Annotated in this window: 53 protein-coding genes (2 of these 53 only partly in view); 33 read left to right on the top strand and 20 right to left on the bottom strand. The window is 70.7% G+C overall.

The window, feature by feature from the left end:
* Positions 1-341, bottom strand: the 5' end (the start) of a protein-coding gene (locus Q0599_RS23230; RefSeq protein ID WP_298834985.1) for a DNA-formamidopyrimidine glycosylase family protein. The gene continues 544 nt to the left of window position 1, outside the view; the window shows 341 of its 885 coding nt (coding positions 1-341); it begins with the start codon at positions 339-341; the stop codon falls past the left edge of the window.
* Positions 342-384: 43 nt separating this feature from the next.
* Between Q0599_RS23230 and Q0599_RS23225 the strand changes: the two genes are divergently transcribed.
* Positions 385-2,013 (top strand): peptide chain release factor 3, encoded by a 1,629-nt coding sequence (locus Q0599_RS23225; protein ID WP_298834983.1) that lies wholly within the window; start codon positions 385-387, stop codon positions 2,011-2,013.
* A gap of 6 nt (positions 2,014-2,019) precedes the next feature.
* Here Q0599_RS23225 and Q0599_RS23220 read toward each other — a convergent pair whose 3' ends face one another.
* Both Q0599_RS23220 and Q0599_RS23215 read right to left on the bottom strand, forming a co-directional pair.
* Positions 2,020-2,721 carry an RES family NAD+ phosphorylase gene (locus tag Q0599_RS23220; protein WP_298834981.1) on the bottom strand — a complete coding sequence of 234 codons (702 nt, stop codon included), beginning with the start codon at positions 2,719-2,721 and terminating at the stop codon, positions 2,020-2,022.
* Between the two features lie 8 nt (positions 2,722-2,729).
* Positions 2,730-3,128, bottom strand: a complete 399-nt coding sequence (locus Q0599_RS23215; protein ID WP_298834979.1) for an antitoxin Xre-like helix-turn-helix domain-containing protein — start codon at positions 3,126-3,128, stop codon at positions 2,730-2,732.
* 91 nt (positions 3,129-3,219) lie between these two features.
* On the opposite strand from Q0599_RS23215, the gene ubiA reads away from it, so the two are divergent.
* The 17 genes from ubiA (at position 3,220) to Q0599_RS23130 (ending at position 20,500) form a co-directional block, all read left to right on the top strand.
* Entirely contained in the window at positions 3,220-4,092 is an 873-nt protein-coding gene (gene ubiA / locus Q0599_RS23210) for a 4-hydroxybenzoate octaprenyltransferase (protein ID WP_298834977.1), read from the top strand.
* A 110-nt stretch (positions 4,093-4,202) separates the two neighbouring features.
* A complete protein-coding gene (atzF, locus tag Q0599_RS23205; RefSeq protein WP_298834975.1) occupies positions 4,203-6,074 on the top strand; it encodes an allophanate hydrolase in 1,872 nt (623 codons plus the stop codon).
* A 13-nt stretch (positions 6,075-6,087) separates the two neighbouring features.
* Positions 6,088-7,695, top strand: coding sequence for an ABC transporter substrate-binding protein (locus tag Q0599_RS23200; RefSeq protein WP_298834973.1), 1,608 nt, complete (start codon positions 6,088-6,090; stop codon positions 7,693-7,695).
* 3 nt (positions 7,696-7,698) lie between these two features.
* Positions 7,699-7,914 (top strand): DUF4089 domain-containing protein, encoded by a 216-nt coding sequence (locus Q0599_RS23195; RefSeq protein ID WP_298834971.1) that lies wholly within the window; start codon positions 7,699-7,701, stop codon positions 7,912-7,914.
* On the top strand, positions 7,911-9,296 hold the full coding sequence (locus Q0599_RS23190) for an AtzE family amidohydrolase (protein ID WP_298834970.1): 1,386 nt from the start codon (positions 7,911-7,913) through the stop codon (positions 9,294-9,296). Before Q0599_RS23195 ends, Q0599_RS23190 begins: the two co-directional genes overlap by 4 nt.
* Before the next feature lie 11 nt (positions 9,297-9,307).
* The gene (gene hpxZ, locus Q0599_RS23185) at positions 9,308-9,709 is read left to right on the top strand and encodes an oxalurate catabolism protein HpxZ (RefSeq protein WP_298835213.1); all 402 of its coding nucleotides are present in this window, start codon (positions 9,308-9,310) and stop codon (positions 9,707-9,709) included.
* Positions 9,710-9,792: 83 nt separating this feature from the next.
* Positions 9,793-10,854 carry a BMP family ABC transporter substrate-binding protein gene (locus Q0599_RS23180; RefSeq protein WP_298835212.1) on the top strand — a complete coding sequence of 354 codons (1,062 nt, stop codon included), beginning with the start codon at positions 9,793-9,795 and terminating at the stop codon, positions 10,852-10,854.
* A 13-nt stretch (positions 10,855-10,867) separates the two neighbouring features.
* Positions 10,868-11,968, top strand: a complete 1,101-nt coding sequence (locus Q0599_RS23175; RefSeq protein WP_298834968.1) for an ABC transporter permease — start codon at positions 10,868-10,870, stop codon at positions 11,966-11,968.
* Entirely contained in the window at positions 11,965-12,891 is a 927-nt protein-coding gene (locus Q0599_RS23170) for an ABC transporter permease (protein WP_298834966.1), read from the top strand. The genes Q0599_RS23175 and Q0599_RS23170 overlap by 4 nt, the downstream gene beginning before the upstream one ends.
* Before the next feature lie 15 nt (positions 12,892-12,906).
* A complete protein-coding gene (locus tag Q0599_RS23165; RefSeq protein ID WP_298834964.1) occupies positions 12,907-13,602 on the top strand; it encodes a cysteine hydrolase family protein in 696 nt (231 codons plus the stop codon).
* Positions 13,603-13,608: 6 nt separating this feature from the next.
* Positions 13,609-15,213, top strand: coding sequence for an ABC transporter ATP-binding protein (locus tag Q0599_RS23160; RefSeq protein WP_298834962.1), 1,605 nt, complete (start codon positions 13,609-13,611; stop codon positions 15,211-15,213).
* Positions 15,210-15,875 carry a cysteine hydrolase gene (locus tag Q0599_RS23155; protein ID WP_298834961.1) on the top strand — a complete coding sequence of 222 codons (666 nt, stop codon included), beginning with the start codon at positions 15,210-15,212 and terminating at the stop codon, positions 15,873-15,875. Before Q0599_RS23160 ends, Q0599_RS23155 begins: the two co-directional genes overlap by 4 nt.
* Positions 15,872-16,885 carry an ABC transporter permease gene (locus tag Q0599_RS23150; RefSeq protein ID WP_298834959.1) on the top strand — a complete coding sequence of 338 codons (1,014 nt, stop codon included), beginning with the start codon at positions 15,872-15,874 and terminating at the stop codon, positions 16,883-16,885. Before Q0599_RS23155 ends, Q0599_RS23150 begins: the two co-directional genes overlap by 4 nt.
* Before the next feature lie 3 nt (positions 16,886-16,888).
* Entirely contained in the window at positions 16,889-17,734 is an 846-nt protein-coding gene (locus Q0599_RS23145) for an ABC transporter permease (RefSeq protein ID WP_298834956.1), read from the top strand.
* Positions 17,731-18,756 (top strand): ABC transporter ATP-binding protein, encoded by a 1,026-nt coding sequence (locus Q0599_RS23140; RefSeq protein ID WP_298834954.1) that lies wholly within the window; start codon positions 17,731-17,733, stop codon positions 18,754-18,756. Before Q0599_RS23145 ends, Q0599_RS23140 begins: the two co-directional genes overlap by 4 nt.
* Before the next feature lie 13 nt (positions 18,757-18,769).
* Entirely contained in the window at positions 18,770-19,771 is a 1,002-nt protein-coding gene (locus Q0599_RS23135; RefSeq protein ID WP_298834952.1) for an ABC transporter ATP-binding protein, read from the top strand.
* Positions 19,772-19,780: 9 nt separating this feature from the next.
* Positions 19,781-20,500, top strand: coding sequence for a GntR family transcriptional regulator (locus Q0599_RS23130; protein WP_298834950.1), 720 nt, complete (start codon positions 19,781-19,783; stop codon positions 20,498-20,500).
* Here the strand turns inward: Q0599_RS23130 and Q0599_RS23125 are convergent.
* Positions 20,497-21,840 carry an ATP-binding protein gene (locus Q0599_RS23125; RefSeq protein WP_298834948.1) on the bottom strand — a complete coding sequence of 448 codons (1,344 nt, stop codon included), beginning with the start codon at positions 21,838-21,840 and terminating at the stop codon, positions 20,497-20,499. The genes Q0599_RS23130 and Q0599_RS23125 overlap by 4 nt on opposite strands.
* A complete protein-coding gene (locus Q0599_RS23120; protein WP_298834946.1) occupies positions 21,840-22,571 on the bottom strand; it encodes a response regulator in 732 nt (243 codons plus the stop codon). The genes Q0599_RS23125 and Q0599_RS23120 overlap by 1 nt, the downstream gene beginning before the upstream one ends.
* 183 nt (positions 22,572-22,754) lie before the next feature.
* Here Q0599_RS23120 and Q0599_RS23115 point away from each other — a divergent pair, with 183 nt between their 5' ends.
* From Q0599_RS23115 to Q0599_RS23100, 4 genes are all read left to right on the top strand, one after another.
* Entirely contained in the window at positions 22,755-23,111 is a 357-nt protein-coding gene (locus Q0599_RS23115; protein ID WP_298834944.1) for a hypothetical protein, read from the top strand.
* Between the two features lie 61 nt (positions 23,112-23,172).
* The gene (locus tag Q0599_RS23110; protein ID WP_298834942.1) at positions 23,173-23,556 is read left to right on the top strand and encodes a hypothetical protein; all 384 of its coding nucleotides are present in this window, start codon (positions 23,173-23,175) and stop codon (positions 23,554-23,556) included.
* A gap of 27 nt (positions 23,557-23,583) precedes the next feature.
* Complete coding sequence (locus tag Q0599_RS23105; RefSeq protein WP_298834940.1) at positions 23,584-24,246, top strand: DUF6515 family protein; 663 nt, start codon at positions 23,584-23,586, stop codon at positions 24,244-24,246.
* 48 nt (positions 24,247-24,294) lie between these two features.
* Positions 24,295-24,996 carry a DUF2202 domain-containing protein gene (locus Q0599_RS23100; protein WP_298834938.1) on the top strand — a complete coding sequence of 234 codons (702 nt, stop codon included), beginning with the start codon at positions 24,295-24,297 and terminating at the stop codon, positions 24,994-24,996.
* Positions 24,997-25,107: 111 nt separating this feature from the next.
* On the opposite strand, the gene Q0599_RS23095 is transcribed toward Q0599_RS23100, so the two are convergent.
* From Q0599_RS23095 to Q0599_RS23075, 5 genes are all read right to left on the bottom strand, one after another.
* Positions 25,108-26,865, bottom strand: a complete 1,758-nt coding sequence (locus tag Q0599_RS23095) for a fibronectin type III domain-containing protein (RefSeq protein WP_298834936.1) — start codon at positions 26,863-26,865, stop codon at positions 25,108-25,110.
* Between the two features lie 250 nt (positions 26,866-27,115).
* Positions 27,116-27,595: a JDVT-CTERM system glutamic-type intramembrane protease gene (gene mrtJ, locus Q0599_RS23090; RefSeq protein WP_298834934.1), complete on the bottom strand. Its 480-nt coding sequence runs from the start codon at positions 27,593-27,595 to the stop codon at positions 27,116-27,118.
* Positions 27,596-27,646: 51 nt separating this feature from the next.
* Positions 27,647-29,944: a choice-of-anchor O protein gene (locus tag Q0599_RS23085; protein WP_298834932.1), complete on the bottom strand. Its 2,298-nt coding sequence runs from the start codon at positions 29,942-29,944 to the stop codon at positions 27,647-27,649.
* A gap of 397 nt (positions 29,945-30,341) precedes the next feature.
* On the bottom strand, positions 30,342-30,833 hold the full coding sequence (locus Q0599_RS23080) for a hypothetical protein (protein WP_298834930.1): 492 nt from the start codon (positions 30,831-30,833) through the stop codon (positions 30,342-30,344).
* Between the two features lie 184 nt (positions 30,834-31,017).
* Positions 31,018-32,295 (bottom strand): Glu/Leu/Phe/Val dehydrogenase, encoded by a 1,278-nt coding sequence (locus tag Q0599_RS23075; protein WP_298834928.1) that lies wholly within the window; start codon positions 32,293-32,295, stop codon positions 31,018-31,020.
* A 232-nt stretch (positions 32,296-32,527) separates the two neighbouring features.
* Between Q0599_RS23075 and Q0599_RS23070 the strand changes: the two genes are divergently transcribed.
* Positions 32,528-33,031, top strand: coding sequence for a hypothetical protein (locus tag Q0599_RS23070; RefSeq protein WP_298834926.1), 504 nt, complete (start codon positions 32,528-32,530; stop codon positions 33,029-33,031).
* Positions 33,032-33,048: 17 nt separating this feature from the next.
* Here the strand turns inward: Q0599_RS23070 and proC are convergent, their stop codons facing one another.
* The 3 genes from proC to Q0599_RS23055 are packed head-to-tail and all read right to left on the bottom strand — an operon-like array spanning position 33,049 to position 37,331.
* Complete coding sequence (gene proC / locus Q0599_RS23065) at positions 33,049-33,861, bottom strand: pyrroline-5-carboxylate reductase (protein WP_298834924.1); 813 nt, start codon at positions 33,859-33,861, stop codon at positions 33,049-33,051.
* A 10-nt stretch (positions 33,862-33,871) separates the two neighbouring features.
* A complete protein-coding gene (locus Q0599_RS23060; RefSeq protein WP_298834922.1) occupies positions 33,872-34,285 on the bottom strand; it encodes a hypothetical protein in 414 nt (137 codons plus the stop codon).
* A gap of 55 nt (positions 34,286-34,340) precedes the next feature.
* Complete coding sequence (locus Q0599_RS23055) at positions 34,341-37,331, bottom strand: L-glutamate gamma-semialdehyde dehydrogenase (RefSeq protein ID WP_298834920.1); 2,991 nt, start codon at positions 37,329-37,331, stop codon at positions 34,341-34,343.
* A gap of 113 nt (positions 37,332-37,444) precedes the next feature.
* Here Q0599_RS23055 and Q0599_RS23050 point away from each other — a divergent pair, with 113 nt between their 5' ends.
* The gene (locus tag Q0599_RS23050; protein ID WP_298834918.1) at positions 37,445-37,930 is read left to right on the top strand and encodes an Lrp/AsnC ligand binding domain-containing protein; all 486 of its coding nucleotides are present in this window, start codon (positions 37,445-37,447) and stop codon (positions 37,928-37,930) included.
* A 6-nt stretch (positions 37,931-37,936) separates the two neighbouring features.
* Here the strand turns inward: Q0599_RS23050 and Q0599_RS23045 are convergent, their stop codons facing one another.
* Complete coding sequence (locus tag Q0599_RS23045) at positions 37,937-38,635, bottom strand: YggS family pyridoxal phosphate-dependent enzyme (protein WP_298834916.1); 699 nt, start codon at positions 38,633-38,635, stop codon at positions 37,937-37,939.
* A 70-nt stretch (positions 38,636-38,705) separates the two neighbouring features.
* Here Q0599_RS23045 and Q0599_RS23040 point away from each other — a divergent pair, with 70 nt between their 5' ends.
* The 3 genes from Q0599_RS23040 (at position 38,706) to Q0599_RS23030 (ending at position 41,861) form a co-directional block, all read left to right on the top strand.
* Complete coding sequence (locus tag Q0599_RS23040; RefSeq protein WP_298834913.1) at positions 38,706-39,749, top strand: type IV pilus twitching motility protein PilT; 1,044 nt, start codon at positions 38,706-38,708, stop codon at positions 39,747-39,749.
* A gap of 20 nt (positions 39,750-39,769) precedes the next feature.
* Positions 39,770-40,906 (top strand): PilT/PilU family type 4a pilus ATPase, encoded by a 1,137-nt coding sequence (locus Q0599_RS23035; protein ID WP_298834911.1) that lies wholly within the window; start codon positions 39,770-39,772, stop codon positions 40,904-40,906.
* Positions 40,907-40,967: 61 nt separating this feature from the next.
* Positions 40,968-41,861, top strand: a complete 894-nt coding sequence (locus Q0599_RS23030) for an NAD(P)-dependent oxidoreductase (RefSeq protein WP_298834910.1) — start codon at positions 40,968-40,970, stop codon at positions 41,859-41,861.
* A 21-nt stretch (positions 41,862-41,882) separates the two neighbouring features.
* Here the strand turns inward: Q0599_RS23030 and Q0599_RS23025 are convergent, their stop codons facing one another.
* Genes Q0599_RS23025 through Q0599_RS23015 form a run of 3 tightly spaced genes read right to left on the bottom strand, consistent with a single transcriptional unit; the run spans position 41,883 to position 43,555 of the window.
* Positions 41,883-42,518, bottom strand: a complete 636-nt coding sequence (locus tag Q0599_RS23025; RefSeq protein ID WP_298834908.1) for a BON domain-containing protein — start codon at positions 42,516-42,518, stop codon at positions 41,883-41,885.
* The gene (locus Q0599_RS23020; protein WP_298834906.1) at positions 42,515-43,111 is read right to left on the bottom strand and encodes a phosphoheptose isomerase; all 597 of its coding nucleotides are present in this window, start codon (positions 43,109-43,111) and stop codon (positions 42,515-42,517) included. The genes Q0599_RS23025 and Q0599_RS23020 overlap by 4 nt, the downstream gene beginning before the upstream one ends.
* A 60-nt stretch (positions 43,112-43,171) precedes the next feature.
* Positions 43,172-43,555: a YraN family protein gene (locus Q0599_RS23015; RefSeq protein ID WP_298834904.1), complete on the bottom strand. Its 384-nt coding sequence runs from the start codon at positions 43,553-43,555 to the stop codon at positions 43,172-43,174.
* Here Q0599_RS23015 and rsmI point away from each other — a divergent pair.
* The 3 genes from rsmI to Q0599_RS23000 all read left to right on the top strand — a co-directional run bounded on the left by rsmI (position 43,545) and on the right by Q0599_RS23000 (position 47,374).
* Entirely contained in the window at positions 43,545-44,465 is a 921-nt protein-coding gene (gene rsmI, locus Q0599_RS23010; protein WP_298834902.1) for a 16S rRNA (cytidine(1402)-2'-O)-methyltransferase, read from the top strand. The two genes, Q0599_RS23015 and rsmI, sit on opposite strands and share 11 nt — an antisense overlap.
* 89 nt (positions 44,466-44,554) lie before the next feature.
* Positions 44,555-46,030, top strand: a complete 1,476-nt coding sequence (gene tldD / locus Q0599_RS23005) for a metalloprotease TldD (RefSeq protein WP_298834900.1) — start codon at positions 44,555-44,557, stop codon at positions 46,028-46,030.
* Between the two features lie 231 nt (positions 46,031-46,261).
* A complete protein-coding gene (locus Q0599_RS23000) occupies positions 46,262-47,374 on the top strand; it encodes a 3-deoxy-7-phosphoheptulonate synthase (protein WP_298834898.1) in 1,113 nt (370 codons plus the stop codon).
* Between the two features lie 9 nt (positions 47,375-47,383).
* Here the strand turns inward: Q0599_RS23000 and Q0599_RS22995 are convergent, their stop codons facing one another.
* The 3 genes from Q0599_RS22995 to Q0599_RS22985 are packed head-to-tail and all read right to left on the bottom strand — an operon-like array spanning position 47,384 to position 51,770.
* A complete protein-coding gene (locus Q0599_RS22995) occupies positions 47,384-48,259 on the bottom strand; it encodes an SMP-30/gluconolactonase/LRE family protein (RefSeq protein ID WP_298834896.1) in 876 nt (291 codons plus the stop codon).
* Positions 48,260-48,266: 7 nt separating this feature from the next.
* Positions 48,267-49,040 (bottom strand): SDR family NAD(P)-dependent oxidoreductase, encoded by a 774-nt coding sequence (locus Q0599_RS22990; RefSeq protein ID WP_298834894.1) that lies wholly within the window; start codon positions 49,038-49,040, stop codon positions 48,267-48,269.
* 57 nt (positions 49,041-49,097) lie between these two features.
* Complete coding sequence (locus Q0599_RS22985) at positions 49,098-51,770, bottom strand: bifunctional acetate--CoA ligase family protein/GNAT family N-acetyltransferase (protein ID WP_298834892.1); 2,673 nt, start codon at positions 51,768-51,770, stop codon at positions 49,098-49,100.
* Between the two features lie 171 nt (positions 51,771-51,941).
* On the opposite strand from Q0599_RS22985, the gene glgC reads away from it, so the two are divergent.
* The 3 genes from glgC to Q0599_RS22970 form a co-directional block, all read left to right on the top strand.
* On the top strand, positions 51,942-53,225 hold the full coding sequence (gene glgC, locus Q0599_RS22980) for a glucose-1-phosphate adenylyltransferase (RefSeq protein WP_298834890.1): 1,284 nt from the start codon (positions 51,942-51,944) through the stop codon (positions 53,223-53,225).
* A 23-nt stretch (positions 53,226-53,248) separates the two neighbouring features.
* Positions 53,249-55,861 carry a cation-translocating P-type ATPase gene (locus Q0599_RS22975; protein WP_298834888.1) on the top strand — a complete coding sequence of 871 codons (2,613 nt, stop codon included), beginning with the start codon at positions 53,249-53,251 and terminating at the stop codon, positions 55,859-55,861.
* A 94-nt stretch (positions 55,862-55,955) separates the two neighbouring features.
* Positions 55,956-56,069, top strand: partial view of an EF-hand domain-containing protein gene (locus Q0599_RS22970; protein ID WP_298834886.1) — the beginning only. It continues 210 nt past the right edge of the window; 114 of the gene's 324 nt are visible here — the first part of the coding sequence; its start codon is at positions 55,956-55,958; its stop codon lies beyond the right edge, outside the window.

The raw sequence follows: 56,069 nt of genomic DNA, 5'->3' as shown, positions 1-56,069 counted from the left end.
GCACGGCGCCGCGTGCCAGCTTCGGTGAGCACCAGCGTGCCCGCGTCGAATTCGAGCGCGAGCAGCGCGCTCTTCGCCGGCCTGGCGCCGGCCGCCAGCCACTGCAGCCGGCCGGCGAGCATCAGGTGGATGACGAGGAAGTACTCGCCGTCGAGCGCGATCACCACGCGCTTGCCGACCCGCCCCAGCCCGGCGACGCGGCGACCCTCGGCGTTGCCCACCGGCGGCACGGCGGTGCGCAGCACGAAGGGATTCATCACGCGCACGCGCTGCAGCGTCGCGCCCTGCAGCCTGGCTGCCAGGCTCTCGACGTAGACGGTGATGTCCGGCAGTTCCGGCATGCGGCGCAGTGTGCATCAGCCGGACAGGGATAATCGCGGCCCCATGTCCGATCTCACCCCCCAGGTCCGGCGCCGCCGCACCTTCGCCATCATCTCCCACCCTGACGCGGGCAAGACCACGCTGACGGAGAAGCTGCTGCTGTTCTCCGGCGCGATCCAGATCGCCGGCAGCGTGAAGGCACGCAAGGCCTCGCGCCATGCGACCTCCGACTGGATGGAGATCGAGAAGCAGCGCGGCATCTCGGTGGCCTCGTCGGTGATGCAGATGGAGTACCGCGACTGCGTCATCAACCTGCTGGACACGCCGGGCCACCAGGACTTCTCGGAAGACACCTACCGCGTGCTCACCGCAGTGGACGCTGCGCTGATGGTGATCGACGCGGCCAATGGCGTCGAGCCGCAGACGCGGCGGCTGCTGCAGGTCTGCCGCGCGCGCAACACGCCCATCCTCACCTTCGTCAACAAGATGGACCGCGAGGTGCAGGAGCCGCTGGCGCTGATGGACGAGATCGAGCGCGAGCTCGGCATGTCGGTCGTGCCTTTCACCTGGCCGGTCGGCATGGGCAAGGTGTTCGGCGGCGTGCTCGATCTGCGCAAGGACCAGATGCGCGTGTTCTCGCCCGGCGAGGACCGCATGAAGGATGGCGGCGACGAGATCATCGACGGCCTGGCCAATCTCGCACTCGCCGAGCGCTTCGGCGCTGCCTACGCGCAGGCGGCCGGCGAGGTGGAGCTGGTGCGCGAGGCCGCGCCGGCCTTCGACGAGCAGCAGTTCCTCGAGGGCCACCAGACGCCGATGTTCTTCGGCTCGGCGATCAACAACTTCGGCGTGCAGGAGGTGCTCGACGCGCTGGTCGACCTGGCGCCCAGCCCGGGCCCGCGCCACGCCATCCAGCGCGAGGTGCAGCCCGACGAGCCCAAGTTCAGCGGCGTGGTCTTCAAGATCCAGGCCAACATGGACCCGGCACACCGCGACCGCATCGCCTTCGTGCGCGTGGCCTCGGGCCACTTCGAGCGCGGCATGCGGCTGAAGGTGGTGCGCTCGGGCAAGGAACTGCGGCCCAACACGGTGGTGAGCTTCCTGTCGCAGCGCCGCGAGCTGCTCGACGAGGCCTTCGCCGGCGACATCATCGGCATTCCCAACCACGGCGTGCTGCAGCTCGGCGACACGCTCACCGAGGGCGAGAGCCTGCAGTTCACGGGCCTGCCGTTCTTCGCGCCGGAGATGTTCCGCACCGTGGAGGTGGCCGACCCGCTGAAGACCAAGCAGCTGCGCGCCGGCCTGACGCAGCTCGGCGAGGAGGGCGCGATCCAGGTGTTCCGCCCGGTGGGCGGCTCGATGCTGCTGCTCGGCGCGGTGGGCCAGCTGCAGTTCGAGGTGGTGGCGCACCGCCTCGAGCACGAATACGGCTGCAAGGCGCGCATCCAGCCGGCGCGCTACAACGTGGCGCGCTGGGTGACCTGCGACGACGCCGACGGCGGCGAGCGCGAGCTCAAGCGCTTCGTCGACGGCAACTCGCACCGCGTCGCCTACGACGCGGTGGATGCGCCCTGCGTGCTGCTGGAATACGCCGGTGAGCTGCGCGCGATGCAGGAGAACTGGCCGAAGATCAGGTTCCACGCGCTGCGCGAGCACGCGGGTCTGGTCTTCCACAAGCAGATGGACGGCTGAGCCGGCTCAGGTCTCGATCGGGATCGTCAACCGGTCTTCGTCGTGCAGCATCAGCGCCTGCGTGGCGGTGACCTTGCACACCCAGGTCTCGAGGCTGTGCGCCGCCGGCAGGCTCAAGGCCTGCGGGGCCAGCACCGCGCCGCAGGTGCCGCCGCTGCGGCGCACCGACGCATAGCGGATCCACTGCGCCTTGCCGTGCGCACGCGCCGCGCGGGCCAGGGCCTGGCAGGGGCCGTAGTCGCTGCGCAGCGTCCAGGCATCGGCGGCGGCCGACCAGGGCGCGCGGCGCAGGTCGAGAACCACGCCCTTCACCTGGGCCTGGAAGAAGGTGTGCTCGGTGACCAGCTCGCCGTCTCGCAGCCCCTCGCTGTCCATCAGGAAGCGCCAGCGCCAGTAGCCGACCTCGGTGCAGGCGGTCCCGCGCTCCTTCGCGCCGTACCAGACGCCCGGGTCGGTGCCGGAGCGAAAGCGCGAACCGTAGGGCGAGCGGTAGCGGAAGGGCGTGGCCAGCAGGTAGTGCAGTCCTTCGGCGGCGGTCGGCAGCGCCGGCTTGCTGGCTTCGAGCAGGCGTTCCAGCGTGGCCTGGTCGTCCAGGCTGTCGACCAGGCGCAGCGTCGCCACGCGGTGCTGGGCCTCGACGCCGCGCCACAGCAGCGACGAGGCGCTGCGCAGCGGCGTGGCGAACCAGTCGTCGCGCCAGGGCTGCATGGTCCCTGTCAGACCGGCGCGCGCATCGCGTCGAGGTAGGCCACGGCCGCCACCAGGCCCTGCGCACCGAGGATCATCGTGGCCGGCACGCCGCCGAGTGCGTCGTTGTGGCTGCGCATCCAGGCCAGACGGCGCGGCTCATCGTTGCCGACCAGCGCGTCGAGCGAGCGGTACAGGCGCACCAGCAGCAGCGCCAGCTCGCCCTCCTTGGAGTCCGGCGATAGACCGCGCTCGCCGCGCAGCATGCGCGACACCGTGGCCTCGCTGACGCCGAGGATGCGCGCCAGCGCCGCGCCGTTCAGGCCCAGCAGCGCAGCCGCGCGCTGGGTGGCGGTGGCCAGCACGGCCGCCTGCGCCGCCGCATCGGGGGCCGGCTGGCGGCGTGAGGGCAGGGACGCTGTACGCATGTCAGATGAAAGATTAGATCAATTGTCATTCATGTGCAAGTGCAATGGCAGGCCCCGAGGGGCTTCGCCAGGACATCGCACAATGGCAGTCATGAACACGCTCGCCGCCCCGTCGCGCCTGGCGCTCTACCTGAACCTGATCCGCTGGGACCGCCCCGCCGGCACCTACCTGCTGCTGTGGCCGACGCTGTCGGCGCTGTGGCTGGCCGCACAGGGCTTTCCGGGCTGGCATCTGCTGGCCGTTTTCGTGCTCGGCACCTTCCTGATGCGCAGCGCCGGCTGCGCCGTCAACGACGTGGCCGACCGCGAGTTCGACCGCCACGTCAAGCGCACCGCGCAGCGCCCGGTGACCAGCGGCGCGCTGAGCGCGCGCGCGGCGCTGGTGTTCGGCGCGGCGCTCGCCTTCGTCGCCTTCCTGCTCGTGCTCACCACCAACCTCGCCGCCGTCCTGTGGAGCTTTGCGGCGCTGGCGGTGACGATCTTCTATCCGTTTACCAAGCGCTTCTTCTCGATGCCCCAGGCGGTGCTGGGCGTGGCGTTCAGCTTCGGCATTCCGATGGCTTTCGCGGCGGTGACCGGCGCGGTGCCGGCGCTGGCCTGGTGGCTGCTGCTCGGCAACCTGTTCTGGGTGCTCGCCTACGACACCGAGTACGCCATGGTCGACCGCGACGACGACCTGAAAATCGGCATCCGCACCTCGGCGATCACCCTCGGCCGCTTCGACGTCGCCGGCGTGATGGCCTTCTACGCCGGCTTCGTGGCCATCTGGGCCTGGCTCGGCGCAAGCCTCGGGCTGTCCTGGCCGTACTTCGCCGGACTCGCTGCGGCGGCGGTCATCGCCGGCTGGCACTACACGCTGATTCGCGCGCGCAGCCGCGACGGCTGTTTCCGCGCCTTCCGCCTCAACCACTGGGTCGGATTCGCGGCGTTCGCGGGCATCGTCGCGGACTTCGCGTTGCGCTGAGCCGCACGCGCCCCAATTCGGCGCGCGGCGCACCGCCGCGGCTCGCGCCGCGACCACGCCCGGCGCTGCGCTGATTCGCCCTCCCGGAGGTGCACCCCCTTGCGCGGGCCATGGCATGGTTTCTGCTGCATTCCTGCTTGTATACCAGCAGGTGCACCCAAACCGTGATTCCGCCCCCCGTCACGCTCGCTGACTGGCAGCAGGCCTACCGCGACGGCGCCTCGCCGGCGGCATTGCTGGGCGCGCTGCGCGAGCGGCTTGCTGCGCGCGGCGCCGACCCGGCGGTGATCCGCCTGGTGAAGGACGACGAGTTGCGTGCGCGACTCGCCGCGCTGGATGGCGCGGCCGCGGCGCATGCCGACCGCGCCGCGCTGCTCGCGGCGATGCCGATGTTCGGCGTGCCCTTCGCGGCGAAGGACAACATCGACGTCGGGGGTGTCGAGACCACGGCGGCCTGCCCGGCCTTCGCGCACCGCGCGGCGCGCAGCGCGAGCGTGGTGCAGCGGCTCGAGGCAGCTGGCGCGGTATGGATCGCCAAGACCAACCTCGACCAGTTCGCCACCGGCCTGGTCGGCACGCGCTCGCCCTATGGGCGGCCTGCCAGCGCACTGGCCCCTGAGCGCATCAGCGGCGGATCGAGCTCGGGCTCGGCGGTGCTCGTCGCGCGCGGCGACGTGCCGTTCTCCCTGGGCACCGACACCGCCGGCTCGGGCCGCGTACCGGCCGGCTTCAACCAGATCGTCGGGCTGAAGCCGACGCCGGGGCGGGTCAGCACCGTCGGCGTGATGCCGGCCTGCCGCAGCCTGGACTGCGTCTCGGTGTTCGCCCACACCGTCGACGACGCGGCCGCGGTGCTCGCCGGCATCGAAGGCGCCGACGCCGCCGACGCCTACAGCCGCTTCGCGCCGGGTCCGGCCGCGTGGGCGCCGCGCCTTCGCGTCGGCGTGCCGGGCCGCACCGAGTTCTTCGGCGACGCAGGCTATGTGGCGGCCTGGCCGCAGGCCATCGAACGTCTCGCCACCCTCGGCCACGAGGTGGTGACGGTGGATTTCGAGCCGCTGCACGAGGTCGCCGCGCTGCTCTACGACGGCCCATGGGTGGCCGAGCGCCACGCCGCGGTGCGCACGCTGCTGGCGCAGCACCCCGAAGCCTTCGACGACACGGTCCGGCGCGTCATCTCGCGCGCGCTCGAGATGAGCGCCACCGACGCGTTCGTCGCCCAGTACCGTCTGCGCGAGCTGGCGCAGCGCGCCGCCGCGATCTGGTCGAGCTGCGACCTGCTGATGGTGCCCACCACCACCGGCCACCCGCGATTCGCCGATGTCGACGCCGATCCGGTGGGCGTCAACTCGCAGCTCGGCCGCTACACCAACTTCGTCAACCTGCTGGACTGGTGCGCGATCGCGGTGCCGGCCGGCACCACCGCCACGGAGCTTCCCTTCGGCGTGAGCTTCATCGCGCGCTCCGGCCACGACGCGGCGCTGGCCCGCTTCGCGCGCCGCTGGCAGAGCGCGACGGCCTTGCCGCTGGGGGCCACGGGCGCGATGCGCACGCTGCCCGCGCAGCCGCCGGCCGCCTGGCCGTGCAGCGAGCCGCTGCTGCCGATCGCCGTGGTCGGCGCGCACCTGTCGGGCCTGCCGCTCAACGGCCAGCTGATCGAACGCGGTGCCACCCTGCTCGAGGCCACGACCACTGCGCCACGCTACCGGCTGCATGCACTGCCCGGCACGGTGCCGCCCAAGCCCGGGTTGGTGCGCGACGAAGCGAGCGGTCTTGCCATCGCGCTCGAAATCTGGGCGATGCCGCAGTCGGCGGTAGGCAGCTTTCTTGCATTGATCCCCGCGCCACTCGGCCTCGGTTCGATCGAACTGGCCGACGGCCGGCGCGTGCACGGCTTCCTCTGCGAGGCGCACGCCGCTGCCGCGGCGCCCGACGTGAGCGCATTCGGCGGCTGGCGCGCCTATCTCGCCTCTCTTCACTGAACCGGAGTCATCGATGGACCGTCGTCGCTTCATCCAGTCGGGCAGCGCCGCTGCCGCCCTCGGCGCACTGCCGATCGCCGCACAGGCCCAGGCCCGGCCGAAGGACGTGCTGGTCGTCGCCAACGAGTTCGGACCGAACTCGCTGGACATCCATACCGTCGGCGCCAACCGCCCGGCCTACGGCGTGAGCTGGCTCTGCTACGACCGGCTGATGACCTACGGCAAGAAGACCCTGCCCGACGGCCGTGTCGTCTACGACCGCAACAAGCTCGACCCCGAGCTGGCCGAGAGCTGGCAGATCGCGCCGGACGGCGGCTCGGTGACCTTCAAGCTGCGCAAGAACGCCAAGTTCCACGATGGCACCCCGGTGACCGCGAAGGACGTCAAGTGGAGCTTCGACCGCGCCGTGACGGTGGGCGGCTTCCCGACCTTCCAGATGGCCGCCGGGTCGCTGGAGAAGCCCGAGCAATTCGTCGTTGTCGACGACCACACCTTCCTGGTCAAGTTCCTGCGCAAGGACAAGCTGACGATGAACGATCTGGCGGTGCCGGTGCCGTGCATCTTCAACAGCGAGCTGGTGAAGAAGAACGCGACGCCGCAGGACCCCTGGGGCCTGGCCTGGACGCGCAACAACACCGCCGGCGGCGGCGCTTTCAAGGTGGAGGCCTTCCGCCCCGGGCAGGAGATCGTCTACGTGCGCTTCGACGACTGGAAGAGCGGCGCGCTGCCCAAGCTGCGCCGGGTCGTGCAGCGCGAGGTGCCCAACGCCGGCAACCGCCGCGCGCTGCTGCTCAAGGGCGACATCGACATCACCTACGACCTGCCGCCGAAGGACTTCTCCGAGCTGTCGAAGGAGGGCGCCGCCGTGAAGGTGACCAGCACGCCGATCGAGAACGCGATGTTCTACCTCGGCATGAACGTCACCAAGGCGCCGTTCGACAACCCGAAGATCCGTCAGGCGGTGGCGCTGGTGCTGCCTTACGAGAAGATGTTCGACAACGCGCTGTATGGACGCGCGATCAAGCTGTACGGTGCGCCGAACGCCAAGGTCACCAGCACCGCCTGGCCGCAGCCCACCCCCTACAAGACCGACCTCGCGAAGGCCAAGGCGCTGATGGACGAGGCCGGCGCCGGCGCCGGCTTCGAGACCACGCTGAGCTTCGACCTCGGCAGCGGCACGATCAGCGAGCCGATGGCGATCCTGATCCAGGAATCGCTCGCGCAGATCGGCATCAAGGCGCAGATCAACAAGATTCCCGGCGCCACCTGGCGCGCGGCGCTGCTGAAGAAGGACCTGCCAATGGTCATCAACCGCTTCGGCGGCTGGCTGGACTTCCCCGAGTACTTCTTTTTCTGGTGCTACCACGGCCAGAACGCGGTGTTCAACACGATGAGCTACCAGAACGCCAAGCTCGACAAGATCATCAGCAACGCGCGCTTCGCCGAGAGCAAGACGCTGTACGACTCGTTCGTGAAGGACATGATCCAGATCGCCTACGACGAGGTGCCGCGCGTGCCGCTGTTCCAGCCGACCATGGACGTGGCCATGCAGAAGGGTGTGCAGGGCTACATGTACTGGTTCCACCTGCAGCCGGACTATCGGCAGCTCTCGAAGGCCTGAGCCATGAGCGCGCTCTCGCCGCAGCAGGTCGACGCCATCGTGAGGGCGAACGCGGACGCGCTCGGCCTGCCGATCGCCGCCGACCACCGGCCCGGCGTGAACGCCTTCTTCGCGCTCGCCGCCGGCATGGCCGAGCGGGTGCTGGCCGAACCGCTGACGCACGAGGACGAGTCCGGCAGCGTGTTCCGCCCGGTCCCGCCACGAGGACCCGTCGCATGAAGGCCGTCGAGATCGCGGCGCAGGTGCGCTCCGGCGCGCTGTCGGCGAGCAGCGCCGTGCAGTCCAGCCTCGCGCGGATCGCCGCCACCGAGCCGAAGGTCAACGCCTTCACCGCCGTGCTCGCCGAGCGAGCGCTCAGGCGCGCGGCGCAGATCGACAAGCACACGCGCCGCGCCGAGCTGTCGCTGGCCGGCGTGCCCTTCGCGGTGAAGAATCTGTTCGACGTCGCCGGCCTGCCGACGCTGGCCGGCTCGAAGATCGAGCGCGACGCGCCGCCTGCGACGCGCGACGCGCTGCTGGTGCGCCGGCTGGAGGCGGCCGGTGCGATCCTGGTGGGCGCACTCAACATGGACGAGTACGCCTACGGCTTCACCACCGAGAACACCCACTACGGGCCGACGCGCAATCCGCACGACCTCGCGCGCATCTCCGGCGGCTCCTCCGGGGGCTCGGCCGCCGCCGTCGCTGCGGGTCAGGTGCCGATCACGCTGGGCTCCGACACCAACGGTTCGATCCGCGTGCCCTCGTCGCTGTGCGGCACCTTCGGCCTGAAGCCGACCTATGGCCGGCTGCCGCGGTTGGGCAGCTACCCCTTCGCCGCCAGCCTGGATCACCTGGGCCCGTTCGCACGCAGTGTGGCCGACCTCGCATTCGCCTACGACGCGATGCAGGGACCGGCGCCGGACGATCCGCACTGCGCGCAACGCCCGCCCGAGCCGACGCGCACCCAACTGGATGCACGCGCCGAAGGCCTGCGCGTGGCCGTGCTCGGCGGCTGGTTCCGCGAGATGGCGATGCCCGAGGCGACCGCCGCGGTCGACGCGGTCGCGCAGGCGCTGGGCACCTCGCGGCTGGTCGAGCTCGACGGCGTGGACCGGGCGCGCGCCGCCGCCTTCCTGATCACCAACGCCGAAGGCGCCAACCTGCACCTGGCCGACCTGACGAGGCGGGCGCAGGACTTCGAGCCGCTGTCACGCGACCGCTTCCTCGCCGGCGCGCTGCTGCCCGCGGCCTGGATCGTGCAGGCACAGCGCGTGCGCCATGCCTTCGCCCGCCAGCTCGCACGCGTGTTCGAGACCGTCGACGTGCTGCTCGCCCCCGCCACCCCCTGCGTCGCGCCGGCGATCGGCACCGAGTGGCTGGAGATCGACGGTCAGCGTCTGCCGGCGCGCCCGAGCCTGGGGCTGCTGACGCAGCCGATCTCGTGCATCGGCCTGCCGGTGGTGACCGTGCCGCTGTGGGGCATGAATCCGGCGCTGCCGCACCTGCCGATCGGCGTGCAGGTGATCGCCGCGCCATGGCGCGAGGACCACGCCTTGCGCGTCGCGGCGCAGCTCGAGTCGCTGGGGCTGGCCGCATCGCCGGCAGCGGCGCTGCAGTAAGGGGCATGCACGTGGACGTGAACCTGCCCGACGTGCATGCCGAGGTCAGCGCGGTCTTCGCGATCTACGAGCACGCGCTCGTCAGCAACGACGTGAGCCTGCTCGACGCGCTGTTCTGGGACTCGCCGCACACCGTGCGCTACGGCGTGGCCGAGAACCTGGTCGGCATCGAGGCCATCCGCGCCTTCCGCGCGGCCCGTTCGCCCGTCGGCCTGCAGCGCGCGCTGAAGAACACCGTGATCACCACCTTCGGTCGTGACTTCGCCACCGCGATGACCGAGTTCGTACGGCCCACCGGCAGCGGCCGCCAGAGCCAGACCTGGGTGCGCACCGCCGCCCCGGGGCATGGCGGCTGGCGCGTGGTCGCCGCCCACGTGAGCCTGTTGCCGCCGCCCGTTTCCACACCATCTTGAACGAGGAGAACCGCATGAGCCATCCCACCCCCGATGCGCTGCGCCGCCAGCTGCTGACCGCCGGCGCGCTGGGCGCCGGATCCATGGTGCTGCCCGGCGCGCTGCGCGTCGCGCTCGCCCAGACGCCGATCACCGTCGGCGTGATCTACGTCGGCCCGCGCGGCGACTTCGGCTACAACCAGGCGCAGGCACAGGCCGCCGCGGCGATCAAGAAGCTGCCCGGCGTGAAGGTGGTCGAGGAAGAGAACGTGCCCGAGACCGTCGCCGTGCAGAAGACCATGGAGGCAATGATCAACCAGGACAAGGCCTCGCTGATCTTCCCGACCTCGTTCGGCTACTTCGACCCGCACATGCTGAAGATGGCGGAGAAGTACCCCAAGGTGCGCTTCGCCCACTGCGGCGGCATGTGGACCGAGGGCAAGCACCCGAAGAACACCGGCAGCTACTTCGGCTACATCGACGAGTGCCAGTACCTCGCCGGCGTCGTCGCGGGCTACACCAGCAAGACCAAGAAGCTCGGCTTCATCGCCGCCAAGCCGATCCCCCAGGTGCTGCGCAACATCAACGCCTTCACGATGGGTGCACGCTCGGTCGACCCGAGCATCACCACGCGGGTGATCTTCACCGGCGAGTGGTCGATGCCGGTGAAGGAGGCCGAGGCCGCGACCAGCCTGATCGACCAGGGCGTGGACGTGCTGACCTGCCACGTCGACAGCCCGAAGGTGATCGTCGAGACGGCCGAGAAGCGCGGCATCTTCTCCAGCGGCTACCACGCGAGCCAGGCCGCGCTGGCGCCCAGGGGCTACCTCACGGGTGCCGAATGGGACTGGGCCACGCCCTACAACGCGCAGATCAAGGCGGCGCAGTCGGGCGCGGCCATGCCCAACTTCCTGCGTGGCGGCCTGAAGGACGGCTACGTGAAGATGTCGCCGTACGGCGCGGCGGTCGGCGCGGCGGCACGGGCCAAGGCCGACGAGATCAAGGCGGCGATGATCAAGGGCGGCTACTCGATCTTCAAGGGCGGCCTGAAGGACAACAAGGGTTCGGTGGTCATCCCGGCGGGCAAGAACCTCGACCAGTTCGATGCCGAACTGGAGCGGATGAACTACCTCGTGGAGGGTGTGGTCGGATCGCTTCCCGGCTGACGGGCCCGACCGCATGAGCAGCCTCCCCGTTGCTGCCGGCATGCCCGCCGCCGAAGCGGCGGCCGCCGCACCGAAGGTGCGCGCCCTGGCGCAGGCGCTGGCGCCGGCGGCTGCCGCGCTGGCGCTGACGGTGCTGCTCTTCTCCGTCGCCGTCGCGCTGGCCGGCTTCAGCCCGCTGGAAGTGTGGGGGCTGATCCTGCTCGGCGGCTTCGGCGACGCGTTCGCCTGGCAGAACACGCTGCAGCGCGCCGCGCCGCTGATCCTCACCGGCCTGGCGGTGGCGCTGCCGGCGCAGGCCGGGCGGGTGATCATCGGCAACGAGGGTGCGCTGGTGCTCGGCGGCCTGGCCGCCTCGGCCTTCGGCAATGTGCTCGCCGCGGCGCAGGCCGGCGCCTGGCTGGTGTGGCCGGCGATGGCCCTGGCCGGCATGCTGGCCGGTGGCGTGTGGATCGGCCTGGTCGGCCTCTTGCGCGAGAAGCGCGAGGTCAACGAGACGATCTCGGGTCTGCTGATGTCCTTCATCGCCATCGCGCTGTTCAACCAGTGCGTCGAGACGGTGCTGCGCGACCCGGCCAGCCTGAACAAGCCGTCCACGAAGCCGCTGCCCGATGCGCTGATGCTGCCGACCCTGCCCGGCCTCGACGTGCACTACGGGCTGTTGCTGGGCCTGCTCGCCGCGCTGCTGGCCTGGGGGGTGATGCGCTTCACCCCGCTGGGCCTGGCGCTGCGCGTGGCCGGCGGCAACGCACGCACGGCGCTGGGGGTCGGCCTGCCGGTGTCGACGCTGACCATCGGCGCCTGCGCAGCCGGCGGCGCCTGCGCGGGCCTGGCCGGGGCGGTGGAGGTCGGGGCGGTGCACGGCGCGGCCAATGCGTCGCTGATCGCCGGCTACGGCTACAGCGGCATCCTCATCGCCTTCGCGGCGCGCTTCTCACCGGCCGGCGTGGTGCCGGTGGCGATCCTGGTCGGCGGCATCGCCGCCAGCGGCAGCCTGCTGCAGCGCCGGCTCGGCCTGCCCGATGCCTCGGTGACCGTGCTGCTGGGCTTTGCTTTTGTCGCGCTGATCGCCTGCGAGACGCTGCGCGGGCGGTCGTTCTTCAAGGGGCGGGCATGAGTGACGCCAGTGCGCTGGGCTGGTGGGGCGTGCCCCTGGCCATCCTCGGCGGCGCAATCCGCGTCGGCACGCCGCTGTTGTGGGTCAGCCTGGGCGAGACGGTGACCGAGAAGGCCGGCCGCATCAACCTGGGCCTCGAGGGCACGCTGCTGATGGGCGCGATGACCGCCTTCGCCGTCTCCCTGGCCAGCGGCAGCCCCTGGCTCGGCGTGCTGGCCGCGGCCGGCGTCGGCATCCTGCTCGGCGCGCTGCACGGCGCACTGTGCAGCCTGAACCGCGTCAACGACACCGCGATGGGCATCGCACTGATGCTGGCCGGCTCGGGCCTCGCGTTCTGGCTCGGCAAGCCCTTGATCCAGCCGAGCGCGCCGGGCCTGCCGCCGATCGCGCTGGGCGACTGGTCGACGCTGGCGCCGGTGAAGGCGGCCTTGGCCATCAATCCGCTCTTCGCGCTCGGCCTCGCGCTCGCCTTCGCGACGTGGTGGGCGCTGGGCCGCACCCGCTTCGGCCTGCGCCTGCGCGTGGTCGGCGACAGCGAGAACGCCGCGCGCGCCTTCGGCCTCTCGCCCACCGCCTACCGCATCGCCGCGACGGCCTTCGGCGGTGCCTGCGCGGGCGTCGGCGGTGCCTCCCTGTCGCTGGTCTATCCCGGCGCGTGGAGCGAGGCGCTGTCCAGCGGCCAGGGCGTGATGGCCGTGGCGCTGGTCATCTTCGCGCGCTGGGACCCGCGCCGCTGCGTACTGGCCGGGCTGCTCTTCGGCGGCGCCAGCGCGATCAGCCCGGCGCTGCAGGCCCTGGGCTACAGCCAGGGCTACTACCTGCTGGCCGCGCTGCCCTATGCGCTGACGCTGGCGCTGCTGGTCGGCCTGGGCAAGCCCGGACCCAGCCACGGCGCGCCCGGCGAACTGTCGCTGAACCGCTGACCAAGGACGCCCCCCATGAAGCCCTTCGCCACCGTCGATGCGAACCCCTATGCCTGGCCCTTCGACGGCGACTGGACGCCGGCGAACACCGCGCTGGTGATCATCGACATGCAGACCGACTTCTGCGGCCTCGGCGGCTACGTCGACCGCATGGGCTACGACCTGTCGATGACGCGTGCACCGATCGGCCCGATCAAGAGCCTGCTCGCGAAGGCACGGGCGCTGGGCATGCACGTGATCCACACCCGCGAGGGCCACCGCCCGGACCTCGCCGACCTGCCGGCCAACAAGCGCTGGCGATCGCGACAGATCGGCGAGGGCGGCGTCGGCATCGGCGACCCCGGCCCCTGCGGCCGCATCCTGGTGCGCGGCGAGCCGGGCTGGCAGATCATCGACGAGCTCGCACCCGCCGACGGCGAGCCCATCATCGACAAGCCGGGCAAGGGTTCGTTCTGCGCCACCGATCTCGAGCTGATCCTGACCACGCGCGGCATCCGCAACCTGATCCTCACCGGCATCACCACCGACGTGTGCGTGCACACGACGATGCGCGAGGCCAACGACCGCGGTTTCGAATGCCTGATCGTCAGCGACGGCACCGGCGCCACCGACCGCGGCAACCACGAGGCCGCGCTGAAGATGGTGACGATGCAGGGTGGCGTGTTCGGCGCGGTGGCCTCGTCGGCGGCGATCCTCGCCGCGCTGGGTTGAACGGCCATGAGTGATCTGATCCCGCCGCAGATCGAGCCGACCGGCGCCGCCAAGGTCGAGATGCTGAACTTCAGCAAACGCTTCGGCGCGCTGCAGGCACTCGACGACGTGTCGCTGACCGTCGAGGCCGGCAGCTTCCATGCGCTGCTCGGCGAGAACGGCGCGGGCAAGTCGACGCTGGTCAAGTCGCTGATCGGCTTCTACAGGCCCGACACCGGCAGCGTGATGGTCGACGGCCGCGAGCGCGCGATCGGCAGTCCGAAGGACGCCGCGGCGCTCGGCCTGGGCATGATCTTCCAGCACTTCACCGTGGTGCCGGGCATGACGGTGGCCGAGAACCTCGCGCTGGCGCAGCGCGACCTCGGCGCCTTCATCGACTGGAAGCACGAGCGCAACAAGCTGGCCGATTTCATGGCCACGGCGCCGTTCCCGCTCGCGCTCGATGCGCGGGTGGCCGAGCTGGCCGCCGGCGAGAAGCAGAAGCTGGAGATCCTCAAGGCGCTGTATGCGAAGCGGCGCTTTCTGGTGCTCGACGAGCCGACTTCGGTGCTGACGCCGCAGGAGGCCGACGAGGTGCTCGGCCGCGTCAAGGCGATGTGCCGCGACGGCCTGCTCACCGTGCTCATCATCACGCACAAGTTCCGCGAGGTGTTCGGCTTCTGTGACGAGGTGACGGTGCTGCGCCGCGGCCGACGCACCGGCGCGGCCCGCGTGGCGGCCACCTCGCGCGACGAGCTCGCCGGCTGGATGATGGGCGTGGCCACGGACGCGGCGGCGCTGCCGGCGGCGACCTCGGGACAGTCCACCGCCACGGCGCCGGTGGCCGCCGGCGGGCCGGCACGACTCGCGCTGCGCGGCCTGGTGGTGGACGGCCACGAAGGGCGACGCGCCATCGACGGCCTGTCGCTCGAAGTGATGCCCGGCGAGATCGTCGGCGTGGCCGGCGTCTCCGGCAACGGCCAGCGCGAGCTGCTGGCGGCGCTGACCGGTGCGATGCCGGTGGCTGGCGGCGAGGTGGCCATCGACGGCCAGCCGTACCGGCCGACCCGCGCGCAGATGGAGCGCTTCGGCGTGCGCAGCCTGCCCGAGGAGCCGCTGCACAACGGCTGCGTGGGCAGGCTGTCGGTGGCCGAGAACCTGGCGCTGCGCAACTTCGACCGCGCGCCGCTGGCCCGCGGCGCCTGGCTGTCGCGCCCGGCCATGCGCACGCAGGCGCTGGCGCAGATCGAGGCCTACCGCGTCAAGACGCCGGGGCCGGAGGCGCCGATCGAGACGCTGTCCGGCGGCAACGTGCAGCGTGCCGTGCTGGCGCGCGAGCTGGCGCCGGACCCGACGCCGCCGCGCCTGCTGATCGTCGCCAACCCGTGCTTCGGGCTCGATTTCCAGGCCACCGCCGAGATCCATGCGCGGCTGCGTGCCGCACGCGACGGCGGCGCCGGGGTGCTGCTGATCAGCGAGGACCTCGACGAGCTGCTCGCGCTGTCGTCGCGGCTGCTGGTGCTGTCGCACGGCCACATCGCGATGGCCTGCCCCGCCGCGCAGGCCGACATCGGCGCGATCGGCCGCGCCATGGCGGGCGACCGCCACGAACCGCAGGCGGAGGCCGCGTGACGAAGACCATCCACGCCCGTCCCTACGACTTCCCGTTCGATCCGGCGCACACCGCCGTGGTGATGATCGACATGCAGCGCGACTTCCTCGAGGCCGGCGGATTCGGCGCGATGCTGGGCAACGACGTCAGCAGGCTCTCGCCCATCGTGCCGGCCTGCGCGAGGCTGCTGGCACTGGCGCGCCGGCACGGCATGACCGTGATCCACACGCAGGAGGCGCACGACCCGCAGCTGGCCGACTGCCCGCCGAGCAAGAAGGCCCGCGGCGGCCTCGCGTGCGGGATCGGCGACCCCGGCCCGCTGGGCCGTGTGCTGGTGGCCGGCGAGCCGGGCGCCGGCTTCGTCCCCGACCTGCTGCCCCAGCCCGGCGACCTGGTGCTGCGCAAGCCGGGCAAGGGTGCTTTCTACGCCACCAGCCTCGACGCGATCCTGCATGCGCAGGGCATCACCCACCTGCTGATCGGCGGCGTGACCACCGAGGTCTGCGTGCAGACGACGATGCGCGAGGCCAACGACCGCGGCTACGAGTGCCTGCTCGTCACCGACTGCGCGGCGAGCTACTTCCCCGAGTTTCACGCCGCGGTGGTCGAGATGGTCGTCGCGCAAGGCGGCATCGTCGGCTGGGCGGCGCCGCTGGCCGAGGTCGAGAGGGCGCTTTCGTGATCAAGGTCATCGCCAGGCGCCTGCTCGGCGCATTGCCCAACCTGCTCGGCGTGATCATCGTGACCTTCCTGCTCACCCGCGCGCTGCCCGGTGACCCGGCCGCCTACTTCGCCGGCGGCGCGGCGACGCAGGAAGCGGTGGACCAGGTGCGCGTCCAGCTCGGCCTGGACAAGCCGCTGATCGAGCAGTTCTTCCGCTACGTGGCCGACCTGTCGCGCGGCGAGCTCGGCACCTCGCTGACCACCGGCCAGCCGGTGCTGAACGAGCTGCTCATGCGGCTGCCGGCGTCGATCGAGATGGTGCTGCTGGCCCTCGCGCTGGCCTGCGCGATCGCGCTGCCGCTGGGCGTGCTCGCGGCGACGCGGCCGGGCTCGTGGGTCGACCAGCTGTGCCGGCTGGTGACCACCGCCGGCGTGTCGCTGCCGACCTTCTTCACCGGCCTGGTGCTGGCCTATGTCTTCTACTTCCTGCTCGGCTGGGCGCCGTCGCCGCTGGGCCGGCTCGACCCGATGTGGTCGCCGCCGGCCACGGTCACCGGCTTCTACCTGATCGATGCGCTGATCGCCGGCGATGCCGGCCTCTGGTGGGCCTGCTTCAAGCAGCTGGTCCTGCCGGTGCTGACGATGGCGATCTTCGTGCTCGCGCCGATCGCGCGCATGACCCGCGCCTCGATGCTCGCGGTGCTGGGCAGCGACTTCATCCGCACCGCGCGCGCCTCGGGGCTGACCAGCCGCACCGTGCTGGTGACCTACGCGCTGCGCAACGCGCTGCTGCCGGTGGTGACCACGCTGGGCATGGTGTTCGGCTTCATGCTCGGCAGCAGCGTGGTGATCGAGAAGGTGTTCGGCTGGCCCGGCGTGGGCAGCTACGCCATCGACGCGCTGACGGCCAGCGACTACGCGCCGATCCAGGGCTTCGTGCTGGCGATGGGCGTGCTGTTCGTGCTGCTCAACCTGCTGGTCGACATGCTGTACACGCTGATCGACCCGCGGGTCTCGCTGGAGACCTGAGCGATGAACGAGACGCTCAAGCACATCCGCCACGTCCTGTCCGAGAATCCGGTGACCCTGGTCGCCGCGGCGCTGTTCCTGCTGTTCATCCTGGTCGCCCTCGTCGGCCCGGCGATCGTGCCGCACGACCCGCTGGCCAGCAACGCGACCGCGGCGCTGCAGCCGCCGTCGGCGGCGCACTGGTTCGGCACCGACGCGCTAGGCCGTGACATCTTCTCGCGCACGCTGGTGGCCACGCGCCTGGACCTGGGCATCGCGATCAGCGCCGTCGCGCTGTCCTTCGCGCTGGGCATCGCGCTGGGCCTGGCCGCCGGCTTCTTCGGCGGCTGGTGGGACACCGCGATCACGCGCGTCTCCGACACCATCATGGCCTTCCCGCTGTTCGTGCTGGCGATGGGCATTGTCGCCGCGCTGGGCAACACGGTGGGCAACATCGTGCTGGCCACGGCGATCATCAACCTGCCCTTCTACATCCGCGTGGCGCGGGCCGAGGCGAATGTGCGGCGTGGCGCCGGCTTCATCGAGGCGGCCCGGCTGTCGGGCAACGGCGACGTGCGCATCCTCGCGGTGCACCTGTTCCCCAACATCCTGCCGCCGGCGATGGTGCAGGTGAGCCTGAACATGGGCTGGGCGATCCTCAATGCGGCCGGGCTGTCCTTCATCGGCCTGGGCGTGCGGCCGCCGACGCCGGAGTGGGGCATCCTGGTGGCCGAGGGTGCGCAGTTCATCGTCTCCGGCGAATGGTGGGTGAGCTTCTTCCCCGGCGCGGTGCTGATGCTGGCGGTGTTCACCTTCAACCTGCTGGGCGACGCGCTGCGCGACATCTTCGATCCGCGGAGGAGGACATGAGCGCCCCACCCCTGCTGGAGGTGACCGACTTCGGCCTCGAGTTCCGCACCCGCAGCGGTACCGTCCACGCGCTGCAAGGCGTCGACCTGCGCATCCACAGGGGCGAGATCGTCGGCCTGGTCGGCGAGAGCGGCTCGGGCAAGTCGGTGCTGAGCTATGCGCTGCTGGGCATCTCCGACCGCGCCGCCAAGGTCACCAGCGGCAGCGCGATGTTCGGCGGCCTCGACCTGCTGAAGGCCGACGAGCGCTCCCTCGCCGACTTGCGCGGCCGCGAGATCTCGATGATCTTCCAGAGCCCGCGCACCGCGCTCAACCCGATCCGTCCGGTGGGCCCGCAGATCGAGGACGTGCTGCGCCGCCATGCCGCCGCGCGCGGCGCCGACCTGCGCGCCAGCCTGCACGAGCGTGCCGTGCAGGCGCTGCGCGACGTGGCCATCTCCGATCCCGAGCGGCGCCACGGCGCCTACCCGTTCGAGATGTCCGGCGGCATGTGCCAGCGCGTGATGATCGCGCTGGCGCTGGCCTGCCGGCCCGCGCTGCTGATCGCCGACGAGCCGACTACCGGCCTGGACGTGACCACGCAGGCCGCGGTGATGGACCTGCTCACGTCGCTGGCGCGCGAGCGGCAGATGGCCACGCTGTTCATCACGCACGACCTCGCGCTGGCCGCCGACCACTGTGACCGCATCGTGGTGATGCACGCCGGCCATGCCGTCGAGGCCGCGCCGGCGCGCGCGCTCTTCAGCCAGGCGCGCCATCCGTACACCGCGCGGCTGCTCAGCTCCACGCCCGACGAGCGCACGCGCACCGCACAGTCGCTGGAGCCGGTGCCGGGCAACCTGCCCGACCTGCGCCGCGACGACCTGCCCGGTTGCCGCTTCGCCGAGCGCTGCGAGCGGCGCAGCGAACTGTGCATGCACGAGCGCCCGTCGCTCGACCCGGCTGCGGCGCACAGTGCCGCCTGCTGGCACCCGCTGTTCGGACCACCGGCGCGCTCGCGCCGCCCGACCCACCATGCTTGACGCCGTGCCCCTGATGAATTCCCTCGCACCGGCCGCGCCGCGGGCCGCGGCCACGCAAACGCCCGGCGCCCCCCTGCTGCAGATCGAGCGGCTGCACAAGCGCTTCGCCCTGGCGGGGGGGCGTCAGCTGCACGCCGTCGACGACCTCGAGCTCTCGCTGGCCGCCGGCGAGAGCCTCGGCCTGGTCGGCGAATCGGGCTGCGGCAAGAGCACGCTGGTGCGTCTGATCGCACGCCTGCTCGATCCGAGCGAAGGCCGCATCGTCTTCGACGGCGAGGACCTCGCGGCGTTGCCGGCGCGGCGCTTCGCCAAGGCGGCCCAGCGCAGCGCGATCCAGATGGTGTTCCAGGACCCGACCGACAGCCTGAACCCGCGCTTCACCGCGCGCGAGGCGATCCGCGAGCCGCTGACGCTGCTGTCCGGGCTGGCCCGCGGCGCGGCCGACGCGCGCGTCGAGGAAGTGGCGGCGCAGGTCGGCCTGCCGGCCGCGCTGCTGTCGCGCTTCCCGCACCAGCTCTCGGGCGGGCAGAAGGCGCGCGTGGGCATCGCGCGTGCGCTGGCCGTGAAGCCACGCCTGCTCATCCTCGACGAGCCGACCGCCGCGCTCGACGTGTCCGTGCAGGCGGTGGTGCTGCAGCTGCTCGAGCAGCTGCGCGCCGAGCTGGGCCTGTCGCTGCTGTTCGTCTCGCACGACCTCAACGTGGTGCGGCTGCTCACCGACCGCGTGGCAGTCATGTACCTCGGCAAGCTGGTCGAGGTCGGCCCGTCGGAGCAGGTGTTCCGCTCGCCCAAGCATCCGTACACGCAGTCGCTGGTGTCGGCGATCCCTGGCCAGGGGCCGCGCATCCGCCTGTCGGGCGAGGTCGCCAGCCCGATCGATCCGCCGCCGCACGCCTGTCGCTTCCACGGCCGCTGCCCGCGCGGCGAAGACCGCTGCGCACGCGAGGCCCCACCGTTGCGCGCGCTGGGGCCGCAGCGCGTCGCCTGCCACTTCGCCGCTTCGCCCGCACCGTAGACTCGCTTCATGCCGCTGCGCGCCGTTTCTTCGCCACCGACCGAGAGCATCCGCAGCAACCTGGCGGAGCAGGCCTATGCGCAGCTCAAGGCGCTGATCCACGACTTCCAGCTGCTGCCCGGCGACCGCTTCTCCGAGAACGAGATGAGCGCGCGGCTGGGCGTCAGCCGCACGCCAGTGCGCGAGGCGCTGTTCCGGCTGCGCAACGAAGGGTTCCTCGAGGTCGAGAGCAAGGCCGGCTGGTACGTCAGGCCGATCGACTTCGACCGCCTCGACCAGCTCTACGACCTGCGCGTGCTGCTCGAGCTGGCCAGCGTGGCGCGGCTGTGCGCGCGCGAGAGCGACCCGCCGGAGCTCGAGGCCCTGAAGTCCGCCTGGCTGGTGCCGGTCGCCGAGCGGCTGTCCGACATGCGCGAGGTCGGCGCGCTCGACGAGCAGTTCCACGCCACGCTGGTGCGCGCCGCCGGCAATGGCGAGATCGCCAAGGTGCACTGGGACGTGACCGAGCGCATCCGCATCGTGCGGCGCCTGGACTTCACGCGCGAGGACCGCGTCGACGCCACCTACGCCGAACACGCGAAGATCCTGCGCGCGGTGCTGCAGCGCAAGCTCGACCAGGCGCAGCTGCTGCTAAGGAGCCACATCGAGCAGAGCAAGGCCGAGGTGCGCAAGATCACGCTCGGCACCCTGCACGAGGCGCGGTTGCGCGCACGCTCGACGCGGCGCTAGGCCGCCGGCACCACCACCCACGCGTCCAGTCCACCGCCTTCGCGTGGGTCGAGCCCGACCTGCCAGCCGTTGGCGCGGGCGAGTTGCTGCACGATCGCCAGGCCGAGGCCGAAGGCGCCCGGCGCCGGGTCGCCCTGACCCGGGGCGCGGTGGAAGGGACGGAACACCAGCGCCCGCTGGTCCGGCGCGATGCTCGGACCGCGGTCGAGCACGCGGATGGTCACGCGGCCCGCCTCGCCCGGCGGGGCGGCACGGGCGACCAGCTCGATCGGGCCGGGTGCGTAGCGCAGGGCATTGCTCAGCAGGTTGTCGACGATGCGCGCCAGTGCACCGGGCGCGGCGTGCACGCGGATCGTCTCGTCGCACTGCACCGACAACTGCGCGCCGGCCGAGCGCGCCGCAGCGTCGTGTGCCTGCGCGCGCTCGCGCAGCCAGGCACACAGCTCGAATTCGCCGGCCGTCTCGTTGTTCATGCCGCGCGCGATCTCGAGCATCTGGCCGATCAGCGCGTTCATCTCCTCGATGTCGCGTTCCAGCCGCGCCAGCAGCGCCGGGTCGGGGCGCATCGACAGCATCTCCAGCGCCAGTCGCATGCGCGCCAGCGGCGTGCGCAGGTCGTGCGACACACCGGCGAACAGCGTCGTGCGCGCATCCAGCAACTCGCGCACCTGCAGCGCCATGCGGTTGAAGTGGCGCGCCAGGTCGGCCAGTTCGCGCGGACCCGTCTCGGGCAGCAGCGCGGGGCTGGCGCCGCGCGCCAGCTGTGCCGCCGCCTGCTCGAGCTGGGCGATCGGCTGCACGATGCGCCGCGCCAGCCACCAGGACAGCAGCGCCACCATCAGCATGCCGAGGCCGAAAGGCAGTGCCAGTGCGCCCAGCGGTCGCGTCTTCATGCGGTCCGCCGCGAAGCCGACGCCCATCGTGCGCCCGGCGGCCGGTACCGCCGTCCACAGCCAGAGCCGGCCATCCGCGGCCGGCTCCTCGACGAAGAACACCTCGTGACCGATGCGGCGCGCGAAGGCCTGCTCGAGGAAGCGCAGGTAGGGGCCATGGCGCAGGCGGGTGTCCGGCGGCGGCTGCATGCTCGGCCGCAGCGCGATGTGGTGGCTGCGCTCCAGCTCCTGTTCGAACACCGGGCGGGTCTCCGGCGGCAACTCGTTCCAGGTCTGCGCGGACAGCACCATCAGTCCGGCCAGGTCGTCGGAGGCGCGGCGCGCCATCGGCAGGAAGATGAAGCCCAGCGCCGCCGCCGCGGTGACCAGCTCCAGTGTGATGAACAGCGCGGCGAGCCAGCGCGCGTACTGCTGCGCCAGCCCCGCCGGCCGCCGGGGCCCGCCCATCAGGCCGACTCGCCCTGCGGATTGAACAGGTAACCCTCGCCGCGCACGGTGCGAATGTAGGCGGGGTGCGCCGGGTCGGCCTCGATGCGACGGCGCAGCCGCGTGACGCGCACGTCGATGCTGCGGTCGAACGCGCTGCGCTCGTAGCCCTTCAACCGCTCGATCAGGTCGTCGCGCGACAGCACGCGTTGGGGGTGCTCGACGAACACGCGCAGCAGCTGGAACTCGGCGGTCGAGATCGGCACCTCGGTGTCGCCGCGCATCAGCCGCCAGGCGGCGCTGTCCAGCGTGTAGGGGCCGAAGCTGTACTGGCCCGTCGCCGGCGGCGCGTCTGCCGGCGCCACCGCGCTCGCCGGCCGTGCGCGACGCAGCAGGGCGCGCAACCGGGCCAGCAGCTCGCGTGGGCTGAAGGGCTTGGGCAGATAGTCGTCGGCGCCGACCTCGAGGCCGACGACGCGGTCGATCTCCTCGCCGCGCGCCGACACCATCAGGATCGGCACCTCGCTGACCTTGCGCAGCTCGCGGGCGAGGCTCAGGCCGTCCTCGCCGGGCAGCATCAGGTCGAGCACGATCGCGTCCGGCGCCACCTGCGCCATGCGCTCGTGCATCTGCCGGCCGTCGACCGCGGTGTCGACGACGAAGCCGCTGGCGCTCAGGTAGTCGGCCAGCAGCTGGCGCAGCGCCGGGTCGTCATCGACGACGAGGATGCGTGACGGCACGGCGGCATTCATCGCCGTGCAGTGTAGCCAGCGCCCCGCGCGGACATGCATTGACGCTTGCTGAAACGCAATGAAATGCGCTGCTGCAGTCTCGACATCGCCAGGCAACGGCGGCTGCGCAACATGTCGGCCATGGTCACGCATCGAACCACCACCGTACCGACTGGGGTCGTTCGCACCCTCCGTCGCATCGCCATGCTGCTGCTTGCCGCCTGCGCCGCCACGGCGGCGCAGGCGGCGGGCCCGGCCAGCTCGCCGGCCGCGAAGCCGCTCGACCTGTCGCTGCCACGCGATGCCGGGCAGTGGACCGGCGTGGCGTCGCGCGTGCAGCCGCAGGCGCGTCCACAGGACATCGGCGAGATGCAGGCGGAACGCGGCCTGACCGTTCGCGCGCGTCATCAGCCCTATGGCACGGGCTACGAGGCGCGCATGTCGCGGCAATCAGCCGGCATGGCGTTCGGCGCAGCGGCTGCGGGAACGGGGGCGGCAGGCCCCGGCCCGCAGGGCAGTGCGGGCGCCGCGCCGCGCGGCGGTGCCAGCAGGGGCCGATGAGGCCCACGGAATTTTCCATCGAGGCGGAGTGCCTCTTTCTTCCAACCCAGGAGTTGTCACGATGAACGCAAGTCAGACCCTCAAGACCTTCATGGCTGTCGCGGCGCTGGCCGTGTCGGCGGGCGCTTCGGCGCAAACGCAGGATCAGACCCGCACCCAGGCGCGCGATCAGGTCCGCACCGAGGCCAAGGAGCAGAGCAAGGACCAGGTGCGGGATCAGGACCGCGATCGCGTCAGGGACCAGGACCGCGTCAAGGACCAGACCAAAGACCAGGCCAAGGAACAGGTGAAGGCGCAGACGCGCACCCGGACCGAGGCCCAGGCCCGCGCCGAAGAACAGACGCGCAGCCGCCAGGGCGCTTCGGCCGGCACCGGTGCGGGCGGCCGCGCCGGTGGTGGTGGCGCCGGTGGTGCTGGCGGTGGTGGTGGCGGCCGCGGCCGCTGATCGCCGGCCCGGACAGGAGACGCCAGCATGACGAACACGACTCGCAGCCTGGCCGCGGCCCTCGCGGCCCTCGCGGCCCTGAGCTTGCTCGGCAGCGCGGCCGCCGCCCCGCCGGGGTCCGACCGGCGCGCCGGGCCGGACGTCCGGCGCGCGGCCGCAGCGCCGTTCCGCACGCCGCACATCCGCTTCGACGCGCTGCACCTGCACAACCACTACTACCCCGAGCGCGGCTACGTGGTGCCGCGGCTTCCCACGGGCAGCGTCAGCATCGCCTTCGGCGGCAGCAGCTACTTCTTCCATGGCGGCGTGTGGTACCGGCCTTCGGGCACGCGCTTCATCGTGGTGCTGCCGCCGATCGGCATCTTCGTGCCGATCCTGCCGCCGGCCTACGTCACGCTGTGGATCGGCGGCTCGTACGTCTACTACGCCAACGGCGTCTACTACGCGCCGGCGGGCAGCAGCGGCTACGTCGTCGTCGAACCCCCGCCGGCGACCGAGACGGCCTCGCCGGCCGCAGCGCCCGAGCCGGTCATCTACCCGCGCAACGGGCAGAGCGTCGAACAGACCGAGGCCGACCGGCGCGAGTGCAACCGCTGGGCCACGACGCAGCCCGCCGCGATGAACGACGCCAGCGTGTTCCAGCGCGCCGTGGCGGCGTGCATGGATGCGCGCGGCTACACCGTCCGCTGACTCCGCGCCGTGCGCACAGCGCGCACGGCCCTCCTCGAAAGGAAAACCATGCAACGCAAACAGTTCCTCCGCCACGTCGGCGCCCTCATCGGCGGCGCGGCGCTCGCCCCCCTGATCACAGCCTGCGGCGGTGGCGGTGGCAGCGATGCCGACACCGCGACCCCCACCGCGGTCACCGACACGAGCACGGCGGCGGCGCCCACCGCGACGCAGTCGAGCAGCGTCGGCGTGCTGTCGGCCGCCGAGATCGCCGGCCTGAAGTTCATGCGCGAGGAGGAGAAGCTGGCACACGACGTCTACATCGCGATGTTCGCGCTGTGGGGCCACCAGACCTTCGCCAACATCGCCGAGAGCGAGACCACGCACACCGAGGCCATCCTCGCGCTGCTGACGAAGTACGGCGTCGACGATCCGGCCGCCGGCAAGGCCGCGGGCGTGTTCGAGGATCCCGAGCTGCAGGCGCTCTACGACACGCTGGTGGCGGCCGGCAGCGCGAACCTGATCGAGGGCCTCAAGGTCGGCGCGCTGATCGAGGAAACCGACATCGAGGACATCGAGGAACGCAAGGAAGTCACCGACGAATCCGACATCCTGCGCGTCTACGACAGCCTGCTGTGCGGCTCGCGCAACCACCTGCGCGCCTTCAACGGTGCACTGCTCGACCAGGGTGTGACCTACGTCGCGCAGGTCATCAGCCAGGAGGAGTGGGACGCGATCGCCTACTCGGCGCGCGAGACTTGCGGCGGCTGAGCCTGCTGCTTCCTCGCCCCACGATCATGTGCGGTGGATGACCCCAGCCACCCGCGCAAAGAAAAAAAGCCCGGCTGGATGCCGGGCTTTGCCGTCGAGCGAGGCTCGAACTCAGTTCACGCCAATGTCGATGTAGGTCGTCTTGCTGTCGACCAGCGTCGAGGTCGTCTCCGACGAATGCAGGCTCTCGAGCAGCACGTTGTTGGTGTAGTCCGTGCCGCCCACCGTCGCCGTGTCGTCCAGCGAGAAGGTGATGCGGTAGGTCCCGGCCTTGTCGCCCGCCGTGCACTGGTTGAGGCGCCAGTTGAAGCCGTAGGTCAGGCTGCCGCCGACGTTGATCTCCGACGAGTACTTCGGCACCTGCGAACCGTCCGGCACCGCGAGGCCTTCGGCGATCGAGCCGTTGAATCCGCAGGCATGGTCCGTCGGCACGCCGTTGACGAGCTTCTGGATCTTCAGGCGCGCCGTCACCGTGTAGACGCGACGCTCGGTCGCGTCGACGGTGGTCCCGACCGTGCCCTGCATCTCGTTGATGCCCTGCCCGTACAGGAACGTCATCGGATAGGCCAGCATGGTTTCGGTCGCCGGCCACGAGGTGCCGCCCGGGTACTGGCGCAGCACCGTCTCGACGCGGATCACCTGGTTGGGCGACAGCGCAGCGCTGGTCAGGTTGTCACCCCAGTCCACCTCGACGTTCTGCGTCGCGGCCTTGCCGTTGAGCCAGCTCGCCTGCCAGGTGCTGGAGGTCTGCTGCTGATAGTAGTCCACGCCTCCCACGGTATGGATGTCCGCGACGTTGAAGTAGGGGAACGGGTCGGTCACGTCGGTGGCCGTCGGACGCAATCCGGTGGCCAGGTCGGTGTGGTCGGTCCCGGTGATCACGCCGCCCAGCAGGCCGATGCCGTCGGCGAAGACCAGCGGCGTCGACAGGTTGTTGCCGAAGCCGGTGTCCCCACCCCCGCCGCCGCCCGTGCCGGGCGACCCGCGCGGCGTGGCCGACACCTCGGCCGAGACCGGACCTTCACCACCGGCGGTGACCGCCGTCACCACGTAGTAGTAGGTCACCTGGCCGGCCGGCACCACGTCGATGTGCGGCGAGACCACGCCTTCGAACTTGTCCGCCGTGCTCACGTCGATGCCCGGCGTGGTGCTGCGGTACAGGTTGTAGGACAGCACGTCGGCCGGGTCGGTCGGCGGCAGGGGCGGCGACCATTGCAGCGTGACCGACTTGGTCGTCTCCGGGGTCAGCACCGCGGCCAGCGACTGCGGCGCGCCGGGCACCGGCACCTGCGGCATGGCCGAAACCTGTTCGGAGGCCAGGCTCTCGCCGCCGGCGCCGACGCCGGTGACGACGTAGTAGTACGTCGAGCCGTTGGTCAGTCCGGTGTGCACGAAGGGGGCCGTGACGCCTTCGATCTTGGTGCCCGTCCCCGGCGTCACGCCGGGCGAGTTGGACCAGTACAGGTTGTGCGAGGTGGTGCCCAGCGTGCCTCGCCAGTCGACGGTGACCTGATGGTCGCCCGACACGGCCGACAAGGTGGTCGGCGCGCTCGGCGCAAGCGTCACCGACGCCTCGTTCGAGGGGCTGCCCTCGCCCTCGCCGTTGCTGGCCGTCACCACGTAGTAGTAGGTCAGCCCGTTGGTCAGGCCGGTGTGATCGTACGGCGACGTCACGCCCGCGATCTTCGTGCCCGTGTGCGGCGTCACCCCGGCGGTGTTGGACCAGTACAGGTTGTAGCTGTCGGCATCCGACGCCGCCGTCCAGGTCAGCGTGGCCTGCCCGTCTCCCGCCACGCCGGCGAGTTGCGACGGGGCGCCGGGCACGTCGTCACCGCCGCCACAGGCCGACAGGAATCCGAGGGTCACCATCGCGATGAACCCCCAGATCGAGAACCTTCGAGTTCGATCGATCCACCTCTCCAACATTTCGTACTCCTCTGGGTTGGGTTTGGCTCATGGCGCCGCCATGCACGACGGCCGCTGGCCCGCCTGCTGGCGACACGGGATGCATGCATGCTGTGCCTCGGTCCCTCATACCCAGTTGAGTACCATCAACGATTGTTGGTCCGTGTCGCCTGCTGGCCCGGATTGCGCGGCGGCCGATGCGGCCGAACCACACTCAGCCGTGCGCCCACCAGGCCACGAGGCCGAAGCCGGCGTTGTAGACGGCATGCGCCAGCACGGCCGGCCAGACACTGCCCAGGCGATCGCGCAGGTGACCGAACACCAGCGACGGAACCACCACCGCCAGCGCCCAGCCGGGTGGCTGGGCCGGCATGTGCAACGCGACGAAGCCAGCCGTCACGACGAGGTTCGCCCAGGTGACGGGGCCGAGCCGACGACCCGCGCTCAGCCGCAGCAACTGTCCCTGCAGCACACCACGGAAGACGAGTTCCTCGGCGATCGGCTGCACCAGCACCAGCGACAGCCAGCCGACCCAGCCGACCGGCGCGCGCATGCGATCGGCCACGGTCAGGCCGAGCGCCACCCAGACCGGCAGCGCGAGCAGCAAGGCGCCAAGCGCATGGGCGTCAGCCACACAGGCCCACCAACCCGCGGGTGGCCGCGCCAAGCCGCACTCCTCGGCCCTGGAACTCATGCGTCTCCTGCCTTCGCCGCACGAAGACGGCCGCGTCGTGGGATGCCCGCGTCAGGGAGGTGACCGGCTTGCACCCACGCGCCGCAACGCCAGCCCCGCCAGGCCAAGCGCCGCGAGCAGGGGCAGGCTCGGGTCGAACGGGGTGTCGCCGCGCGCCATCGTGCAACCGCTGCCGTTATGGGTCACGGTCACGGTCGCCGTCGTCTGGTTGTCCGCCAGGTCGAACTCAACGCCGTCGCTGCTCACCGCCGCGTCGATGGAGTAGCTCCCCTCGATGAAGCCGCTCACCTTCAACGCGATCTGCACGCTCTGTCCAGCCAGGAGCTCCGGGATGGCGCAACTGAACGTCGCGCCGCTGATGGCGCACCCACTCAGGCCGGTGATGGACACCGGCGTCAGCTCGGCGGGCACCGATCCGCTGAGCGCCACGTTGCGTGCGGCTCCGGTGCCTTCGTTGAGGATCGTCAGCGTGACGGCACCCCGCCTTTCCTCCTCGAACGAGACGCCGGTCGCGCCAAGATTCAGGTCGGGAACCTGCACCGACGCGACCGTCGTGAACATCGCATCCTTGGTGTCGACGTCGCCGCTCGTCTGCTCGGCCATCCACAGCACGCTGACCGACGTGCCGTCGGGCGAGGCACGCAACTGCGCTTCCGACTGGCCGGCCGTGTCGTCGGACACCGGCACGAACGGCTCGAAGCTGGCGCCCTGATCGCTCGAGCGCGACAGGTAGACGCGTCCCGACGTGCCCGCCGGCGAGTTGCTTTCGGTCGCGAAGGCGACATAGAGCACGTTGGTGTCCTGCGTGTCCCCCGCGTCGGCCATGCCGGTGAGCGGGTTGACGATGGTCCCTGGCGTCGGCACCAGACGAGGCTCGACCACGCGATGCGCCGGCGAGGCGATCTGCGACAGGTTCAGCGGCACGCTCCAGCTGCCCGGGCTTCCGTCGGTGGTGGAGCGCGTGACGAAGAGGTTGTAGTTGGCCGTCGGCGTGGCGGTCCGATCCGGATCGGCGCCCACCATGTCGGGCGTCTGGTCGTAGGCCAGCACGACCAGGCCGCCGCGCACGATGGCCCGGTGCGCATTGGCGTTGCCGCCCGAGGCGGCCAGGTTCGTCATCTGCTGCGGCGTGTCGGCCAGGATGTCGCTGGCGAGGTATCCGGTGGAGCCGGGTCGAGCCACGGGGTCGACGAGTCCACGACGGATGACGATGTCCGCCGGCGCGCCCGGCGCCACGGTCGGCGACTCGCGCCACAGCACCACGGTGCGCAGGTTGGAGGTTCCCGCCGCGGTGGCGCCCTGCAGCACGAAACGCACGCGCCGCGCGGTGCGCGTCACGTCGCTGAGGATGGTGCCGCTGGCGTCGGTGTCGTGTTTCGCGAACGGGAACGAGTGGTAGACGATGCACTTGCCGCCCGAGCTGCCCGGGCAGGCCGTCTCTTCGTAGGCCAGGACGGCCGTGCCGCCGCTGATCTGCAGGTTCGGCCGCGAGGCGCCCGGTTGCCCGGTGCCGAGCGTGTTGTTGTCGCTGACCTTCGCGACGTTGGCTCGGAAGGTCGCGCCGTCCGGCGTCGGCGCGTGGGTGTACCAGATGTTGGTGCCGCCGTGCACGGTGGCGCCGCTGCCGCCATCCCCCGGGCCTTCGGCCTCGCCCGGCCGCAGGCCGGCGGGATCCTCCTGCCAGGCGAGCGCGAAGGCGGTGCCGGTCGCGTTGCCGTTGACCACCTCGCCGATGGCGTCGCGCTCGCCATTGGTGATCTGCTGCACGTCCCAGGTCGCGAGCGACGGATCGGTGGTCGTGGCGGTCCACACGCAGTTGAACGGCCGGTCCGGCTGGCCGTCTTCGTTCAGGTCGCCGGCGCCCTGCAGCGCGCTGCTGTACGAGCCCGCATTGTTGGTGGCCGCAGGGTTCTCCGGGCAGTAGCCGCTGGCCCAGGTGACCACCGCATGCGGGCCCGAGGTGACCGGCGGCGCGAAGATGTTCGGCTTGTCGTTGTCCGCCACGAACATCAGCGCATCCTTCGTGAGGATCGACTGCCCGCCCGTGGCGCCGTTCGCAGCGTCGCGCGAGAGCAGCACCGGCGCGGACCAGGTGGCGCCTTCGTCGAAGGAGTACTTGACGAAGACGTTCTGCCGGCCGACCGGGCCGTCGCCATAGGTGAACAGCCACGCCTTCTTGAACTGGGCACCATCCTGATACGCCAGTCTCACGACCTTCGCCTTCTCGGTGGGCGAGGGCGTCTGGCTCACGTTCACTGCCGCGCCGCGCTGCAGCACCGTCGCCGCGTAAGACGCCGCCACTGCGGCCATGGCCGCGGCGACCAGCCCCACCTTGCCGCTTGTCCTCAAGGCACGCTCCCCCACTCCGTCCGGATCGGCATATACCCCTACTGGCATATGGCATTCAAGTGTGGACGGCGCTGCGCCCTGTCCTGTTGAGAACGATCAACACCCGCCTGTCGGCGTCGCGCGGCGAGCGTGCTGACCGCATGCTGGGTGCGTTGGCTCAAGAACCGGCACACTGTCTGGGGCGACCGATCGACGCGGCCGCCTCGCGCGCGCGCCTGGCCCGATCGGATGGGCACCGGCCCAGCAGATCGCGCCTGCTCTCGGAGTTTCAGAGCGAAGGGCCCGTCGAGCACGAGCAGCGGCGCTGCGCCGCCAGCCAAGCCACTCGTCTCACCCAGCGCGCTGCGGGCCGGACTCGAACTGATCGGCCGGCCCGCTGGATCGAGGCGTCACCGGCTCACTTGCCGCCGCCGCCGCCGCCGCCACCGCCGCCGCCACCGCCACCGCCGCCACCACCGCCGCCCCCAGCGCCCCCAGCGCCTCCGCCGGCACCCCTGCCGGCACCGGAACCCGGACCACGCCCTGCGGGCTGCGCATCCGGCAACGTCACGCCACGCTCCTTGGCGCGCGCCTTCATGCGCTCGTGGTGCTCGGCGCGAACCTGCTCCTGCTCCTGGGCCGTCTTGGCCGCGCGCATGCGGTTGCGGTACTCATTGCGCTCCTGCTCCGTCATCAGGCTGTAGCCGTAGATGTCGCGGTCGCGGGTCTGGTCGCGCGTGCGGTCCTGGTCGCGGGTCTGGTCGCGCGTGCGGTCCTGGTCTCGCGTCTGGTCCGCGGTCGTGTCGCGCGTCTGGTCGCGATCACGGTCGCGCGCCTGGTCCGCGGCCATGGCCGCCGATGCCGCCAGGGCGCCGGCCATCAGCCAGGGAAGTACTCTTCTTGCCGTCATTGCTGGTTCTCCTTGGTTTTCGACACTCGCTCAGGCTCACCAACGCAAGCCGGCAGACCTGAAAGGTCATGCTGAGTGGAAACCCTGAGCCCGGCGTTGAGTCCGATCAACTTCTCGCCCCCGCCGCGCTTCATATCGGTGAACGAATGTCAACGGCCGAGCCCCTGCCAGCCGACGGAAGGACTCAGGGATAGAGCCCGCGCTCTTCGCGCGCCGTCAGGATGCGCTCGCAGGCCACCGCGAAGGTGGCGGTGCGCAGCGTGATCTTGTGCCTGTCGGCGGTGTCCCAGATGCGCTTGAGCGCGCCGACCATGATCTTGTCCAGGCGCAGGTTGATCTCGTCCTCGGTCCAGAAGAACGAGCTGAAGTCCTGCACCCATTCGAAGTAGCTGACCGTCACGCCGCCGGCGTTGCAGATCACGTCGGGCACGACGAGGATGCCGCGCTCGGCGAGGATGTCGTCGGCCTCCGGCAGCGTCGGGCCGTTGGCGCCTTCGAGCACCAGCTTGGCGGTGGTGCGCGTGGCACGCTCGGGCGTGATCTGGCCCTCCAGCGCGGCGGGCACGAGGATGTCGCACTTCACGTCCCAGAACGACTCGTTGTCGATGCGGTCCGCGCCCTTGAAGTCGCCCACGCCACCGTACTGCTTGAGCGTGGGCATCAGTTCGGCCATGTCGATGCCGCGGTCGTTGAAGATGGTGCCGCTGTGGTCCTGGATGGCGACGATCTTCGCGCCGGCCTGTGCGAACAGTTCGGCCGCCGCCGAGCCCACGTTGCCGAAGCCCTGCACCACGACACGTGCACCGTCCAGTTCCAGCCCGAGACGTCGCGCCGCCTCGCGGCCAGTGACGAACACGCCGCGGCCGGTGGCCTTGACGCGTCCCAGCGAACCCCCGAGGTGGATCGGCTTGCCGGTGACCACGCCCGTGGCGGTGGTGCCGGTGTTCATCGAGTAGGTGTCCATCATCCACGCCATGATCTGCGGGTTGGTGTTCACGTCGGGCGCCGGGATGTCCTGTTGCGGGCCGATGATGATGCCGATCTCGCTGGTGTAGCGGCGCGTCATGCGCTCGAGCTCCTTCACCGAGAGCAGCTTGGGGTCGACGCGGATGCCGCCCTTGGCACCGCCATAGGGCAGGTTGACGGCGGCGTTCTTGATGCTCATCCATGCCGCCAGCGCCATCACCTCCTCCAGCGTCACGTCCGGGTGGTAGCGCACGCCGCCCTTGCCGGGACCGCGCGACAGGTTGTGCTGCACGCGGAAGCCCTCGAAGTGCGCCACGTTGCCGTCGTCCAGCTCGATCGGCACGTCGACGATCAGCGCCCGCTTCGGGCGCTTGAGCGTCTCGACCCAGCGCGCCAGGTGGCCGAGGTAGGGAACGACGCGGTCGACCTGGGACAGGTAGGTCTGCCAGGCGCCGTGGGCGTGGTGGGTGACGTAGGACAGGCTGCTCTCGCTCATGCTCGATGTCTCCAAGGTTCTGCATGCTCACGCCGGCCGCGCTCGTGGGGTGACCGGCTGCATGCGCCGAGACTGTAGGCGCGACCGCCCCGAGTTTTTCACCGTTCGTCATGCCGGGTTTGCATGGCTCACGCCGAGGCGGGCATGAAAGAGCGCGGAATGAGTGACGCCAGGCTGCCGAACACGATGCACGCGGCGGCCCGCCGCGCCCATCCCACATCGGGAGACCCGCATGAAGAAGATCGCCCTTGTCGCCCTCGCTGCGCTCGCCGCCGGCACCGTTCAGGCCTCGGACCCTCTCGTGCAGTTCAGCGGCGCGATCGGTGTCGACCCGGTGGCCGGCTTCGTGACCGACCCCATCACCAAACAGAAGGAACCGGTGGAAAACGCCGTGCTCGGCGTGCCGCCGGGCGGCCGCGGCTGGATCCTGCGCAAGCTGCGCGCGGAGATCGATCCCGACGGCAGCATCTCGGCCAAGGGCAGCGGCCTGCCGTTCACGGGCAGCAACGCGATCGGCACGCGCGGCAGCGTGGGGCAGGTGTTCGCCACCTTGTTCTGCAGCGGTGTCGCGCACCACTCGCCGATCGTCGATCTCGACCTGGCCGGCAACCTCGTCATCAAGGGCAAGCTCGGTGCGACGCCGCCCAGCCCCTGCCTGAGCCCGGTGCTGCTGATCCGCGGTACCGCCGGCTTGCAACCCTGGTTCGCGGCAGGGATTCCGGGCGCCGAGGACTGAGTCGCGACAGCGCGTCGTCAGCCGAACTCGTCGCCGAGCTCGCGGGCGCGCTGCTGCGCCGCCTTCAGCGCCGTCACGAACGCCGCCTTCACGCCGCTGGCCTCCAGCGAGGTGAGCGCGGCGTGCGTGGTGCCGCCCTTGGAGGTGACGCGCTCGCGCAGCACGTCCGGCGGTTCGTCGGCCGCCTGCGCCAGCGCGGTGGCGCCGGCGAAGGTGGCCAGCGCAAGCTGCTTGCCCTGCTCGGCGGACAGGCCCATCTCCTGTGCCGCCTGCATCATCGCCTCGACGAAGTAGAAGACGTAGGCGGGGCCCGAGCCCGACAGGGCGGTCACGGCGTCGAGGTCTTCCTCGCGTGCCACCCACAGCGTGCGGCCGGTGGGCGCGAGCAGCGCCTGCGCGGTCTGCCGCTCCTCGGCGCTCACCGCCTCGCGCGCATAGAGGCCGGCGATGCCCTGACCGATCAGCGCCGGCGTGTTGGGCATGCTGCGCACCACGCGCTCGCTGCCGGTCGCGCGCACGATCGCATCGCTGCGGATGCCGGCCATCACGCTGAGCTGCAGCGCAGTTCGCACGTGGGCCGCGCAAGGCGCGGCGGCCTGCTGGAACAGCTGCGGTTTCACCGCCCACACCACCACGCCCGCCGCCGCCAGCGCCGGATCGGCCGCCGCGAAGGTGCGCACGCCGTGCTCGGCGACCAGCTTGGCGCGCTGCGCCTCGCCCGGGTCGACGACAAGGATGGACTCACCGCTGCGGCCGCCGGCGCGCAGCCCACCGATGATGGCCGCGGCCATGTTGCCGCCGCCGATGAAGGCCAGCGTGTCGTGGCTCATGCGAGGATCCTCATTGCGCGGCCGACGCCGCCGGTTGCGTGGGCAGCGAGACGCCGGGGCCGAGCGGAATGTCCGGCGTCTCGACGATCCTGTTGACGAAATAGCGCGTGTCGCCGAAGCAGCTGGTCGGCAGGCCGACCTTCTCCTCGTAGTGCAGGCTGACGCGCTTGCCCATCGCGGCGCTGATCTTGGCCGCCACCGCATCGTCGTGGACCGTGAAGTAGAACTTCTCCACCGTGCTGCCGGGCAGCGACACCAGTGCCAGCTCGCCTTCCCAGGTCTTGCACAGCCAGCCCTTGTGCGAGAACTTCTGCACCCAGCCGGCGCGCTCGCCGCTGGAGTAGCTCCAGTTCAACGCGAAGGCGAACCAGCCGGTGATCAGCGCGACGAGCGCGACGACGGCGATGACGATGTTCTTGATCATGGGGGCGTGAGGGTGCCGCAGCGACGGGCGCAATCCTCGCACAACGCTGCGCGCCTCAATGCGCCAGGCCGGCCAGCAGCTCGGCGTTGCCGCCCGCCGCCGCGGTGTTGACGGTCAGCGTCTGCTCGGCGCAGAAGCGGTAGAGGTAGTGCGGCCCGCCGGCCTTCGGCCCGGTGCCCGACAGCCCTTCGCCGCCGAAGGGTTGCACGCCGACCACGGCGCCGATCATGTTGCGATTGACGTAGACGTTGCCGACGGTCGCGGCAGCGGCGATGCGCAGCGCGCGGCTGTCGATGCGCGTCTGCACGCCCAGCGTGAGGCCGTAGCCGAGCGCGTTGACCTGCGCCACCACCGCATCGATGTCGCCGCGCCAGCGCACCACGTGCAGCACGGGGCCGAAGATCTCCTGCTTCACGTCGGCGATGGCGGCGAGCTCGAAGGCCGCCGGTGCGATCAGGCGCGGGAAGGTCGAGCTCACGGGCGTCTGGCCGATCGACGTCGCCTCGCGCTGCAGCCGCTCGAGGTGAGCGCTGATGCCGGCATGGGCCTCGGCGTCGATCACCGGGCCGACGTCGGTGGCGAGCAGCGCCGGGTCCCCGACGACGAGTTCGGCCATCGCGCCGCGGATCATCTCGATCACCGCGTCGGCGATGCCCTCGTGCACGACGAGCAGGCGCAGCGCCGAGCAGCGCTGCCCGGCGGAGCGGAAGGCGCTCTGCACCACGGCGTCGACCACCTGCTCGGGCAGCGCGGTGCTGTCGACGATCATCGCGTTGATGCCGCCGGTTTCTGCGATCAGCGGCACGATGGGGCCGTCCTTGGCGGCCAGCGCGCGGTTGATGAGCTTGGCCACGGCGGTGGAACCGGTGAAACACACGCCGGCGGTGCGCGCGTCGGCAACGAGGGCCGAGCCGACGGTCTCGCCGGCGCCGTGCAGCAGCATCAGCGCGTCGTCGCTCACGCCGGCCTCGTGCAGCAGCTCGACCAGGCGCTGCGCCACGAACGGTGTCTGCTCGGCCGGCTTGGCGGCGACGCTGTTGCCGGCCACCAGCGCGGCGGCGACCTGGCCCGCGAAGATGGCCAGCGGGAAGTTCCACGGGCTGATGCAGACGAACACGCCGCGGCCGTGCAGGCGCAGTTCGTTGTGCTCGCCGGTCGGGCCGGGCAGCGTCTGCACCGCCAGGCGGACCTCGGCCTGGTCGGCGTAGTAGCGCAGGAAGTCGACCGCCTCGCGCACCTCGGCCACGCAGTCGCCGAGCGTCTTGTGTGCTTCCTTCACCAGCAGGCCGCAGAACTCGGCCAGCCGCGCGTCGAGTGCAGCGGCGGCGCGGCGCAGCGTCGCCGCGCGCGCGGCCAGCGGCACCGCGTTCCAGCGCGGAAAGGCTGCGTGCAGGCGCTGCATCGCCGCGTCGATGTCCGCCGGCGTCGCCTCGCGCACCGGCTGCGGGCGCGCGGCCGCCACCGCCTGCAGCAGCGGCTCGCGCTGCGCCAGGCAGGCGAGGTCGGCGCCGGTGGAGTTCGCTCGCGTGCCGTACAGCGCCGCCGGCATGACGAGGCCGGGCTCCGTCGCCGGCTGCAGCGGCGAGGCGAGCAGGGCATCGACGTCGACCTGCGGGTCGGCGAGCTGGTGCACGAAGGAGGAGTTCGCGCCGTTCTCCAGCAGCCGGCGGACCAGGTAGGCGAGCAGGTCGCGGTGCTCGCCCACCGGCGCATAGACACGCACCGGCACGTCGGAGCCGGCCATCACCTCGCGGTAGACCGCCTCGCCCATGCCGTGCAGGCGCTGCATCTCGAACTTCGCCTCGCCCGCCGCGGCCATCTGCAGGATCGCCGCGATCGTGCCGGCGTTGTGCGTGGCGAACTGCGGGTAGATCACGTCGGCATGGCCGAGTAGCGCTCTCGCGCAGGCGAGGTAGGAGATGTCGGTGTGGTGCTTGTGGGTGAACACCGGGTAGCCCGCCAGGCCCAACTCCTGCGCGCGCTTGACCTCGCCGTCCCAGTAGGCGCCCTTGACGAGTCGCACCATGAAGCGCAGGCCGTGCTGGCGGGCGATGCGCGCGACCTCGTCGACCACGCCGAGCGAGCGCGTCTGGTACGCCTGCACCGCCAGGCCGAAGCCGCGCCACCGCGGGAACGCCTGCGCGATGCGCGCGGCCAGCGCCTCGAAGACGTCGAGCGAGAGCTCGAGACGATCGCTCTCCTCGGCGTCGATGGTGAGGTTCATGTCGGCACCTGCCGCGGCCTCGACGAGTTGCCACACGCGCGGCAGGAGTTCGGCGAACACGCGTTCTCGCTGCGCCACCTCGTAGCGCGAAAACAGCGCGCTGAGCTTGATGGAGATGCCGTCTGCGGCCTCGGGGCCGGCGCTGCGGCCGGACTCCGCGATGCGCGCGATCGCCTTCGCATAGGCCGCGAGATAGCGTTGGGCATCGGCTTCGCTGCGCGCGCCCTCGCCGAGCATGTCGTAGCTGAAGCGCAGCAGCGGGTGGGCGCGGCGCTGGTGATCGGCTTCGCCCATCGCCTCGCCGATGTGCCGTCCGAGCACGAACTGGCGGCCGAGCAGCTGGATGGCGCGCACGGTGGCGGCCACTACCGTCTGCGCGCCCAGCCGCCTGAGCAGCCCCGATTCGCCCTCGGCATCCGGCAGGAAGCGCTTGGACATCGCGATCGCACTGGCCGACAGGCTGGCGAGCATGCGGTGCGGGCCCTCGCCGGCGTGGGCGTGGGCGTCGAACTCGGCCTTGCCGAGCTGGTCGGCGGTCAGCGCGATGGCGGTCTCGGCATCGGGCACGCGCAGCAGCGCCTCGGCCAGCCGCATCAGCGCAAGGCCCTCGGCGCTCGAGATCGGGTACTCGCGCAGCAGCGATTCCATCGCCCAGAACGGTGCCGGCGACTCGCGCACCGCGCTCACCCAGGGCCGGGCGCGCTGCATCGCGCGCGGCCAGTCGAGCTGGCCGGCGAGGCTGGCAAGCGCCGCGTCGAGCACCTGGCGCTCGGGGCGATAGGGGTCGGGCAGGCGGGTGCACTCGGGCAGGGCAACGAACATGGCGAGTCTCCGGAATGGCGGCAGGCGTCGAATATGTTGCTAGGTTAGCGAGACATTGCTAGGATTAATCGCCAAACAGGCCATCGTTCACCGAACGAACTTCGGCCCGCGCCATGCCCACCGACGACGACGCCCGCCCCCATTCGCTCGACAAGATCGACATCCGCATCCTGCGCGTGCTGCAGAAGGACGGTCGCATCTCCAACCTCAAGCTAGCCGAGGAAGTGCACCTGTCGCCCACTGCGGTGCTCGAGCGCGTCAAGCGTCTGACGCGCGACGGTTTCATCCTTGGCTACGAGGCGCGCCTGAATCCCGACAAGCTCGGTGCGGGCATGCTGGTCTTCATCGAGGTCGTGCTGGACCGCACGACGCACGATGCGATGAACGCGTTCAAGGCGGCGGTGCAGGTGCGCGCCGAGATCCAGGAGTGCCACCTGGTGGCCGGCGGCTTCGACTATCTGATCAAGACGCGCGTGGCCAACATGCAGGCCTACCGCGAGCTGGTGGGCTCGGTGATCTGGGCGCTGCCGGGCGTGCGCGAGACGCGCACCTATGCGGTGATGGAAGAGGTGAAGAACACCGCGCTGCTGCCGATCTAGGCGGCATCAAGCAGACCGCGCTCGCGCGCCGAAGATCGCGCTGCCCACGCGCACCATCGTCGCGCCTTCCAGGATCGCGGCCTCGAGGTCGGCGCTCATGCCCATCGACAGCGTGTCCAGCGCCAGTCCGGCGGCGTTCAGCTGATCGAGCAATCGGTGCAGGGCGCGGTGCGGCACGCGCTGTGCCTCGAGCTCGCCGGCGGGTTCGGGAATCGCCATCAGGCCGCGCAGGTGCAGGTGCGGCAGCGCGGCCACCGCCTGGGCCACCGCCAGCACGTCGTCCGGCGCGAGTCCGCTCTTGCTCGCCTCGCCGCTGATGTTGACCTGCAGGCACACCTGCAAGGGCGGCAGCTGTGCCGGCCGATGCTGCGACAGCCGCTGCGCGATCTTCAGCCTGTCGACCGAATGCACCCAATCGAACCGCTCGGCGACGACACGCGTCTTGTTGCTCTGCAGCGGCCCGATGAGGTGCCACTCGATCGATCCGCGCAGGTCGGACAACGCGTCGATCTTGTCGATGGCCTCCTGCACGTAGTTCTCGCCGAAGCAGCGCTCGCCGGCGGCATGCGCAGCACGCACCGCCTCGGGGCCGAACGTCTTGCTCACGCACAGCAGCGTGACGCTTTGCACGGGGCGCTTGGCGCTGTCGCAGGCCTTCGCAATGCGAGCGCGCACTTGTTGTATGTTGCCGAGGGTCGTCGCCATAATGCATCGAGAGTATCCACGCGATGGCGACCGCCTCGCCGCCTCCGCGACTCGAACATCCCGTTACCTCATGGACATCACTCAACTGCTGGCGTTCTCGGTCAAGAACAAGGCTTCCGACCTTCACCTGTCTGCCGGCCTGCCTCCGATGATCCGGGTGCACGGTGATGTACGGCGCATCAATGTCGACCCACTCGAGCACAAGCAAGTGCACGACATGGTGTACGACATCATGAACGACTCGCAGCGCAAGGCCTACGAGGAGACGCTGGAGTGCGACTTCTCGTTCGAGATCCAGGGTCTGGCGCGCTTCCGCGTCAACGCCTTCAACCAGAACCGCGGCGCGGGCGCGGTGTTCCGCACGATCCCGTCGAAGATCCTCACGCTCGAGCAGCTCAACGCACCGAAGGTCTTCGCCGAGCTGTCGCTGAAGCCGCGCGGCCTGGTGCTGGTCACCGGCCCCACCGGCTCCGGCAAGTCGACCACGCTGGCGGCGATGGTCAACCACCTCAACGAGAACGAGTTCGGCCACGTGCTGACGGTGGAGGATCCGATCGAGTTCGTGCACGAGTCGAAGAAGTGCCTGGTCAACCAGCGCGAGGTCGGCCCGCATACCTTGAGCTTCGCCAACGCGCTGCGCTCGGCGCTGCGCGAGGACCCGGACGCCATCCTGGTGGGCGAAATGCGCGACCTGGAGACCATCCGCCTGGCGCTCACCGCCGCGGAGACCGGCCACCTGGTGTTCGGCACGCTGCACACCTCGAGCGCCGCCAAGACGGTCGACCGCGTGGTCGACGTGTTCCCGGCGGCCGAGAAGGAGATGGTGCGCGCGATGCTGTCGGAGTCGCTGATCGGCGTGATCTCGCAGACGCTGTGCAAGATCAAGGACGGCAGCGGCCGCGTGGCGGCGCACGAGATCATGCTGGGCACTGCGGCCATCCGGAACCTGATCCGCGAGAACAAGATCGCGCAGATGTATTCGTCGATCCAGACCGGCAACAGCCTGGGCATGCAGACGCTGGACCAGAACCTTGCCGACATGGTGCGACGCAACGTGATCTCGCCGGCGGAAGCCCGCGCGAAAGCCAAGTTTCCCGAGAACTTCCCTGGCTGAGCCGGAAAGAGGACTGAATCATGGAACGCGACCAGGCATCGAAGTTCGTCAACGACTTGCTGCGGCTGATGGTCAGCCGCAACGGCTCGGACCTCTTCCTCACCGCCGACTTCCCGCCGGCGATCAAGGTCGACGGAAAGGTCACCAAGGTGTCGCCGCAGCCGCTGACCGGCGCGCACACGCTGGCGCTGACACGATCGGTGATGAACGACAAGCAGGCCGCCGAGTTCGAGCGCACCAAGGAGTGCAACTTCGCGATCTCGCCGCAGGGCATCGGCCGCTTCCGCGTCAACGCCTTCGTGCAGCAGGGCAACGTCGGGCTGGTGATGCGCACGATTCCGCAGACGCTGCCGACCATCGACAGCCTGAACCTTCCGCAGGTGCTGAAGGACGTGGCGATGACCAAGCGCGGCCTGGTCATCTTCGTCGGCGCCACCGGCTCGGGCAAGAGCACCTCGCTGGCGGCGATGGTCGATTTCCGCAACGAGAACTCGTTCGGCCACATCATCACCATCGAGGACCCGGTCGAGTTCGTGCACCCGCACAAGAACTGCATCGTCACGCAGCGCGAGGTCGGCATCGACACCGAAGGCTGGGAGGCGGCGCTGAAGAACACGCTGCGCCAGGCGCCCGACGTGATCCTGATGGGCGAGATCCGCGACCGCGAGACGATGGAGCACGCCGTGGCCTTCGCCGAGACCGGTCACCTGTGCATGGCCACGCTGCACGCCAACAGCGCCAACCAGGCGCTGGACCGCATCATCAACTTCTTCCCGGAAGAGCGGCGCGCGCAGCTGCTGATGGACTTGTCGCTCAACCTCAAGGGCCTGGTGTCGCAGCGCCTGCTGCCGCGCCAGGAAGGCAAGGGCCGCATCGCCGCCGTCGAGATCCTGCTGAACACGCCGCTGATCGCGGACTTGATCTTCAAGGGCGAGGTTGCCGACATCAAGGACCTGATGAAGCGCTCGCGCGAACTCGGCATGCAGACCTTCGACCAGGCGCTGTTCGACCTCTACGAGAGCAATCTCGTCACCTACGAAGACATCCTGCGCAATGCCGATTCGGTCAATGACCTGCGCCTGCAGGTCAAGCTGCACAGCCAGCGCGCGCGCAGCGCCGACCTGTCCGCCGGCACCGAGCACCTGACGATCGTGTAATCTGGCGCTCCACTGAATCAACACGGCCTCTGACGAGGCCGTGATCCTTTTCGGAGCCACGATGAGCACGAAGACCTACGACCCGATCCCGCCGCGCGACGTGGCCTTCCTCGGACTCGGCGTGATGGGCCACCCGATGGCCGGCCACCTGGCCCGCGCCGGCCACCGCACCACCGTCTACAACCGCACCGCCGCCAAGGCCGCGGCCTGGGCCGCCGAGTACGGCGGCGGGCACGCCGCCACGCCGCGCGAAGCTGCCCAGGGTGCCGACATCGTGTTCGCCTGCGTCGGCAACGACGACGACCTGCGCTCGGTGACGCTGGGCGAGCAGGGCGCCTTCGCCGGCATGGAACGCGGCGCGATCTTCGTCGACCACACCACGGCGTCTGCCGAGGTGGCGCGGGAGCTGGGCGCCGAGGCCGACAAGCGCGGCCTAAAGTTCATCGACGCACCGGTCTCCGGCGGCAACCTCGGCGCCATCAACGGCGCGCTGACGGTGATGTGCGGCGGCGACGCGCAGGCCTTCGAGACCATCCAGCCGGTGGCGATGGCCTTCTCCAAGGCCGTCACCCTGCTGGGGCCGAACGGCGCCGGGCAGCTCGCCAAGATGGTCAACCAGATCGCCATCGCCGGATTGCTGCAAGGACTGTCGGAGGCGATCGCCTTCGGCGAGAAGGCCGGCCTGGACATGAAGGCCGTGCTCGGCGTGATCGGCAAGGGCGCGGCACAGAGCTGGCAGATGGACAACCGCGGCCCCACGATGATCGAGAACCGCTTCGACTTCGGCTTCGCCATCGACTGGATGCGCAAGGACCTCGGCCTGGTGCTCGACGAGGCGCGCCGCAACGGCGCCCGCCTGCCCGTCACCGCGCTGGTCGACCAGTTCTATGCCGACCTGCAGGCGCAGGGCGCGAACCGGCTCGACACCTCGAGCCTCATCAAGCGCCTGCGCTGAGCTTGCCCGCCCGGAGGCGGGTCACTGCTTCTGGGCCTGCTTCGGCTGAAGCTCGGCGAGTTCGGCCTCGGTGATCACCTCGAACACGCGCACCACCTTCTGCACGCCGCTGACGCCGCGCGCGATGTCGGAGGCGCGGTTCGCCTCCCGCTCAGTGACGCGGCCCATCAGATAGACGATGCCGCGCTCGGTGGTCACCTTGATCGCGTTGGTGAACACGTCCTTCGCGTCGATGTAGCTCGCCTTGACCTTGCTGGTCAGGATGGCGTCCTGCGAGCGGCTGGCCAGCGACGACGAGCCCATCACCGCCACCTCGTTGACCACGCTGCGCACGCCCTCGACCTTCGCAACGGCCTGCTCGATCGCGACCTTGTCGGTGTCGGCCGCCGCCTCGCCGGTGAGCAGCACCGTGCGGTTGTAACTGGTGACGTTGACATGGCCGCGCTCGCCCACCGCCTCGCGGATGCGCGTGCGGGCCTTCAGCTCGATGGCCTGGTCCTCGAGCTGGGTGCCGGAGGTGCGGCGGTCGGTGACCAGCATCGAGGTGCCGACCACGGCGCCGCCCACGAGCAACGGCGCACAGGCCGAAGTCAGCGCGGCGGCCGCGAGCGTGCCAAGCAGCACGGCGGTGCGAGAGAGCGTGGTGCGTCGTGTCATGTGTTCTCCTGTTCTCCGAGCAACTGCAGGTCGACCGCGTCGCACAGGCAGTGCAGCACGAGGATGTGCACTTCCTGGATGCGGGCGGTGCGTTCGTGCGGCACGCAGATGTGCACATCGGTCTCACCGAGGCGCTCGCGCAGCTTGCCGCCGCCGCGACCGGTCAGCGCGATGACCGTCATGTCCTTCGCCCTGGCCGCCTCGACCGCCGCCAGCACGTTGGCCGAGTTGCCGCTGGTGCTGATGGCCAGCAGCACGTCGCCCGGCGCGCCGAGCGCCTGCACCTGCTTGGAGAAGACCGAATTGAAGTCATAGTCGTTGCCGATCGCCGTGAGGATCGACGTGTCGGTGGTCAGCGCAATGGCCGCGAGGCCAGGGCGCTCGCGCTCGAAGCGCCCGACGAACTCGGCGGCGAAATGCTGCGCGTCGCTCGCCGAACCACCATTGCCGCAGGCCAGCACCTTGCCACCGGCCGTGATGCAGCCCACCACGGCCCCCACCGCGTCGGCTATGGGTTTCGAGAGGATCTCCGCGGCCGCGTACTTCAGGTCCGCGCTGTCAAAGAACTGCTGCTGGATGCGTTGTTCGAGCATGGTGGCGGATGATAAGACACACCCCTATTGACAAGGTTCCGCGCAGCACGTGACCTGCTGTCACAGAGCGTCGAAGGCGCCGCGCAGCCACTGCACCTGGCCACCATCAATCGCCACCACGTCGAAGCGGCAGGGGGGCGGGCTGGCCCAGCGCATCAGGTAGTGACGTGCGGCCAGCACGATGCGGCGCTGTTTGGCCGTGCCGACAGTCGCTGCCGCGCCGCCGTGCGCGGCGCTGCGCCGGGCGCGCACCTCGGCGAACACCAGCGTGCCGTCGCGCTCGCGCAGGATCAGGTCGACCTCGCCGCCGCGTGCGTGCGGCCCGCGCGCCACCCGATAATTGCGCTCCACCAGTTCCAGGCCGGCGCGTCGCAGGTGCGCGAGCGCGAGGTCCTCGCCCGCGTCACCGATTGCCTTCGTCGTCCGCCGTCCCTTGAACACCATCGACGCCCCGCTGTTGCGGCAAGCCGCCGCCGCGGCGGCCGGAGGCCAGAACTTTCCGACCGGCGCACTGTACGTCGTGGCCACGCCCATCGGCAACCTCGCCGACCTGAGCCTGCGCGCGATCCACGTGCTCGGCCTGGTCGACGCGATCGCCTGCGAGGACACGCGGCACAGCGCACCGCTGCTGCGCGCGCTGGGCATCGAAGGCAAGGCGCTGCTCGCGGTGCACGAGCACAACGAGCGCGAGGCCGCCGCCGCGGTGATCGAGCGCCTGGCACGCGGCGAGCGCGTGGCCTTCGTCAGCGACGCGGGCACGCCGGCCGTCAGCGACCCGGGTGCCATGCTGGTGGCGGCGGTCGGCGCGGCGGGACATCGCTGCATTCCCGTGCCCGGCGCGAGTGCCGCCGCCGCGGCGCTGAGCGTGGCTGGAGACGTCGGCGGCAGCGGCTTCGTGTTTCGCGGCTTCCTAAGCGCGAAGGGTGGTGAGCGCGCGCAGGCGCTGCAACGCATTGCTGCGGATGCGCAGACTGCCATCCTGTTCGAGGCGCCGCACCGCATGCAGTCTCTGGCACGCGATCTGGCCGCGGCCTGCGGGGCGCGCCGGGTGACGGTGTGTCGCGAGCTCACCAAGCAGTTCGAATCGGTGCACACGCTGGCTGCCGGTGCGTTGCCGGCCTGGCTGGCCGAGGATGCGAACCGGCTGCGCGGCGAGTTCGTGCTGGTGCTGCACGCCGCGCCGCGCCGCCAGGACGATGACGCCGCCGCGGCGCACGACCGCGTGCTCGACACGCTGCTTGCCGCCTTGCCGCTCAAGCAGGCGGTGGCGCTGGCGGTGGAGCTCACCGGGGCGCCGCGCAACGGGCTCTACGAGCGAGCCCTCGCGCGCAAACGCGACAGCGAAGGCGGCTGAACAGCGGCCCGCCCGGTGCGTAACCCCTCGTCGGGCAGGGCGAGGCCACACCGATCCTAGAATGGGCCGCACCTGCCGAGGACGCCGCCATGATCTCCCGCGAACCCACGATCGAACGCCTGGCCATCGCACGCTCGCTGCTGCTCGAGCCCTTCGGCCTGACCGAGGCGACGCTCGCCAAGGCCATCGCCACCATCGCCACGCACCGCATCGACGATGCCGACCTCTACTTCCAGTACACGCGCAGCGAGGGCTGGAGCCTGGAGGAGGGCATCGTCAAGAGCGGCAGCTTCGGCATCGACCAGGGCGTGGGCGTGCGCGCGGTGGCCGGCGAGAAGACCGCGTTCGCCTATTCCGACGACATCTCCGAGGCCGCGCTGCTGGACGCCGCGGCCACGGTGCGCACGATCGCCGCGGCCGGTCAGAGCCGGCGCGTGAAGGTCGACGTGCCGCAGAGGGTCGCGGCCAGCCGCATCCTCTACGCGCCGATGGACCCGATCGCCACGCTGGACAGCACGCAGAAGGTCGAATTGCTGGAGAAGGTGGAGAGACTGGCGCGCGCCAAGGATCCGCGCATCGTGCAGGTGATGGCCGGGCTGGCCGGCGAGTACGACGTGGTGCTGGTGGCACGCGCCGACGGCACGCTGGCCGCCGATGTGCGGCCGCTGGTGCGGCTGTCGGTGACGGTGATCGCCGAGCAGACTGTCGACGGCCAGGTGCGCCGCGAGGTCGGCAGCGGTGGCGGTGGCGGCCGCTTCGGCTTCGGCTACTTCCACGATGCGATGATTGAGAGTTACGTGGACAAGGCGGTGCAGGCCGCGCTGACCAACCTCGAGTCGCGCCCGGCCAAGGCCGGCGAGATGAGCGTGGTGCTCGGCCCCGGCTGGCCCGGCGTGCTGCTGCACGAGGCGGTGGGCCACGGCCTGGAGGGCGACTTCAACCGCAAGGGCTCGAGTGCCTTCTCCGGCCGTATCGGCCAGCGCGTGGCGGCCCGAGGCGTGACCGTGCTCGACGACGGCACGCTGCCCGACCGCCGCGGTTCGCTGAACATCGACGACGAGGGCCATGCCTCGCAGCGCAACGTGCTGATCGAGGACGGCATCCTCAAGGGCTACATCCAGGACTCGCTCAACGCGCGGCTGATGAAGGTCAAGCCCACCGGCAACGGCCGGCGCGAGAGCTACGCGGCGGTGCCGATGCCGCGCATGACCAACACCTACATGCTCGGCGGCGACAGGCCGCCCGAGGAGATCATCGCCGGCCTCAAGCGCGGGCTGTATGCGAGCAACTTCGGGGGCGGCCAGGTGGACATCACCAGCGGCAAGTTCGTCTTCTCGGCCAGCGAGGCTTTCTGGGTGGAGAACGGCAAGATCCAGTACCCGGTGAAGGGCGCCACCATCATCGGCAACGGTCCCGATGCGCTGACGCGCGTGAGCGCGATCGGCAACGACATGAAGCTCGACACCGGCGTGGGCGTGTGCGGCAAGGACGGCCAGAGCGTGCCGGTGGGCGTGGGCCAGCCGACGCTGAGGATCGACCGCCTGACGGTCGGGGGCACGGCGTGACCGGCGCGCCACAGCGGCTTGACGCGCTGCATCATGGCCGTGTTAGAGTCGCGGCCATGTCTTCGCGCAGCTTCTTTTTTGCGTACTTCTGGTTCTCGCACCGCCCGGCGGATGGAGAGGCAAGCGCGTAAGCGAAGACAGCGCACCGAATCCGAAACCGCCGGGCCCCCGCCCGGCGGTTTTTTTTCGGCCTGCGCTCCCCACACGACACACCACGAGGAGCCGCCCGCCATGCCCGCCAAGTCCGCCGCCGAGGGTTGGTACGCCCACACGGAGCGCACCAGCCAGACCGACGACCAACGCATCAAGGACGTGACACCCTTGCCGCCGCCCGAACATCTGATCCGCTTCTTCCCCATCGCCGGCACGCCGGTGGAGAAGCTGATCGGCCACACCCGCTCGGCGATCCGCCACATCATGCAGGGCAAGGACGACCGGCTGCTCGTCGTCATCGGCCCCTGCTCGATCCACGACCCGGCCGCGGCCCTGGAATACGCCCGCAGGCTGAAGGTGCAGCGCGACAAGTACGCCGACCGGCTGGAGATCGTCATGCGCGTCTACTTCGAGAAGCCGCGTACCACGGTCGGCTGGAAGGGACTCATCAACGACCCCTACCTGGACGAGAGCTACCGCATCGACGAGGGCCTGCGCATCGCCCGGCAACTGCTCGTCGAGATCAACCGCCTGGGGGTGCCGGCCGGCAGCGAATTCCTCGACACCATCAGCCCGCAGTACATCGGCGACCTGATCGCCTGGGGAGCGATCGGCGCGCGCACCACCGAGAGCCAGGTGCACCGCGAGCTGGCCTCGGGTCTGTCGGCGCCGATCGGCTTCAAGAACGGCACCGACGGCAACATCAAGATCGCCATCGACGCCATCCAGGCGGCGGCGCGGCCGCACCACTTCCTGTCGGTGCACAAGAATGGCCAGGTGGCGATCGTCGAGACCAAGGGCAACAAGGACTGCCACGTCATCCTGCGCGGCGGCAAGGCGCCGAACTACGACGCGGCGAGCGTGGCCGCGGCCTGCAAGGAGATCGAGGCGGCCAAGCTCGACTGCACGCTGATGGTCGACTGCAGCCACGCCAACAGCAGCAAGCAGCACGACAAGCAGGTCGACGTGGCGCGCGACATCGCGCAGCAGATGAAGGCCGGCGGCCGCTGCATCTTCGGCGTGATGGTGGAGAGCCACTTGCACGCCGGTGCACAGAAGTTCAGCCCGGGCAAGGACGATCCGGCCAAGCTCGAGTACGGCAAGAGCATCACCGACGCCTGCATCGGCTGGGACGATTCGCTGGAAGTGCTGGAGATCCTCGCCGGTGCGGTCAAGCAGCGGCGCGGCTGAGGCCCGCGCCTAGCCGGCGAACGCGCGCGCCGGCAGGCCGCGGCCTGCGCCACGCACGACGAAGAGGCTGCCGGACAGCGGTGCACACTGCAGCGCGGCCGCGTCCAGCCCGGCGCGTGCGCTGCTGATGAACAGGTCGCTGCCGTCGGCGCCGCCGAAGACAACGTCGGTGACGCGTGGCACCGGCAATTCGATGGTTCGCAGCACGCGCCCGGAATCGGCGTCTCGCTGCGTGACGCGCGCGCCGTCCCAGTGCGCGATCCACAGGTGCCCGCCGGCATCGGTGGTCATGCCATCGGGATAGCCTTCCCCCGGGCCGAAGGTCAGCCAGGGGCGGCGCGGCGACAGCGTGCCGTCCTCGCGCCAGTCGTACGCATAGACGGTCGCCCGCACGCTGTCGGTGTGAAAGACCGTGCGGCCGTCGAGCGAGAAGGTCGGGCCATTGGTGACGTGGTAGCCGGCGTCCACCTCCACCGGCACGCTGCCGGCCGTCCAGCGATAGAAGCGGCCGTCGGGCGAGGCCTCGTGGCGGTGGTTCAGCGAGCCGAACCAGAGCTGGCCTTCCGCATCGACCTTGGCATCGTTCAGGCGCATCGTGGAGTCGACGGCGTGCAGGCGGTGCAGCCATTGCATGGACACCTCGGGCTCGAGCGTCAGGGCGGCGAGGCCCGACTGGAATCCGGCGATCCAGCCTCCGCCGCGGCGCGGCAACAGCCAGCCGATGCGCTGCGGCATGGTCCAGCGGCGCTGCCGACCGGTACCCGGCGTGAAGGCCAGCACCTCGCAGCCGAGCACGTCGACGAAGTACAGCGAGGCGTCGGCCACGTTCCACACCGTGCCCTCGCCGAGCCGGCAGCGGCAGTCCCAGAGCAGTTCGGCCGGCATCGTGCGTTCAGGCCCAGCCGGCGTCGACGACGAACTCCTGCGCCGTCACCATGCGCGCGGTGTCGGCCGCGAGGAAGAGCACCATGTGCGCGATGTCGCGGCCGACAATGCGTCCCGGGATGCAGTGGTTGCGGTCCATCTCGCGCTCGCCTTCGGCGTCGACCCACAAGGCGAGCTGGCGCTCGGTCATCACCCAGCCGGGCACCACGCAGTTGACGCGGATGCTGTCGGGCCCGAGCTCTCGCGCCAGGCAGCGCGTGAAGCCGAGCATCGCCGACTTGGCGGTGGCGTAGACGGCCAGCTCCCGCGCCTTGTTCTTCCAGCTGCCCGAGCCGATGTTCACGATGCTGCCGCCGCCGCGCCCGCGCATCGAGGCAAGCACCGCCTGGGTGGCGAAGAAGTGCGGCCGCAGGTTGACGGCGATGCGCTCGTCGAAGTAGGCGGGGGTGAGCTCCTCGAGGCGGTGGCGCTGGTCGTTGGCAACGTTGTTGACCAGCACGTCGACGCCGCCCACCGCTTGGGCGAGCCGCGCGATCGCCGCCTGCAGCGCGGGCACGTCGGCGACATCGCAGGCCTCGAAGCACGTACCGGGCAGGCCGGCGGCGAGCGCGGCGCCGGCCAGCGCATCGAGGTCGACGAAACCGGTGCGGCAGCCCTGTTCGGCGAATGCGCGCACGATGTCGGCGCCGATCCCGCCCGCGCCGCCGGTGACGATCACACCCTTGCCGCGCAGGCTGTGGAAGGTGGCGCCGGCGAAGGACACCTGTGGAACATCGGCCATGCTCGCTCCTCTCGCGCGACCATCCGGGGCGCGTCGACGATTGTGCCCAGCCGTCGCTCAGGCGGCCGCAGCCAGATCAAGCTCGATCCAGCGCGTGCCCGGCTCGTGGCGGTGCGGCTCGTCGCTGAAGCCGAGGTCGCGCGCGAGCTGCAGCATGCGTGTGTTCTCGGACATCACCGTGGCCACCAGTCGCTGCGTGCCGTGCTCGCGCAGGTAGTCGATCATCTGCTTCATCAGCAGCTCGCCCAGGCCAGCTCCCTTGAGCTCGCTGCGCACGATGATGCCGAACTCGGCATCGATGTTGTCGGGGTCGGCGATGGCGCGCACCACGCCCAGCGTCTGCTCGACGCCGTCGGGTCCGGGCGCGGTGGCCACGAAGGCCATCTCGCGCGCGTAGTCGATCTGCGTCAGGCGCGCGAGCTCGCTGCGCTCGATGCTGCGCCGGCTGTAGAAGACGCGCATGCGCACGTCCTCGGGGTCGAGGTGCTCCAGGAACTCGAGGTGCTGCGCCTCGTCTTCCGGCCGAATCGGCCGCAGCGTGAGCGGGCGGCCCTGCCAGATCCGCGTCTGCGCGAGCTGCGCCGGGTAGGGACGGATGGCGAAATTCAGCGCACCGGCCGGCGCCGCCATGCTGACGCGAATGCGCGCGTCCAGCGCCACCGCACCGCTCGCATCGACGATCAGCGGATTGATGTCGAGCTCGGCGATCTGCGGCACGTCGGCGAGCAGCTGCGACACCGCGATCAGCACGCGCAGGATGCTCGCCTCGTCGGCCGGCGGCGTGTCGCGGAATCCGCGCAGCAGCCTGGCCACGCGCGTGCGCGACACCAGCGCACGCGCGAGCGGCTCGTTCAGCGGCGGAAGGGCCACGGCGCGGTCGGCCAGCACCTCGACCGCCGTGCCGCCCTGGCCGAACAGGATCACGGGGCCGAACACCCGGTCGATGCTGGCACCGACGATCAACTCCTGCGCGCCCGCGCGCCGCACCATGGCCTGCACGGTGAATCCGTCGATGCGCGCCTGCGGTCGTTGGGCGCGCACGCGCGCGAGCATTTCGACGGCCGCCGCCTGCACCTGCGCATCGCCCTCGAGCCCGAGCACCACACCGCCCACGTCCGACTTGTGGGAGATGTCGGCGCTGAGGATCTTCAGCGCGACCGGGAAGCCCATCGCCTTGGCTACCGCCGCCGCCTCGGCGGGGTCGGCACCGACACGCTGCGTCGCCACCACCGGGATGCCGTAGGCAGCGAGCACCGTCTTCGCCTCGGGCTCGGTGAGCATCTCGCGGCCGCTGCCGAGGACGTGCTGCACGAGCTGGCGCACCGCCTTCAGGTCCGGCTCGGCGCTCTGGGCTGGCCGCGCCGGCGCCGCCTCGATCAGCTGCGCCTGGTTGCGCCGGTAGGTGACGAGCATGCCGAAGGCGCGCACCGCCTCCTCTGGTGTCTCGTAGCCGGCGATTCCGGCCTCGCGAAAGATGGTGCGCGCCTCGGCCACCGAGTCGCCGCCCAGCCAGCAGCCGAGCACGCGCGGCGGGCTCTGGCTGGCCAGGGGCACGAGCGCACGGGCGATGTCGGCGCTCGGCACGATCGCGGTGGGCGCGTGGATGAAGAGCACGGCGCCGGCGGACGGGTCGGCGTTGATCGCCTCGAGGGCCTGCACGTAACGCTGCGCCGGCGCATCGCCGATGATGTCCACCGGGTTGCCGCGTGACCAGTTGGCAGGCATCTGCGCATCGAGCCGCGCCATCGTCCCGGCGCCGAATTCGGCGAGATCGACGCCGGACAGCGCCGCGCAGTCGGCCGCCATCACGCCGGCGCCGCCGCCGTTGGTGAGGATGGCGAGCTGCTCACCGCGGTTGGCGCGAAAGCGAGTCAGCGTCTCGGCCGCGAGGAACAGCTGCTGCATGGTGTCCACGCGCAGCATGCCGGCGCGCGCGATGGCGGCGTCGTAGACGATGTCCGAGCCCGCCAGCGCCCCGGTGTGCGAGGCCGCGGCGCGCTGGCCCTGCGCCGAACGGCCCGACTTCACCACGATCACCGGCTTGTTGCGCGCGGCCGCGCGAGCCGCCGACATGAATTTGCGCGGCGCCTCGACCGACTCGATGTAGAGCAGGATCGCGCGCGTGTTCGCATCGCTGCCGAGGAAGTCGAGCATGTCGCCGAAATCGACGTCGGCGTGCTCGCCCAGCGAGACGAGGTGGGAGAAGCCAATGCGCCGCGAGCGCGCCCAGTCGAGCATGGCCGTCATCAGCGCGCCCGACTGGGTGACGAAGGCCAGTTCGCCGGGCAGTGCGTCGACATGCGCGAAGCTGGCATTCAGCCCCCGATGCGGCACCAGCATGCCGATGCAGTTGGGGCCGAGGATGCGCAGCAGATGGGGCTTGGCTGCATCGAGCATCGCCTGGCGCTGCGCCTTGTCGAGCCCGGCGGTCAGCACCACGGCGGCGCGCGTGCCGGCGGCGCCCAGTTCGGCCACCAGCCCCGGCACGGTGGCCGGCGGTGTGCAGAGGATGGCCAGCTCCGGGACCTCGGGCAGGTCGGCCACGCGGCCATACACCGGCTCGCCGTCGAGACTCTGGTGGCGCGGGTTGACCGCGAAGCGGCGCCCCTCGAAACCACCGCCGTTCAGGTTGCGCCACACCGTCGCGCCGACGCTGCCCGGTCGTTGCGAGGCACCGATCACCGCCACCGAGGCGGGGTCGAAGAGATGGTCGAGGTGGCGGATGCTCATGGGGCTCGATGATGGCCCGGGATCGTGACGGATCCTCGCCTCAACCCTTGATCGTGGTCAATCGATATTGCCGCGGCCCGGCCATTGATGAATGGCAATCGACGCGGGCGGCCCGGGGCCTACGCTGTCTGTCCTTCCCTCCGCGCCGGGTTGCGGCGTGAGGAGTCCACGATGCCGAGTCGCGCCCGCACTGCCGCTGCCCCCGACATGCGCCTGACCCAGCGCACCTACGCGCTGGTGCTGGCCGGCGGACGGGGCACGCGCCTGCACCAACTCACCGACTGGCGCGCCAAGCCGGCGGTTCCCTTCGCCGGCAAGCTGAAGATCATCGATTTCCCGCTGTCCAACTGCGTCAACTCGGGCATCCGCCGCATCGGCGTGCTCACGCAGTACAAGGCGCAGAGCCTGATCCGCCACATCGAGCGCGGTTGGGGCTTCCTCGAGATGAACCTGGGCGAGTACATCGACGTCGTGCCGGCACAGCAGCGCATCGACGAGGGCTGGTACAGCGGCACCGCCAACGCGGTCTACCAGAACCTGGACATCCTCCACGAGGCCGAGGCCAACCACGTGCTGGTGCTCGCCGGGGACCATGTCTACAAGATGGACTACGCCTGCATGCTGGCCGATCACGTCGGCCGCGGCGCCGACCTGACGGTGGCCAGCATCGAGGTGCCGCTCGCGCAGGCGCGCGAGTTCGGCGTCTTGCGCGTCGATGGCGAACAGCGCGTGCTGTCCTTCGTCGAGAAGCCCGAGCACGCCGAGCCTCTGCCCGGCCGCGACGACGTGACGCTGGCCAGCATGGGCATCTACGTGTTCGACGCCAAGGTGCTGGTCGACGAGCTGGTGCGGGACGCACTCGACGCCGACTCCTCCCACGACTTCGGTCGCGACCTGATTCCGCGCATGCTGCAGACGCACCGCGTGTTCGCCCACCGCTTCGAGGACTCGTGCGTCAGCCGCGCCGGCACGCGCCCCTACTGGCGCGACGTCGGCACGGTCGATGCGTACTGGGAGGCCAACCTCGACCTCACGCATGTGGTGCCCAAACTCGACCTCTACGACGACCGCTGGCCGATCCTCAGCCTGCAGCGCCAGCTGCCGCCCGCCAAGTTCGTCTTCGACGACGAGGGCCGGCGCGGCATGGCGGTCGACTCGCTGGTCTCGAGCGGCTGCATCGTCAGCGGCGGCACGGTGCGGCGCTCCATCCTCTTCTCCAAGGTGCGCGTCGGCGACCGCAGCCTGGTCGAGGACTCGGTGGTGCTGCCCAACGTGGTGGTCGGCAGCGACGTGACCATCCGCCGCGCGGTGATCGACAAGCGCTGCGTGATCGCCGACGGCATGCAGATCGGCGTCGATCCCGAGGCCGACCGCGAGCGCTTTCACGTCACCGAACGAGGCGTGGTGCTGGTGACGCCGGACATGATCGGGCAGTCCGTTCATACGGTGTATTGATCCGCCCCCGAGAATCGGGGCCGATGCATACCCACTGGCACCTTCGCGACGCCCGCGACCTGGCCCGCGAGCATGGCGTCGACCCGGCGCTCGGACTCGACGAGGCCGAGGTCGCCCTGCGCGCGGTGCAGCACGGTCCGAACGTGATCGCCGGTGGCGCGCGACGCTCGCTGCTGGCGTTGCTGTTCGAGCAGTTCAAGGACTTCATGATCGTCGTGCTGCTTGCCGCGGCGATCATCTCGGGCTTGATCGGCGACGTGGTCGACACGCTCGCGATCGTCGTCATCGTGCTGCTCAACGGCCTGGTCGGCTTCGCGCAGGCTTGGCGCGCCGACCGGGCGCTGGCGGCCCTGCGGCAACTCGCCGCCGCGCGCGCCACCGTGCTGCGCGGCGGGCAGCGCCAGCTTGTCCCGGCCAGCCAGCTCGTGCCGGGCGACATCGTGTTGCTCGAGGCCGGCAATCAGGTGCCGGCCGACCTGCGGCTGATCGAGATCGCGCAACTGCGCGTCGATGAATCGGCGCTCACCGGCGAGTCGGTCGCGGTGGACAAGCACGCACGCACACTGCACGAGGCCGCCGCGGCGCTGGGCGACCGGCTCAACATGGCGTTCAAGGGCACGACCGCCGCCCATGGCCGCGGCACCGGGCTCGTCGTCGCCACCGGCATGGCCACCGAGCTGGGCAAGGTCGCCGGCCTGCTCGACCGCGCCGGGGAACTGAAGACCCCCCTGCAGCAGCGACTGGCGGCCTTCGGCAAGCGCCTTGCGCTGGTGGTGCTGGCGATCTGCACACTGATCTTCCTCATCGGCGTGATGCGCGGCGAACCCCCGCTGCTGATGGTGCTGACCGCGGTCAGCCTGGCGGTGGCGGCGATTCCCGAGTCCTTGCCGGCCGTGGTGACGGTGCTGCTGGCGCTCGGCGCACGCCGCATGGTCCAGCACAACGCCTTGGTACGCCGGCTGCCCTCGGTGGAGACGCTGGGCTCGGTGAGCACGATCTGCTCGGACAAGACCGGCACGCTGACGCAGAACCGCATGCAGGCCGAGCAGGTGGTGGCCGAAGAAGCAGCGATGGCCGAGGCCCTGCGTGCCGCCGCACTGTGCAACGATGCGGTCCGCGGGGCGGACGGCGGCTGGCAGGGCGATCCGACCGAGGCCGCGCTGGCCGAACTGGCGGCGTCGCAGGGGCAGGACAGGGTCGCCCTGGAGTCCGCCAGCCCGCGCGTGGCCGAACTGCCCTTCGACGCCGAACGCAAGCGCATGAGCACGCTGCACTCGACCGACGGCGGCTTCGTGCTCTACACCAAGGGCGCGCCGGAGTCGCTGCTGCCGCGCTGCACGGCACGGTGGGGCGGGAGCGGCACGCTGCCGATCGACATCGACGCGCTCATCGCACAGGCCGAGGCGATGGCGGCGCGGGGCCTGCGCGTGCTCGCCTTCGCGCGCCGCACGCTGGCCCGCGCCGACGTCCAGGCGGGCGCCGATGCGCTGGAGCGCGAACTCGCGCTGATCGCGCTGGTCGGCCTGATCGACCCGCCTCGCGCCGAGGCCGCAGCCGCGGTGCGCGACTGCCTGAGCGCTGGCATCACGCCGGTGATGATCACCGGCGACCACCCGGCCACCGCCCGAGCGATCGCGCTGCGGCTGGGCATCGTCGACGATCCGGCGTCCCCGGTGCTGACCGGCACGGCGCTGGCGGAACTCGACGACGCCGGCCTGCGCGCGCGCTGCGCCGACGTGCGCATCTACGCCCGCGTCGACCCGGCACAGAAGATCCGCATCGTCGAGGCGCTGCAGTCGCTGGGCCGTTTCGTCGCCATGACCGGCGACGGCGTCAACGACGCTCCGGCGTTGCAGCGCGCCGACATCGGCGTGTCCATGGGTCGGGGCGGCACCGACGTGGCGCGCGAGGCCTCCAGCCTGGTGCTGCTGGACGACAACTTCGCCACCATCGTCGCGGCCGTGCGCGAGGGCCGGCGCATCTACGACAACGTGCGCAAGTTCGTGCGCTATGCGATGACCGGCAACTCCGGCGAGATCTGGACGCTGTTCCTCGCCCCCATGCTCGGCCTGCCGATCCCGCTGCTGCCGATCCACATCCTGTGGGTCAACCTGGTCACCGACGGCCTGCCCGGCCTGGCGCTCGCTGCGGAGCCGGCCGAACGCGGCGTCATGAAGCGTCCGCCACGACCGCCCGGCGAGAGCCTGTTCGCCGACGGTCTGTGGCAGCACGTGCTCTTCATCGGCCTGCTGATCGGCGGCCTGTGCCTGGCGGTGCAGGCATGGGCACTTTCCAGCGGCCACATGCATTGGCAGACCATGGTGTTCACGGTGCTGACCTTCGCACAGATGGCGCATGTGCTGGCGATCCGCTCGGAGAGCGAGCCGCTGTGGCGGCAGGGCCTGGCATCCAATCTGCCGCTGCTCGGCGCGGTGGGGCTGACGCTGCTGCTGCAGCTGGCGGCGATCTACGTGCCCTGGCTGCAGCCGATCTTCAAGACCGAGGCACTGGCCCCTGCCGAGCTGGCGATCTGCTTTGCCGCCGCGGGGGTGGTGTACCTTGCCGCGGAGGCCGAGAAGGCCTGGCGGCATGGGCGCAGGCAAGCACTTGAAATGACCGGTAAGCAGGCTGGCTGAGGGGGTAACCGCAGTAATGCCCGGCAAGAGCGCTGGCGCGAGGGCGCGTGCGGGGCTGCAATCGAGACCGACAGAACCGCCGAGGAGGTCCGTCATGCCCCTGCGTGCTTCGCTCATTCGCTTCACGCTCGCCGCAGCCTGCACCGGCCTGGCAGTCGCCGGCGAGGCCCAGCCGGCAGCTCCGGTCACAACCGACGCCAAGGGGCGC

Source organism: uncultured Piscinibacter sp. (assembly GCF_937952055.1).
In the GTDB taxonomy this organism is placed as follows: domain Bacteria; phylum Pseudomonadota; class Gammaproteobacteria; order Burkholderiales; family Burkholderiaceae_C; genus Piscinibacter.
This window is presented reverse-complemented; position numbering and strand designations above follow the sequence as displayed.

Coding starts and splice junctions, on each gene's coding strand:
- Q0599_RS23215 (WP_298834979.1), bottom strand. CDS start 3,128: ATGCGTACAGCGTCCCTGCCCTCACGCCGCCAGCCGGCCCCCGATGCG.
- Q0599_RS23135 (WP_298834952.1), top strand. CDS start 18,770: ATGAATTCCCTCGCACCGGCCGCGCCGCGGGCCGCGGCCACGCAAACG.
- Q0599_RS23035 (WP_298834911.1), top strand. CDS start 39,770: ATGGAACGCGACCAGGCATCGAAGTTCGTCAACGACTTGCTGCGGCTG.
- Q0599_RS23140 (WP_298834954.1), top strand. CDS start 17,731: ATGAGCGCCCCACCCCTGCTGGAGGTGACCGACTTCGGCCTCGAGTTC.
- Q0599_RS23110 (WP_298834942.1), top strand. CDS start 23,173: ATGAACGCAAGTCAGACCCTCAAGACCTTCATGGCTGTCGCGGCGCTG.
- atzF (WP_298834975.1), top strand. CDS start 4,203: ATGGCATGGTTTCTGCTGCATTCCTGCTTGTATACCAGCAGGTGCACC.
- Q0599_RS23195 (WP_298834971.1), top strand. CDS start 7,699: ATGAGCGCGCTCTCGCCGCAGCAGGTCGACGCCATCGTGAGGGCGAAC.
- ubiA (WP_298834977.1), top strand. CDS start 3,220: ATGAACACGCTCGCCGCCCCGTCGCGCCTGGCGCTCTACCTGAACCTG.
- Q0599_RS23200 (WP_298834973.1), top strand. CDS start 6,088: ATGGACCGTCGTCGCTTCATCCAGTCGGGCAGCGCCGCTGCCGCCCTC.
- Q0599_RS23170 (WP_298834966.1), top strand. CDS start 11,965: ATGAGTGACGCCAGTGCGCTGGGCTGGTGGGGCGTGCCCCTGGCCATC.
- Q0599_RS23075 (WP_298834928.1), bottom strand. CDS start 32,295: ATGAGCGAGAGCAGCCTGTCCTACGTCACCCACCACGCCCACGGCGCC.
- Q0599_RS23120 (WP_298834946.1), bottom strand. CDS start 22,571: ATGAATGCCGCCGTGCCGTCACGCATCCTCGTCGTCGATGACGACCCG.
- Q0599_RS23125 (WP_298834948.1), bottom strand. CDS start 21,840: ATGGGCGGGCCCCGGCGGCCGGCGGGGCTGGCGCAGCAGTACGCGCGC.
- Q0599_RS23175 (WP_298834968.1), top strand. CDS start 10,868: ATGAGCAGCCTCCCCGTTGCTGCCGGCATGCCCGCCGCCGAAGCGGCG.
- Q0599_RS23190 (WP_298834970.1), top strand. CDS start 7,911: ATGAAGGCCGTCGAGATCGCGGCGCAGGTGCGCTCCGGCGCGCTGTCG.
- mrtJ (WP_298834934.1), bottom strand. CDS start 27,595: ATGAGTTCCAGGGCCGAGGAGTGCGGCTTGGCGCGGCCACCCGCGGGT.
- glgC (WP_298834890.1), top strand. CDS start 51,942: ATGCCGAGTCGCGCCCGCACTGCCGCTGCCCCCGACATGCGCCTGACC.
- Q0599_RS23165 (WP_298834964.1), top strand. CDS start 12,907: ATGAAGCCCTTCGCCACCGTCGATGCGAACCCCTATGCCTGGCCCTTC.
- Q0599_RS23030 (WP_298834910.1), top strand. CDS start 40,968: ATGAGCACGAAGACCTACGACCCGATCCCGCCGCGCGACGTGGCCTTC.
- Q0599_RS23115 (WP_298834944.1), top strand. CDS start 22,755: ATGCTGCTGCTTGCCGCCTGCGCCGCCACGGCGGCGCAGGCGGCGGGC.
- Q0599_RS23225 (WP_298834983.1), top strand. CDS start 385: ATGTCCGATCTCACCCCCCAGGTCCGGCGCCGCCGCACCTTCGCCATC.
- Q0599_RS22990 (WP_298834894.1), bottom strand. CDS start 49,040: ATGGCCGATGTTCCACAGGTGTCCTTCGCCGGCGCCACCTTCCACAGC.
- tldD (WP_298834900.1), top strand. CDS start 44,555: ATGATCTCCCGCGAACCCACGATCGAACGCCTGGCCATCGCACGCTCG.
- proC (WP_298834924.1), bottom strand. CDS start 33,861: ATGAGCCACGACACGCTGGCCTTCATCGGCGGCGGCAACATGGCCGCG.
- Q0599_RS23050 (WP_298834918.1), top strand. CDS start 37,445: ATGCCCACCGACGACGACGCCCGCCCCCATTCGCTCGACAAGATCGAC.
- Q0599_RS23080 (WP_298834930.1), bottom strand. CDS start 30,833: ATGACGGCAAGAAGAGTACTTCCCTGGCTGATGGCCGGCGCCCTGGCG.
- Q0599_RS23070 (WP_298834926.1), top strand. CDS start 32,528: ATGAAGAAGATCGCCCTTGTCGCCCTCGCTGCGCTCGCCGCCGGCACC.
- Q0599_RS22985 (WP_298834892.1), bottom strand. CDS start 51,770: ATGAGCATCCGCCACCTCGACCATCTCTTCGACCCCGCCTCGGTGGCG.
- Q0599_RS23160 (WP_298834962.1), top strand. CDS start 13,609: ATGAGTGATCTGATCCCGCCGCAGATCGAGCCGACCGGCGCCGCCAAG.
- Q0599_RS23220 (WP_298834981.1), bottom strand. CDS start 2,721: ATGCAGCCCTGGCGCGACGACTGGTTCGCCACGCCGCTGCGCAGCGCC.
- Q0599_RS23180 (WP_298835212.1), top strand. CDS start 9,793: ATGGTGCTGCCCGGCGCGCTGCGCGTCGCGCTCGCCCAGACGCCGATC.
- Q0599_RS22995 (WP_298834896.1), bottom strand. CDS start 48,259: ATGCCGGCCGAACTGCTCTGGGACTGCCGCTGCCGGCTCGGCGAGGGC.
- Q0599_RS23060 (WP_298834922.1), bottom strand. CDS start 34,285: ATGATCAAGAACATCGTCATCGCCGTCGTCGCGCTCGTCGCGCTGATC.
- Q0599_RS23020 (WP_298834906.1), bottom strand. CDS start 43,111: ATGCTCGAACAACGCATCCAGCAGCAGTTCTTTGACAGCGCGGACCTG.
- Q0599_RS23000 (WP_298834898.1), top strand. CDS start 46,262: ATGCCCGCCAAGTCCGCCGCCGAGGGTTGGTACGCCCACACGGAGCGC.
- Q0599_RS23025 (WP_298834908.1), bottom strand. CDS start 42,518: ATGACACGACGCACCACGCTCTCTCGCACCGCCGTGCTGCTTGGCACG.
- Q0599_RS23100 (WP_298834938.1), top strand. CDS start 24,295: ATGCAACGCAAACAGTTCCTCCGCCACGTCGGCGCCCTCATCGGCGGC.
- Q0599_RS23045 (WP_298834916.1), bottom strand. CDS start 38,635: ATGGCGACGACCCTCGGCAACATACAACAAGTGCGCGCTCGCATTGCG.
- Q0599_RS23105 (WP_298834940.1), top strand. CDS start 23,584: ATGACGAACACGACTCGCAGCCTGGCCGCGGCCCTCGCGGCCCTCGCG.
- Q0599_RS22975 (WP_298834888.1), top strand. CDS start 53,249: ATGCATACCCACTGGCACCTTCGCGACGCCCGCGACCTGGCCCGCGAG.
- Q0599_RS23015 (WP_298834904.1), bottom strand. CDS start 43,555: ATGGTGTTCAAGGGACGGCGGACGACGAAGGCAATCGGTGACGCGGGC.
- Q0599_RS23095 (WP_298834936.1), bottom strand. CDS start 26,865: ATGGTGACCCTCGGATTCCTGTCGGCCTGTGGCGGCGGTGACGACGTG.
- Q0599_RS23040 (WP_298834913.1), top strand. CDS start 38,706: ATGGACATCACTCAACTGCTGGCGTTCTCGGTCAAGAACAAGGCTTCC.
- Q0599_RS23145 (WP_298834956.1), top strand. CDS start 16,889: ATGAACGAGACGCTCAAGCACATCCGCCACGTCCTGTCCGAGAATCCG.
- Q0599_RS23055 (WP_298834920.1), bottom strand. CDS start 37,331: ATGTTCGTTGCCCTGCCCGAGTGCACCCGCCTGCCCGACCCCTATCGC.
- Q0599_RS23130 (WP_298834950.1), top strand. CDS start 19,781: ATGCCGCTGCGCGCCGTTTCTTCGCCACCGACCGAGAGCATCCGCAGC.